Raw genomic sequence first — 57,671 nt, 5'->3', positions numbered from 1 at the left:
AACACCAATACAGACAGTCATTGCATAGGCGCTAGTTATGCACGTCGTAATTGCGATCTTGATTACAATGAAGTAGACCAACAACAAAACAAGCAACGTTTATTAGACAGTGTTCCTGCAACAACCTCATGGGCGAGTGAGATTGATGTTGACGCATTCGATCAACCCTCACGTGCGCGCATTGGCGTCCGTTGTGCCAGTCGCGATCATTTACCGTTTGTTGGCAATGTGTGTCGCTATGATGATTTGATTAAGCAATATCAGGATCTAAAAGATAACCAGCTTTACGCTCAAAATGTCCCTGTTTATCAAAACTTATTTGCGATTGTTGGTTTAGGCTCGCGCGGGTTAAGTTCAGCACCTTTACTAGGTGAATTATTAGCATCACAAATTTGTGGCGATCCATTACCACTGCCACACTCAGTACTAGATGCGCTCCACCCTGGGCGAATGTGGGTGCGAAAATTAGTACGTGGGAAAGAGGTGAGAGCATAGGATTAGAGGGCCGAGATTTTTAGGGACGAGGAAGAGCAAAATTAAAGATAGCGAGTGTCGATAGATTTAGTATCTCGTTCATAACCTCACAGTAGGGAATGACAGGGTTATTTTCCGTCATCCCAGAAGTTGAGGCACGAAGCTATCCGGGATCTACTCACCGCGTGCTTGAGCCATAAAGATGCCAGTGAATTCAATAACTCCACAACGCGCGAATAGTAGATTCACTATCGCCCTCGCGGGCATTCACTTAGCCCATTACCCGTCATCCCGGAAGGTGAGGCACGAAGCTATCCGGGATCTACTCACCGCGTGATTGAGCCATAAAGACACCAGTGAATTCAATAACTCCACAACGCGCGAACAGTAGATTCCCTATCGCCCTCGCGGGCATTCACTGTAGGGAATGACGGGGTTATTTTCCGTCATCCCGGAAGGTGAGGTACGAAGCTATCCGGGATCTACTCACCGCGTGCTTGAGCCATAAAGATGCCAGTGAATTCAATAACTCCACAACGCGCGAATAGTAGATTCCCTATCGCCCTCGCGGGCATTCGCTGTAGGGAATGACGGGGTTATTACCCGTCATCCCGGAAGGTGAGGCACGAAGCTATCCGGGATCTACTCACCGCGTGATTGAGCCTTAAATATACCAATGAATTCAATAACTCCACAACGCGCGAACAGTAGATTCCCTATCGCCCTCGCGGGCATTCACTGTAGGGAATGACGGGGTTATTTCCCGTCATCCCGGAAGCTGAGGCACGAAGCTATCCGGGATCTACTCACCGCGTGCTTGAGCCATAAAGACACCAGTGAATTCAATGACTCCACAACACGCGAACAGTAGATTCCCTATCGCCCTCGCGGGCATTCGCTGTAGGGAATGACGGGGATGGGACGGACATTCGCTGTAGAGAATAAGAGTTATCACAATAAACTATCGTACAAATCTAGCCATTGTGGATTATTCTCCTTAATTAATTGCTCTTTCCACGTTCGACGCCATTTCTTTAATTGCTTCTCCCGTTTAATCGCCGTCGTCATAGAATCAAATCGTTCATAATGCACTAAATTATGTACTTGATATTTATGCGAAAAGCCACCGACCAGATTATTTCTGTGCTGCCAAATTCGAGTGACTAATTGGCTAGTCACTCCAACATACAACACCCGCTTATTAGCTGATGCCAAAATATAAACCACAGGCTTTTTATTCACTTGCAGCCACGATAATTTCAGCCTCAGGCTTAACCTTCCTCAACTCTGCCGCTAATGCCGTCTGTGCTTCAAGATCGCCATGCACCACTTTAATCACTTGTGGGCCTTGCTCTATATCAGCCACAAAACTGACCAGATCCTCTTGTGCAGCATGGGCAGAATAGCCTGACAATTGGTGAATCTGCGCCGCAACATCAATCACCTTATCATCAATTTTAATCACTTTTTCGCCATCGACTAATGCGCGTCCGGTGGTACCTTGTGCTTGATAACCTGCAAAAATAACATCGGTACGTTTATCTGCTAACAAGGCTTTTAAATAATTTACCACTCGCCCACCTGAGCACATACCGCTGGCGGCAACAATGATCGCAGGCTCACCTGAATGCTGAAGACGATTAACCAATTCAATATGATCTGCATGACTATCAATGGTAATGCATTGTTCAAATGCTAATGGATGTCGCCCCATATAACGTCGTTGCTTGGCTTCTTTAGCCCATAGCTCATGAAAATGACGATATTGTTCCGTTACCTTTTGTGCCAATGGTGAATCCAATATTACGGGTAATGTTTTCCACACCCTTTTAATGGTTTGATCTTCATTAGGATCAACATCCACTTCTGCAATAATATTTTCGAGATCAAATAACAATTCTTGAGTACGACCGACACTAAAAGCAGGAATAACAATTGCGCCACCATCTTGCAATGAACGCTCAATGATCTGTTTTAATACCCGTTGTCGATATTCAAGCGGGTGGTGAGGTTTATCGCCATACGTACTTTCAATTACTAATGTATGCGCAGATGTCGGTGGAACAGGATCAGTGAGTAATGGCGTATTTTTAGGTCCAAGATCGCCACTAAAAACCACTATTTCATTGGTCGGCAATTTAATTTCAATATAGGCCGAACCTAAAATATGCCCTGCCGGACGAAAACGAATCTTAACTAACTCACCTGTGGGTAATACAATTTGTGCCCAGCAATCATAAGGTACCGGACGAATACGCTGGTGTATTAATGCCAATGCTTTTTCACATTGCTTATTATTGAGCCCTAACTGAATTTTAAGTCCATCTTCTAACATCAAGGGGACTAAACCTGCTGTTGCCTCGGTCGCGTAAATAGGCCCAGAAAACCCAGCCGCAAGTAACCACGGCAAGCGGCCTATATGATCAATATGGCTATGAGTCAGTAATAATGCAGCTATATTATTAATATCAAATTCAATATCTAACGTATCACGGGCTTCTTTTCCTTGGAATAAACCACAATCAATTAATAAACTATTATCCCCCATAATAAGCTCATGACATGATCCTGTTACTCCCGTTTTCGCGCCATGATGAACAATATTCACTGCTATCCCCTCTGCTTGTAATAAATAAAAGTCCTATAATGCCAGCGTACTGATATTGTTAGAAATGTTAACAGATAGAACTAGGAAGCATTCGCCGTTACAATGTTAATGTAATGTAACAAACATTAAGGAGTACATATTAGATCACAAAAAAACGCCCCAAAATATACAACCAAACACATATCAACTGTAATAGCGCTCTAATCATCAATTAAGAGAGCTTGTCGATTATGTATCCGATCATTATTGCTATTCATGGCAGAGGAAATAAACTGCCGACAACAACGCTAAGTGCGCATTGGCAACAAGCACTTAAACATGGCTTACAACGCTATAACCAATCCCAATTACACCCTCAAATTGATTTTAAAATGGCCTATTATGCTGATCACTTTTACCAACAACCTTTAGTGTTATCAGCAGCGACTACCAACGCGATTGCGCAGATTCACACCATAAAACCGTTACCTACTTATAACCGTCATGACAAAGAGCAGCCAATTCCCCTTCCTACATCACCACATTGGGCAACTAAAATGGCAGAGTGGATGGAAGATAAATTCAATATCTTCTCTTTTATCTCTAAGCCATTTTTAAAATCATTACTGCCAGATATCCATTACTATTTTCATGATTCAAGCTATCAGCGAGCTGTCGAACAACCATTAATAAAGCTGCTTAATCAATACCAACATCGACCAATCATTTTACTTAGCCATTCAATGGGCACCGTGATCGCTTATAACGTTCTCCACCAGCTTAGTCGCCAAACTACCCCGCCACAAATCAGCACTTGGTTTACCTTTGGCTCTCCACTTGGACTCACCAGCGTTAAAGGCTTTTTACCCAAAATCACTCACCAGCCCAGTGTCAAAAAGTTAGCCACGCCTGATTGTGTTACCGAGCAATGGATCAACGTCAGTGATAAAACCGACATCGTGTGTATCGATCATGATTTAAGCGATGATTACCTTGCTAATCGTCATCAAATACAGCCTCAAGATTATTACATTACCAATCACTATCCGGGTAATTCACACAAATCTTATGGTTATTTATGGAGTGATGTTATCGCGAAATACGGTATTCCAAAGGTGACATTATGAAGCCCTTTATTCTGTTAGATCCCGGTCATGGCGGCATTATTAATGGTATTTATCAAACCGCAGGCAAACGCTCACCATTATGGTCCAACGGTAAACAATTATTTGAAGGGGAATTTAATCGTGCTATCACTCAAGGGATCAGCCAAACACTGACTTTACATGGCATTGAGAATAAAATTATTGTACCAGAGCGAGAAGATATCAGCCTTCGTACTCGCGTTAATCGTGCCAACCATTTAGCAACCCAATACCCTCATCATCAATGTTTATTAATTTCAGTCCATGCCAATGCTGGCGGAGGCAAAGGATTTGAGATTTACACCAGCCGCGGCCAAACCAGCAGCGACATTGTTGCCGATCATATCACCCACGCTTTTACGCAAGTGTTTCCCAATAAACCACTTCGAAGTGATTATAGCGATGGCGACAGCGATAAAGAGCGCGGCTTTTATATGCTCAGAAAAACACACATGGCAGCGGTATTAACTGAAAATTTCTTTATGGATAATGAAATCGAATGTTGTTTAATTTTAATGTCACCGAAAGGCCGACAGAAAATTATTGATTATCATGTAAAAGGGATTTTGGCATGGTGCCGTGAGGAGAAGCAGAAGCAAAAAGATAAACAAGAGACAAGAGACAAGAGACAAGAGACAAGAAAAGCAGATAAAACGTGGCTATAAACTAGAGTAAGTTAAACCCAAAAGTATCAAGAAAAAACAGAAGCAACGTCGTCTTTGTTTTTTCTTGATTGTTATTATTTAACTCTTCAAGGAGTAACTTATGCTCGGTGTATTGTCGGAAGACCAAATAAGCGCTTAACAACAGCGGTAATACGCCAAATATAATTAATCACCGTAAAGTAACAAACAAACATCACTAAGAAAGCAATAAACATGGTTGATTCATTAATTCTGGCCGTTTCAGCCCAAATACCAATCGCGGCACAATTAATCGCAAGCAGACAAATAACAAACAGTGTTAATCGTGACGATAATCCCATGCGCTGACAAATATGGTGTAAATGTTCACGATCAGGCTTAAACGGTGATTGACCTTTACGTACTCGACGGATCATTATTGTTGCCATGTCCATCAATGGAATCGCAATTAACCACAATGCAGTAACCGGTTTAAACGCGACGATATTTGCTTCTTGCGTACCACGAACCAATAACCATACCACTGTAAATCCGATAAACACACTGCCTGCATCCCCCATAAAGACTTTAAAGCGTCGTCCAAAAGGCAACCCAAGGTTCAGCATTATATATGGCACCATTGCCGTTACTAATAAGCCACAGAAAAGAGCTAATTCACTATTACCATGAATATAGAACACATACCCCATGGCGGAGAATGTGACAGAGGCTAACCCCCCCAGCAAGCCATCAATACCATCGACCATATTGAAAGCATTAATCGCTCCAATAAATGCGACCACGGTTATAATGCCACCAATAACAGGAGACAATTGTAGAGTTTCACTGCCCATTAAATAGCCGAGGTTATCTAATGAAAGTCCACCGAAAATAATCATTGCTAACGCGATACCCGCTTGTACAACTAATCGTATTTTAAAGCTAATATCGAAATAATCATCAACGACACCAACAACCAATAAAATCAAACTACAACCGAGATACAACAAAAGGGTTAAATTAACAGGTAAAATCAATAACGCGGCAATAGAAAACGCAATAAAAACGGAGATACCACCAACTAAAGGTATAACACCTTGATGATGCTTACGTGCATTCGGCTTATCAACTAAACCAATTCTCTTTGCGACCTTACGCATAATAAATAAAGTAACAAACGACAACACAAAAACAAATATATATGAATATTCCATAATTAAATATTTACCTGTGATTTAAAGTAAAATTTATTATCAATTTAAACAAAGGTATTCATTTAAATGATAACTTTGAAATTAACTTAATAACAGAAACTACAGGCACCATATTACAGAGAAATTAATAGCTAAAGGAATAAAAACGCAAAACTGTCAAAGCAAGAATCTTTAAGATAAATTAAACATAATAAATAATAAAGAAAAAGAAACAACCAAGAAAAATATATTATAAACAATTAGTTAAATTAATATTTTTATAATTAAACAGCTATTCAGCGCCAATAAAACAAAAGCAATAAAACGCACTTAAAAACAGCAGAAATTAATTTGGCAAATAAATATAGGCACAGAAATACAAATAACGTATGGATATTTTAATAAGTATTAAATAACAAACACAAAAAAACCACAATCATTCAATAAGAATATGAATTGTGGTTTCTTAAATATTATATATTAGGCTGTAACTGTTATTGTTGTTTTATAAATTGATATAACAACAAATTAAAATAATGACTACTTTTTCGTTTTTATAAGTTCTGAACTGTAGTCATATTCGCCAAGACGATCTTCACGACGCATTTGCTTTGCTTGCTTATCGTACTCATCAAGTTTGCTTAACCACGCCATAAATTGCTTTAACAGTTGCATATCACTTCACTCTTAAATATATAAATATTCTGAACAACGTCCTGTTCTATTTGCACAGTATATGCACAGCATTAATCATGATCCACACAAAAGAATACATTTAAGGTATATTTGTGACAAAAAGCATAACCGTCAAAAATATGACGACAATACACGGCAGTAGTTATAACTTATTTTTATAGTAAGCATTTTAGTGCTTATTTAATGAGTCAAAAAGGGAACGAGGAGAAAGGTGTCGAGAGGCGAGGTTTTTAGGGATGAAGAAGAACAGAATAGTATCTAAAAACATTTTCCATATCGAAACCTCAGCTCTTCCTCTCCCCTTACTCTATCCCAAACCAAATCAATGCAGTATCATTCATAGGAATAAATAATAGGTATTTGATATGCAACTTAAACCATTACAAAAAGGTCGTTATCAGCAATCTTGGGTTGATGAATATACCAAGATAGAAAAAATAGTCTTAGATTGTATTAGCGAGAAGAGGTTTATCGATGAAGGGCAGTTAGTCATGCAACAAGGACAGCCACTCGGTGCACTGATCTTAGTTAAACAAGGCCGTATAGCATTAAAATATAGTACCCGTAGTGGGCGTACCTTTCAGCTGGGGACAATTTATTGCGATCACCAGATTTTTGGAGAAATGGAGTTTTTTTCTAATTACCGATGTCAGATGGATATCATTGCATCTGAAGCACTCGAAGTGTGGATCATTAACCGCGATAAGCTGCAACAGGCACTGAATCAAAATCCACAACTAGCGTTATTCTTTGCCAGTGCTATAGCTATTGATTATCAAGATACAGTTGAAATTCTAACGCGGCGTTTGCTCTACCCTATTGCTTATAATATTGCCTACGATCTTTATCACCAGCACTTAAATGATCTGCCCATTGATGGCTTTACCAAAGGCTATTTAGAAGCAGAACGCTTTGGTACCTCTGATAGAGTTTATCGTCGTTCAGTACAACAATTGATCACATTAGGCTTAATCAATAAAGAAAAGAAAAAATTAGTGGTTGTGAATATGGATAAGCTCAAAGCCTATTTAGACGCAGAAGAGTAAGCACATAGGTCCTTACTCTTCATTTGATAATCATACTTTTGGTTGCATTAGATTAACGGCATAACATCGCTTGGCGCACTTGGTAACGCTGGCATAGCAATAGCATTACCAAAATAATCGCGTAAATAACCGGAATGGCATACATCACCGTTTGAAGACCGACCACACGCTCAAATACAGAACTGATTGCAGGACTAAACATAGCACCAGCACTACCACTGACTAAAATATATGACACATTCTTACTGCTGGCATTGCGAACAAACGACACCCCATAAGCAATAAAAGCATTATAAAGCGCAGCACACACAAAACCGTAGCCATAGGTTAAGTAAGATAACCATGACATCTTATCTGTGGTCACGATAACCGCCGTGATCACCATCGCCAATGAAATCACCACCAATAAGAAATGTTGAATTTTCATGCGCGATACAATCACCGTCGACACCAATGCGCCCACTAACGCAGCAGACCAGTATTGAGTGATAATGCTACCTGCGTCTTCAAATGGAATCGCAAACTTATCTTTAACAAAGATAGGCGCCCAAGTTAAGAAGGTATAAAGCGCAAGCATGCCAAGGAATAAACCAATACCACCACTAACAATACCGAAATTCCATTCAGACTGTTCTTTCTCGCCATTGATCCCTGAAGCTTCACAAGCTTTAAAGTTAGTGAATACTGCAATAATCGCAGTTGCAATTGCGACCATACCAACAGCTAAGTAACTGTAGCTCCATGATAGACCTTGCGTTAAGGCATAAGTGGTGATCAAAGGGAAGATAACCCCAGCAATGTTAAACGTAGCATCTTGCACCACTAACATTGTGCTTTGAATTTTATCTTTCCACACCGATACCACAATGGTACCCGCGATACATAAACCGACACCGCCACAAAAACCAATCGCAGTCATCGCCATCATCACCACCGTTAAACTGGTGGTCAGATGCAAAATAACCGCCGCAATGGCAATCAATGAATAACAGCCCATTGTCATACGTTTAATACCGATTTTTTCAATCAGGAAAAACGCAGCAATCGTACCTGCTAGTGCGCCACCATTGAGTAATGAAAATATCGACGCAACTTCGTTTACATTGGCTGCAAACTTGGTGGCGATAGGTTCAATTAGCATTCCAAATTGAGTGGCAAAACCTGCCATAATAAAATTGGCAAGGAAACTAAGGGCGGTAAGGGTGATTTTATTCTTCATTGATTCCACTCCATGAGTCAGCGGCGAAGCAACGGCTCTTTAATGTCATTCAAAAAAGAGCCCATTGCGGAATGATTAAGGCTGTAATGCGGTTTCCAATGCCAATTCAATCATATTATTGAAAGACAATTGACGTTCTTCAGCGGTAGTTTCTTCACCGGTTAAACAGTGATCAGACACAGTTAAAATAGCGAGGGTTTCGATATTAAACTGATGACCAAGGCCATATAATCCCGCCACTTCCATATCAATCCCTAATACTCCAAAACGTTCTAACGCTGGAATCAAATCTTGATCAGGATCGTAATACATATCACCGGTGAAAATGTTACCGACCTTTACATCAATGTTTTTCTGTTGCGCTGTCATATAGGCATTGTGTAATAAACCAAAACTGGCTGACGTTGCCATTTGATAACCACTGCTACGTTTAGCATTAGTTGGAGAATCCGTACCTGCTGCTTGCGCTAAAATAATATCGCGCATATGAACATCTTTTTGAGTGGCACCAATGCTGCCAATACGAATAACGCGCTTCACCCCAAAGTCATGAATCAGTTCGTGACCATAAAGCACCATTGAGGGAATACCCATACCGTGTCCCATCACCGATACTCGCTGACCTTTGTAATAACCGGTATAGCCCAACATATTACGAACATCAGTGACTAACACTGCGTCCGTTAAATAGGTTTCAGCAATAAACTTCGCCCGCAATGGATCACCTGGCATGATCACAGTTTCAGAAAAGTCACCCGGTTGAGCATTAATATGTGCAGTCATGATATAAACCTTCAAGTGTTTGTCTGCGCTCATAGTAAACAAACACCCACTCAATATTTCAGGACTAAAGTCCGCTTTTTCGGTTTGATATCTCAATTTTATTATTCTTATTTAAATTGAACTTTTGGGCATATTTACAATAACTTTTCAACTTAGAAATAGTGATAAAAATTAAAATAAAACAATAGGATAAGCGCTAATTATGAGCTCGAATCATAACAACTCACCGAACCAACACGCAAAGCGATAAATGCCATTCAACATCGCATAAATAATTAATCCGTAAAAAATACAGAATAAAAAAATAAAACGCTAAAAACGAAAAAAGCCCGTATTGAACCATTTATACAAAAGGTTCAATACGGGCTTTTATTTAACATTCATCTTCGTGATTCTTGGCTGTGAATACACGAACTAACCACCGTAATTCTCTACAGTGAGTACCACAACCACCCCGTCATTCCCTACAGTGAGGTTACGAGCGAGATAGGGAATCTAATGATGATTACTCAACGTTAGTTTTATTACCTTGTGGCGTTAAATCTAATAAAGCAGCATATCAATAACATCAATTATTCTGCAGGGCAATTTACTGACCCATACCAAATAAAACCGTCTTCACTGTTAGTAACAGCACTTTTATATCTAACATCAGACTTTGATGCTTAATATAATAGATATCATACTTATGCTTCCACACGGCATCTTCAACCGAAGCACCATAGGCATACTTTACTTGCGCTAATCCTGTCACACCCGGCTTAATTGCATGTCGAAAACGATAATATGGAATAGTTTGTTCAAGGCCTTCAATAAAGACTTCACGTTCAGGACGAGGACCAATCAACGACATCTCATCTTTTACAATATTGATTAACTGTGGCAATTCATCAATACGGGTTTTACGAATAAACTTACCAACACGAGTAACACGCGCATCATTTTTAGATGCCCATTGCGCACCATCTTTTTCAGCATCATTACGCATCGAACGAAACTTAATCACTTCAAATTCTTTATTATATTGGCCCGTACGACGTTGTTTAAAAAACACCGGCCCAGGTGACTCTAATTTAATAAAAACAGCAGTAATAAGCCCAACAGGAATGGCAATCAAGGCTAACAATGCAACACAAAACAAATCGAGTCCGCGTTTTATGGCTCGTCGAGGTCCACTCGACAATAACGAAAATGATTTTTGATGTAAAAAATAATGTGGGTGCAGTAGCTCTGTTTCAGTAAACCCTAAGCGGCGATCGAGATAGGAGACAATAGGTTCAACCCAAGCCCCTGATTCTGTAGCGGCGATTAAAAAGGCATTTTCTTCACTATCAAATTCAGCCGAACGGTAATGACAAATTAATTTACGCTTAAAATCAGTAACCGAATAATCATTTAACACATAATTAATATGGTTGCGCTCTAATACCGTTAAAATAGTATCAACCTGATCAAGCGGACAATAGACATAAACCAATGCTGATGTTTTTGCTATTTTTTGATCAGATAAAACAGGAGTGATAGCCTCGTCCGAAGGAGTGACCGTGATCATATTCATTACAGAATCCAGTTAAGGTGATGTCTTTTATACTGACAATATTGACATCAAATAAAAATTAACACTTGAGCAACAATATGCATATAAGTATTTGCGTGCTATATGAATATGCGTATTAAGATAATTTTTATGAAGGTAACCAACCATGTAACGAATATTTTTTTAAATTTGGGTCAAAAAGAGGTTTTAATAGAAGAAGAACAAGTGACGAGGAAGCTGTCTCAAATTTTGTGTAACTGCCGACACTTAAAAAAAGAGATAACAAAATCGTTGAAACTTTAGCTCTTTCCTAGTCCCAGCTCTTCCTCATCCTTACAAATCTGGCTCTTACTGTCCCATACCAAACAACACAGTTTTTACGGTACGTAGAATAATTTTTAAATCCATACGCAAGCTTTGGTGTTTAATATAATGAATATCATACTTGTGCTTCCAGATAGCATCTTCAACTGACGCACCGTAAGCATATTTAACTTGAGCAAGCCCAGTTACACCCGGCTTAATCGCATGACGGAAACGATAATAAGGAATTTGAGTTTCTAAATCCTTAATAAACACTTCTCGTTCTGGGCGAGGACCAACTAATGACATCTCACCTTTTAAAATATTAATCAATTGTGGCAGCTCATCAATACGGGTTTTACGAATAAACTTACCGACACGGGTCACTCGTGCATCATTTTTAGATGCCCATTGAGCACCATTTTTTTCAGCATCATTACGCATAGATCGAAACTTAATCACTTCAAACTCTTGATTATATTGTCCGACCCGTTTTTGACGGAAAAATATAGGCCCTGGCGATTCAAGTTTAATTAATACTGCTGTAATTAATCCTACAGGAATCGCAATTTTGGCCAATAATATGACGCAAAAAATATCAAGTACGCGCTTAACTACTCGATTTTTTTTGTTAGACAATATGGAAAAAGATTTTTGATGTAAAAAGTAATGAGGATGAAGCAATTCAGTTTCAGTAAAGCCTAAACAACGATCTAAATAAGACACTAACGGTTCAATCCACGCACCAGATTCAGTGGCTTTAATTAAAAAGGCATTTTCTTGCTCATTAAATTCAGCAGAACGATAATGGCAAATAACCTTATTTTTAAAATCAACCAGACTATAATCATTTAATGCATAATTTATATTATTCTTGTTTAGCACCACTGTAATTGTGCTTATTTGATCTTTAGGACAATAAACATAAATAGCAGCGGTTGTTGTTACGACAGTCTGAGTTTCTGAAGTCGATGCAATAACTTCAGAATCTTGAGTAGAAGAGGTTATGTCAGACATGAGTTGTCCTTTGCTTTGTTATGATGATTTTTTTAAGCCTAAATAAGCATAATTAAGAAAATAAAATGTACTTTGTTTTAAATTAAGTTTTTCAATTTCTCTATATAATCGCCATTGATATTTAGCTGCATCTGTTTTATTCGAAGATACGCTATTTGTTTGTACAGCTAGATAATCAGCTAGCACTTCATCCATACCTAACGCATAATCTACTTGTTTTAATATTCTAAGCCATAAACCTAAATCTTGGCGTTTTGATATATTAGGCATATAAACTTTGCCAATTTTATCAGTATCATATATTGCCGTTAAACAACCAATACGATTACTTTTAAGCATATCAGTATAAGTTACTTTTAATATGGGTTTATAAACACGTAAATGATTACCATCACTATCTAAACAATTATAAGCAGTATAAGATAAGGCAATATCTTTCTCACTCATAAAATTTAATTGTTTTTCAAGCTTAGTTGGATGCCATTGATCATCAGCATCAAGAAAAGCAATATAACGGCCTTGAGCATGCTCTATTGCAATATTTCGAGCAATCGCAGGTCCCGCATTCCACGTTCTTTCAATTAATTTAACTCGAGAGTCTACGGCAACAATACTTTTAATTAATTCACGAGAATGATCAGTAGAACAATCATCAACAATAAGCATTTCCCAATCCGTCATAGTTTGAGAAATAACTGAATTAATTGTTTTTTCTATTGTTGCAATACAATTATATGAAGGAGTAATAATTGAAACTAAAGGAGGCGTTTTATTTATAGCCATTAGAGTGTCCAATAAATGGCAGCTATTAACCTTAATATTACAGGCTCACTATCCATGAATGAAAGAAAGAAAATAACTAGTCAGTATTGTTTATTAATCAGCACCAAATAAATCACGGGTATATACTTTATCAACAATATCCGCTAATTCATCAGCCATACGATTAGAGACAATCACATCACAGCTTTGTTTAAATTCGGCTAAATCATTTATTACCAATGAATTAAAAAACTCTTTTTCTTCAAGTACTGGTTCATAAACAACAACTTCAATACCTTTGGCTTTTATTCGCTTCATAATGCCTTGAATACTTGAGGCGCGGAAATTATCCGAACCAGATTTCATGATTAAACGATAAATACCCACACGTTGTGGTTTACGGCGTAAAATTGAATCAGCAATAAAATCTTTACGAGTCGTGTTAGCATCAACAATTGCACCAATAATACTATTTGGCACATCATTATAATTAGCACGTAATTGCTTAGTATCTTTCGGTAAACAATAACCACCATAACCAAACGATGGATTATTATAGTGATTACCAATACGAGGATCTAACCCTACCCCTTCGATAATTTGACGGGCATTTAACTTATGAATTTCAGCATAGCTATCTAACTCATTAAAATAAGCGACACGCATTGCTAAATAAGTATTAGAAAATAACTTAACCGCTTCAGCTTCAGTAGCATCGGTAAATAATACTTCAATATTATCTTTTAATGCACCTTCAACTAATAAATTAGCAAAAGTATGTGCACGTTCACTTTGCTCACCAACAATAATACGTGACGGATAAAGATTATCGTATAATGCCCGTCCTTCTCGTAAAAACTCAGGTGAGAACATAATGTTATCACAACCAAACTGTTGCTTAACTTGCTCGGTATAACCAACAGGAACGGTTGATTTAATCACCATGACCGCTTGTGGATTAATTGCTAATACATCTTTAATTACCGCTTCAACAGATGAAGTATTAAAATAATTGGTTTTAATATCATAATCAGTCGGGGTTGCAATAATAACAAAATCAGCATTTTCATAAGCTAATTGCTTATTCAATGTTGCATGAAAATTTAATGGCTTATTTTGTAGAAAATCTTCAATTTCCTTATCGACTATTGGCGATATTTTATCATTTAATAAATTAATTTTTTCTTCAATAATATCAACAGCAACAATTTCATTATGCTGAGCAAGCAGCATAGCATTAGACAGACCGACATAGCCTGTACCTGCGATCGTAATTTTCATTTTTTAGACTCAAGCCAAATATTACCATATTTATAATCAGCTTTAATATCAGAAAAAGGCTCAAAACCACTTCCTGGTGTAAAGGTCATTTCTCCAAATAGAACTTTACCATCAACTAAATATAAATCCACACGGACATAATCAAAACCTTCAGATAAACCAAATGCAATTTCTTTTAATTTATTGAGTTCTTCAACTTTAGGTAAGTTATATTGTCCACCAGTATATAACAAGTCATAATTAAGACGATTCCAGTCTAAATCATATAGGTTTCTTTTATGATCAGAAAACCTATCAAAATCTACTTGTAAAAAACCATCTGAAGAATTAAATATATGAAATTTAAAATCTTCAATATCTCCATCTTTATTATCTATAAACTCTTCAATAATAATTTTTTTAGGTATTTCATCGTATTGAGTCTCCCCAAGAATAGAACCAATATATGATTCCATATAAGCTTTTCTAAATTTATCTTTAATGTATTCATAATCGATATTATTTTTATTCTTTACAATTTCAATATGGTTATTACCACTACCAAAGTTAGTCTTTATAACAAACTTATTAGGCAATACGGAAAAGTCTACATCATCAATAGTCTTATTAACTGAGATTAAAGGAATAAGGTATTTACTACCAATTTTATTTTCAATAAACTCTCTCACCAAAAATTTATCAGAAAGTCTAGTGTAAATAGGAAGTATATTTAACTTCCTTTTTTGTATTTTTTCAGAATATTTTATTTCGTTATCAAAAGAAACAATACTTTTATGCTTGATAAAATAATATATTTTTATTCTTAATTTCAAAGGAAAAAGACAAAATATTTTAATTAATTTACTTTTCATTTATTTTTAACTCTGAATGTCTATAATAAATACCAGATTTTGATAATTTTTTATTCATTACTGTATTTCCAGCAATACATGATGAAGGAGGTATAATAGATCCAGCGAGAATAAGAGAATGCCCCCCAATCCAGGATCCTTTACCTATATGAATACTTTCTCTGTTTGGCTTTCCATATCGATAAGAACCTCTATAAAGAGTATGATTACCAGTAATAATAATAGCAGAGTAACCAACCATAACCTCATCAGATATTATAAGGGAAGTTGATGCATCTACAATAACATTTGAAGCTATAATACAATCAGTACCAACTTCAATATTTTCTAACCCTTTAATTAAAGCGTTACTAGCTACCTGAAAATTATTACCTGAGCTTTTCATTCCAAATGAATAACACCAGCCTCTAAACCTCATTATCATTGGTATATCAGGAAAAAAATACATAACGGTTCTAATTAACCATGAATATAATAATAAAAATTTATGCTTCATTAATTACCTCATCAACAAACTTATCTAAAGTAAATCTGATACTATTTTCATTCCCTTTAGTAGCTCGACTACCAATAAATTCAGGGGAAGAAGAATTCAAACAAAAAAGGATTGAATCATATAATCCTTTACTATCTTTAGAAGCTGATATATTACCGACTAAATTGTTATTTTTATCCGTCATTACTCGACGAACATAACCAACATCTGTAGATATACAAAATAAATTATGATACATTGCCTCTAATATAACTCGAGGACCAGTTTCGGATAGAGACGGATTAATAAAATAATTATGATCTTTGTAAACTTGATCTAAATCAGGTCCATTTTTAATAAAGCCAAGCATTCTTATATTATTTTCAAGTTTGTGAAACAATATCATTTCATTTAATTTTGAATATAATGCACCAGAACCAACAATAGTTAATACAGCATAACTATGAAGCTTAACAATGTTTTTAAATGCTAAAATTAAATTTTCTAACCCCTTACCTTCTTGAAGCCTAGATACACATAAAAAACTAAAATCATTATAATTTTTTTCTTTTCCTTTTTCTTTTATATCTATTTCTTGTTTAGTTAAACTACTTTCAATTAATACATTTACTTTATTTTTTAAAAACAAAGGTAAATCATTTATTACAGAGTCACCATTAGCACTACATTGATTTAATCTTGCAGAAAGACATATAATATAATATTCAGGATAAAATAGGAATAATTTAGCAATTGTCTTTACCTTTGCATTCCTAAAACCACTTTTTATTACTTCTATTGGATTTGACGTAAAATGATAATTCAATTTCGATTTGTTTTTATATAAATTAAACATCCAAGAAAAAGGCTCTGGTGTTCGAATATATATATAATCAGCTTTGTTACATAAATCCTTTATACCATTTTTTATTGCACCTATATTTTTCATAGCTTTAATATAAGAATTAAAAGATGGTAACTTAATTAATTCAACATCACTAAATGGAATAAAAACATGGGAATCATTTACTTTTGAAAACTTAGTATTTGATAATAAAACAACACGACCGATAGATTTATTTGATTTAAATGCATATAAATATTTAGCATGAATAGCTTCTATATAGAAACCATCATCTGCAGGGATCACCCCCCAATTACAATAAAGTCCTAATATCATTTATATGACCTTTCCCGTTAAAAAATAAAAAGGGACTATTCCGACATAATCAAATTGCAAATCAATATTTGATACAAAAAATCTAGCAAAACCTGCAAGCATTATAATAATAAATAATGCAATGAAATTTTTATTATTATCCCTAACTAATAAAATTGAAGCATACATAGCAGAAAGAACAACACTTAATGGAAATATAATCCTAAACGCATGTGTTATGGTAGCTGAAAATAAAATAAAAATAACAGTAAACAATAATATATTAAATTCTTTGGACCTATTTCCATTTATAAAACAGACAACTAAAATAGGAATAAAATATATTACCGTTTTAACTCCGTCCATAAAATATAATAATGAACCAGTTCTCAATGATATGTTCAATTTATTTGCCAATACCGAAGGTAGCATACTAAAAACGATATCACCAAGAAAAAGCTGCCATGTAACTCCAATAAAGATTACGATTAAAAAATATATTTTTTTTAATCGATAGTTAATAATAAAATAAACTATTGGAAATATAACAATACTACTTGTATGAAAAGAAATTGCTATAATAAAGAAAATAGCCTGATTAAACTTACCCTTAGAAAATAAAGCAAATATGATAAAAGCACATGCTATTGACTGACGCCAAAGCAAAGTTAATGATCCTATTTTAAACAAAAAACAAGATAGTATAAGTATTAGGAGTATATTTTTACATTTATATTGTTTGATAATAACAAAATAAACAGCAACATAGTTTAAGAAAATTGTAATGAAATTCATTACAATAGAGAACTCAATTTCATTTAAATCAAAAAATGACAATATATTATTTAAAACAAAATAACCATATTCAAATCTAAAATCAGAAAACAAAGCTCCATCTATAATTAATTTATAATATTGGAAGTAAATTAGAAAATCGCTAGATCCTGCAGTTGTTAATAACTTACCTGAATATAATGTAGCTAAAGATAAAGATAATATAAAACCATATGATATAATAACTATTTTACTTGAAGAATTTCCATTATATATAGAATATACAATACAGCCGAAAACTGACACTAAAGGAGAGTATACATATAATAATACTATTATAAAAAAAAACATTATATAACTTTCAACCTAAGCCATTTAATACATCTAAGAATTAATATTAATATTTTCTTTTCATTAATCTTAATGTTATTATTTTTAGCAAATGTAAAATATGGGAAAAGTAAAGAAACACTAACAAATGGTATTAAATAACAAATATTCTTATTAAGAATATTTGCTTCTTCTGGACTATATTTAATCTTTAGAATTTTTTTAATTTCATCTTTATATTTTCCATTTTCAGATCCTATTTTTTCATTACTAATTTTGACTTGATTAGTTATCTGAATAGTATTATATTTTTTAGATACTTGTTTTTCATGTGTTCTATATTTTAGTAACACCTCATTTAAATTAGCAAAATCACCGTACTTACTCAAATCTACCCAAAATTTATAATCTTCAGAATGAATATAATATTTATTATATTTTAGTCTTGTTTTTCTAAACATTGTAGTTGGGTGACAAAATGGTGTTGAGAAATTTAACTGTAATTTACACATTTCATTTGATATCGGTAAATTACTAATACCAACATTAACACCAAACATTTCGAACTGAGTTCCACAAATAACAACATTATTATTTTTTTCCAAGAATTCTAACTGTTTTTGGATTCTTGTCGGATAACTAATATCATCAGAATCCATTCTCGCAATATAATCTCCACTACAATTTTCCAGCCCAAAATTTAATGTATCAATTAAACCACAATTATTTCTATTAAAAATTTTTACTCTTTTATCTTCGGCCGAAATCCTATTAATAATTAAACTTGTATTATCCGTTGATCCATCATTAACAACAATTATTTCTAAATTTTTATATGTTTGGTTAATTATAGATAGTAAAGCCAATTCGACATGTTTTTCACCATTATAAACAGGAACAATAACAGAAACTAATTTATTCATAACCGTATCCATGAATTAGGAATTAATGTTGAGTCATCCATATTCTCATTAACAAACCATTTTTCAGGGGCAATCACTATTTTAGTCTTATTTCTATTTAGCCAAGCAGCCCACCAACTAAAAGTACTATTAGCTATAATGTTATTTTCACATAATGACATTAAATACATATCAACTTCTGGTTCTAAGGATGACCCTTCAATATATTTAGTATTTAATCCAAAATTTATATTCTCTTTACACCAATCTATATCATCAGAAAAAACATAAAAAATTGTATTATCATCAACTCTTCCTTTTTTTTCTAATACTTTTATTGCCTTTTCATAATAGGTTTGGTCACATATACCATGTGTTTTATTTGCTGCTTCATTTGATAAATAATCACCTCTTCTTATATGAAGAGATATACTATTTTTCCTTGTAATCATATCTATTAAATCTTTATTTTTTTCTTTAGATTCATCCATTAAGTCAAACTCATCTAATAAAACATCTCTTATATCAATGAAATATTTTTCAGATTGAAAATAACCGTATAAATAGGAATATTTATTAACACTAAAAATATTAGAGTCAAATGTTAATTTTCTTTCTTTATAAACCAAAGGATTAATCATTGCCATTTTTTTATTATAAATCGTGTTTTTTATATAATGATTTATATTTATAAATTTTGAGGTGCACTTTAATTTATTTAGTCTCAGGGGATGAACATCATAATTATCCATAACACTAACATCAACAACAAGTTGAGTATTATTTCTTTTTGCAATTGATAATGCAGTTGCATATTGAAATAATTGATTACCCAAACCACCTATAATTTCAATTTTTAGCATAAAATCCTCTAGAATAACCAATCCAAATACATAATAAAAAAATCAAACTACCACTAAATAATACAAAGATATTCTCGATTGAAACACCATAAGTATAATCAAATAAAAGAACAGGTAATGATGCAGGAATTATAATAATCACTTTCTTAAAGAGTAATTTATAATTTATTCTAAAAGAAGTTACATTTTTCATTATAAAAAACATCACAATAAAAACAATTAAAAATGAAATTAACAGAACAAAAGGAAATACAATTCCAACATGGCCAATTGCAATAAAAGACAAAAAAACAATACTAATAATAAAAAAAGTCAAACCTGATATATAAGGAATAGATAATAACTTTGTTTTATTTTCTGACTGAGCAATAAGGGAAACTGCATTTGTAATAACTCTAAAAAAATCAATTATTATTGCAACATATACGACATTTAAAGATGATGAAAAATTAGCTGATATTAGTAGTGGGAAAATATATTTAATATAACAAAAAATAAATAACACTACAGGTAAATAAACCCCCAAAACATTATCAATATACCCTTCTATATTTTTAACTCTATCACTTATCTTTTCTGATTTAATACCATTATAGAATTCAGGTTGAAAATATTGAGTCGTTAATGATTCTAATACTGACATAATTTGCAATGAAACACCAAAACCCACCGCTAAATATGCTAAATAATCAATCCCTATATATTTATCAACATATATTCGATAACCGGAGTTTAACCCCCACATAAAAAATGTAGCTAAACTAATTGGAATACAAAATTTAAATATTATTTTAAAATTTGAATATTTTATTCTATAACTTTTTTTGTTATATCTATATTTCCGTTTAAAGAAATATATAGCATAAAATAAGGACAATCCATTTCCAATAGTAATACCTAACACCCAATTGATATAACTCGGCCCAAATAAATACAAAAATAACAATGATAAAAATAATGATATTAAACTTGTAAAAACTAATGACACAACAAAAAAACGATTATTATTTAATATATTAGATAAGAAAATGATATTTTGGTTTGAATTAACAAACATTATAGAAAGACATACAATTATTATCATTTCAGTCGTACTATTATATAAATTAAAATCATTTAAAAAATATAACACTATTAATGCGATAAAAGAAACTATTACCGTAGCTAATATATATATATATAATTTATTTACTACTGTACCATCATCTTTCCATTTATTTATATTGCAATTATAATATTGCGCTAAAGGGTTCAAACAAAACAATGACCAAAAAGTAAAAATAGTATTGTATAAATAATAACCACCCACATTTTCATCATTTAGATATGTCGTTAAACACCTTATTGATATTAGCATTATTACTATTTGGAGTAATTTACCTAATATTATTTCTACAACTCTATTTTTAGTCATTTCTTTAAGTATTTAAACTCGTTATTCATTTAATATAAAATCTAACAATCAATATAATAAATGACGTTTGAAGTAATCACTGAATAACCACAACCAACTATAATAGTAAAATCATAGTTGATTAAATTAATGCTACCAATTTAACCCATGAAAAACACAAACATCTATCATTAATATTATTTTAATTTTGTAACTAATTTTATTAGGATACGCTAATTCGTTGTATGCTTCATTATTTATAAGCAAAAACTTCTGAATATCATTTCGCTAATATTTTTTGATCGTTCTTCCCGATTCGATTCGACATAAAACCTAAGCTCAGGGGCATTTCCTGATGGGCGTAAGTGAATAACATCATCATTTGATAACGTTATTCTTAATCCATCCGTTAAATTAACAGATTCAACTTTTAAATTTTCAAAACCAATTTTAACTAAAAACGTAATAGGATGTTCTTTCACTTCACTTAATATTACTGAACTTTTTTCTATTGCAAAATTTTGAATACGATCACTATACGTGTATCGTTGCGGTAAGGAATTAACTAACTTAGTGATAGATGATTCTTTTACGGCCGCTAATAACATCAATGCCGGTAGAACTGCATCGCGCGTAGGTAGGGCTTTAATTACCTTATTATTAATTTTTATATCAGAGCCTAATAAAAAACCACCATTGGCTTCAAACCCAGCAATTGAAGAGTAGGACTTTATTAATTTTTCAAATTCAGCAATCACATAAGGCGAGCCAATTTTTGTGCGGCTAACATACTTAAATAAATTACAACTTTCAATTGACGTATTACAGCTAACAGGCACCGCTAACGCCTCAATATTCATAGCATTAGCACAAAGTAAACCTAATATATCACCACGTAACCAATTACCTTGTTCATCTGCCACTAATGGACGATCACCATCACCATCAGTTGAGAAAATAAAGTCTAAATTATATTCTTTTGACCATCGTTTCGCTTTTTTCTTATCCGCTACTGATACCGCCTCGGTATCAATAGGAACAAATTCATTACTACGCTCAAGGGTAATAACGTCAGCACCTAATGCTTCAAATAATGGCGTGTATAAATCACGTCCTGCACTTGAATGTTCATAAATACCAATACGTTTATCTGCTAACATTTCGTTATCAAATAACGAGGTATAACGTTCTATATATTTAATAGCAGCTTTATCATTAACAACTAATTCAGGCAAATCAGTAACAGCTTCAAATCTAGCCGTTGCATTTAAAATTGCTTGCTCATCTGCTTTACTAATTTCCCCATCAGGGCGATAAAATTTAAGTCCATTACGATCAAACGGAATATGGCTACCTGTTACCATGATACAAGGGATATTATCTTGCATTGAAACATAAGCTAAGGCAGGTGTTGGCACTACACCATAATAAATAACCTCAAGTCCTAACTCTTGTAATGCTTTTGTACAAGCTTGTGCCATTTCAGGGCTACTTGGTCGGTTATCAATAGCAATAGCAACTTGTTTAAAAGTAAAGTTTTTAACCATACTCTCAACAAAGGCATGAGTAAATGCAGCACACACATCAGCAGAAAACTGTGTAACTAAACCTCGTGCACCGCTGGTTCCAAATTGAATACCAGATTCTTTTATTATTTCATAACTTAACAACGTCATTAATAACCCACTCCATATTCTTCAATTCTAACAACATCGTTTTCTGATAAATAAGCTCCAGAACGTACTTCAATAATCTCTAATGGAATCTGACCTGGATTTTCAATTGAATGAGGAGCACCGATAGGAATATAAGTTGATTCATTTTCACTCAGTAAAAATGTTTTATCTCCATTAATGACCTTTGCTGTTCCCTTTACTACGACCCAATGTTCTGCGCGATGATAATGCATTTGAGTAGCTGTACGTTCACCAGGTTTTACCATCACGTGTTTAACATGAAAGCGATCACCTTCTGCAATTTCATCATGCGTTCCCCAAGGACGATAAACTTCTCGATGCTGTAAATATTCATCTCGATTAGCGGCTTTAAGTTGCTCAACAATACCTTTTACATCTTGTACTTTATCTTTATGGGCAACGAGTACAGCATCTTTGGTTTCAACAACAATAAGATCTTCAACACCAACCGTTGCAACTAATTTATTTTGAGAATAAATGTAACTATTAACTGTATTTTGCGTTAGTACATCACCACGAATAGCATTGCCGTCAACATCTTTTGGGTTCACTTCCCAAAGAGATGACCAAGAACCAACGTCACTCCAATTCGCATCCATTGGAACAACAACAGCATCTTGGGTTTTTTCCATCACTGCATAATCAATAGAATCATCAGGACATGAAGAAAATAATACTTCGTCTAAGCGAATAAAATCCAAATCAATTCGATTACTGCTAAATGCTGATTGGCAAACACGTAATATTTCAGGTGAGTATTTTTCTAATTCAGCTAAATAACGAGATGCTTTAAATAAAAACATACCGCTATTCCAATAAAATTCATTAGTCTCAATATATTCTTGCGCTGTCATTAAATCTGGCTTTTCAACAAAGGCATTTACTTTATAAGCATATTCCGAAACCTGAATACCACGACGAATATAACCATATCCAATTTCAGGTTTTAAAGGCACGATACCAAAAGTAACTAAACTGCCTTTTTCTGCTTCAACAATTGCATGTTCAATCGATGCTAAGAATGCATCGGTATTTTGAATAACATGATCAGCTGCTAATACTAATAATAATGGGTCATCACCATCAGCTAATGCTTTTAAAGCTGCTAATGCAATTGCAGGTGCCGTATTACGACCAACAGGTTCTAAGATAATGCCGCTATTATCAAGTCCACCTAAGCGTAATTGCTCTGCAACAATAAAGCGGTGTTCTTCATTACAGATAAATAATGGATCTTGATGCTCGATATCATCAAGACGCTCCACTGTTTCTTGAAGCATCGTAGCTTTAGATATAATAGATAGAAATTGCTTAGGATATAAGGTACGAGACAATGGCCACAGGCGACTACCTGAACCGCCAGCCATAATGATAGGTAGAAGCATAATCCATTCTTCTTTTTATTGAGTGATAAAATAGCGCTTAGTGTAATGATGAACATCATCAACACTTAATAAAGTTGCCATATCAAACCATTGATAGTGACCATGTTGTTCTATTGGTAATTGACTAAGCAATATATCTAACTTAATACGATATCCAAGCACCACATAATGAGTACTAAAATCATCACCAGAAAAATTATCGTCATAAAAATGTTCAAAAGGCCCTATTAGGGTCGCATCAGACAGTTGTAACTCAACACCGAGTTCAGCTTTAGTTAATCGGGAGAATGCCTGCGCCATCGTTTCATTTTTCACAATACGGCCACCAGGCACAAACCAAAAACCTTGCGCGGGCTTATTAAGTCGTATACCTAATAATATTTGATTATTTTCGTTCTCAACAATTAAATCAATAGATATAAGCGGAGTATTTCTTATTACAGATTTAAATTTACTATCAGATAAATACATATATTAAAGCTAGCTTTTCAGCTAGCTTCCTAATCGATAACTTATAATGTCGCTTTTATTAATTCAGCAACAGTCTGTAATTCACTTTCAATATTATAATGGTGATTACCAATAAATAAGCCACAATCAGTAATAGTATCACTGTTTACTAATTCACCTTGAACTTCGTAGTCAAAATATTTAACTACATCATTACGAACAAAGTTACCAGCAACGATAGGACGACAGTCAATTCCATTTTCTGTTAATATTTTAACGATTTCATCACGCTTAGTTTTCCCCGCATCTATAATTAATGCAAAACCAAACCAACTACTTTTCCCCGTTTCTTTCTGGATTTGTATACCATCAATTGTCGAAAAAATATTTTGAAAAATAACAGCATTAGCCTGACGCCCTGCAATAATGCTTGGTAATTTAGCGAGTTGTTCAATGCCTAAAGCACCAGACATATCTAATGGGCGAAGATTATAGCCCGGTAAAACAAAACGGAATGATTCTTCAAACGGATTACCCGTTTTGATACATACTTTATTATCTTCAGGTAAATTACGAGTCCAACCATGAGCTCTGATTGATAGCATAATATGGTAAAGTTCTTCATCATTAGTCACAGATAAACCACCTTCCATTGTCGATATATGATGACTAAAGAAAGAACTATATGTACCAATTAACCCAAAAGTACCCGCTTGTTTACCGTCTAAAGTAGCGCCTAATGACTCACAATTATCTTCTAAAAGAACAATGTTCTTATCTGTAATAATTTCATTTAACTTATTGTAGTCAATCGGATTGCCTAGTAAATTGACGGCAAAAATCGCACGCGTTTTTTCACTAATCGCAGCTTCAACTTGTGAAAGGTCTAAATTAAGTGTTTCTTTATCAATATCAACAAATTTAAGTTTTAAACCATATTGATGAAGAGGATAATATGTTGTAGACCAAGATACAGCAGGTACAATGACCTCATCGCCAGGTTTTAAAGCATTTTTTTGACGATAGAACATAGCAGCAACAGCTAATAAATTTGCTGATGAACCTGAATTTGACATAACACAATATTTACTACCAACGAAATTAGCAAAATCTTGCTCAAATGCCTGCACATACTTACCCATACTAAACATACCGCTATCAATAACAGTTTGTAATGCTTGGTATTCTTTTTCATCCCAGGTTGTCGTTGCTAACGGTAACATTATAAAACCTCATTCAAATAAAATTCATATGTCTTCTTAATACCCATTTCTAATGATGTATTTGGAGACCAACCTAATTGTGTTTGCTTTGATATATCAACTAACTTCTGTTTCATACCAGCAGGCTTTGATAAGTCATGCTCAAACTTACCGTTATAACCAACACTTTTAGCAACAGCTTGATAATATTCATTAATAGAATAATCTCGTCCAATACCGATATTAATATTATTTGGCACCTGTTCAAATTTAGATAAAGAATAAACAATAAAATCAGCCAAATCTTCTGCAAACATAAATTCGCGACGTGCTAATCCATCCCCCCAAATATCAACCACATCAAGCTCTTGCTTTACTGCATCATCTAATTTACGAATAACAGCCGGGATCATATGTGATTTATTAGGATCAAATTTATCCCAGTACCCATATAAGTTACATGGGATATATGTTTTATATGACACACCATATTGTTGGGATAGGTATTCTGCTAATTTAGCTGTTGCTACTTTAGCAATCGCATAGCCTTCATTCGTAGGTTCTAACTCACCTTGCAGTACCATTTCTTCCTTTAATGGATTACTTGCAAAACGAGGATACATACAAGAACTACCTAAATTAATTAAATTAGTGACTCCAGCAAGAAATGCACCTTGAATAATATTCATACCCATTTGAATATTTTCAAAACAAAAATCATAAGGTGCTGCTATATTCGCTTGAATCCCACCAACTAACCCAGCCGAATGAATAACAACATCAGGCTGGAAAATTTCGATTTTTTCTTTAACATCATTAATAGACGCTAAATTTAATTCTTGTCGTGATGGAGCATAAACTTCATGTCCCTGCTGAGTGGCAAGAGCGATAATATTTCGCCCTACCATTCCAGTTCCACCGGTTAAGAAAATTTTCATTATTAATTCTCTTTAGAAATAGCAACATCAAAACCATGAGCTTTAAGTAAAGCATGCTGTTTTGCTTTATTTATATCGTTAGCAACCATCTCTGAACACATTTCTTCAACCGTAATCTCAGGTACCCAGCCAAGTTTCGCTTTTGCTTTACTTGGATCACCCAATAGTGTTTCAACTTCTGCAGGGCGGAAGAACTTAGGACTAACACGAACAATAACATCACCTACATTCACACTTGGTGCTTTATCATTATCAACAGCAATTACCGTTGCAATTTCATCAACACCAGTACCTGTAAATTCAAGTTCAATACCAGCTTCTTTAGCTGACATAGCGACAAACTCACGTACTGAAATCTGCTTACCTGTTGCAATAACAAAATCATCTGCCACATCTTGTTGCAGCATCATCCATTGCATACGTACGTAATCTTTGGCATGGCCCCAATCACGTAAAGAGTCAATATTACCCAATTGCAAGCAAGACTCTAAGCCTTGAGAGATATTAGCTATGGTACGAGTAATTTTACGGGTTACAAATGTTTCACCACGACGAGGAGATTCATGATTAAACAAAATACCGTTACATGCATACATACCGTAAGATTCACGGTAGTTAACAGTGATCCAGTAAGCATACATCTTGGCTACAGCATAAGGTGAACGCGGGTGGAATGGTGTTGTTTCACGCTGAGGAATCTCTTGCACTTCACCGTACAATTCAGACGTTGATGCTTGATAAAAACGTGTCTTTTTCTCAAGACCATTAATACGAATAGCTTCAAGCAAACGAATAGTACCCATTGCATCAACATCAGCCGCATATTCAGGTGACTCAAATGAAACAGCTACGTGAGACATTGCGCCCAAGTTATATAATTCATCAGGCTGGATCTCTTTTACTAAACGAATAAGATTTGATGAATCAGTTAAATCACCATAATGAAGATGAATATTATTATTAGTATTACAAACTGCATCAACACGTTCAGTATTAAAAGAAGATGCACGACGAATTAAACCATGAACCTCATAACCTTTTTCTAATAATAACTCAGCAAGGTACGAACCATCTTGGCCTGTGATACCTGTAATAAGTGCTTTTTTCACTATATTTCCTTAACTATATCTTAGCAAACGTTGAATAATTTCATCAGATCAACTCAGTGTTTTTAAGGGCCTGAGACACAAAAACTGAAATTTGAGACATAAAAAAGCACTAGCTGTGGTAGCTAATGCTTTTTTATGAAATAAGTTTAGTTGTTATTTAGGAGGTTGAGGGAATAGGTCCAACCTAGGGTCTAGGGTCTAGGGTCTAGGGTCTAGGGTCTAGGGTCTAGGGTCTAGGGTCTAGGGGAAGATTATTCCTTCTCAATCGTCAATCAGTGAAAATATTAACTCTACAACACGTGATAAGTAGATTCCCTATCTCGTTCGTAATCTCACTGTAGGGAATGACGATGGTTAGCTCGAACATTCACTATTAAGAGTGACGAAGGTTTAGGCGCTTTTTCTCGTACCTAGACCCTCATCCCTCTAAACCTGTTATCTACTTATTATCACTCGCATAACTATAGTTGTAATAACCATAGTTACCGCCATAAGTTGAGCTTGCTTTGCGAACCACGGCGTTAAGAATACAGCCTTTAACTTCAATACCATTTTGTTCAAAACGGTTTTTAGTCACTTCAATTTCTTTAACAGGGTTTAAACCAAAACGCGCTACAATCATGGTAGTGCCTGCATGAGCACCCACAATGGCTGGGTCGGTTACAGCTAGAATTGGTGGCGTATCCACTAACACTAAGTCGTAATTTTCAGAGGCCCAATCCAACAAGGTTTTTAAACGCGGGTGCATTAATAACTCAGATGGGTTAGGTGGCACTGCGCCACGCGCAATAAAATCAAGGTGTTCAACACCAGGTGATTTAACCACTTGCTCAATGGTTTGTTGACCACTTAAGTAATCCGCCAAACCGGGTTTGCTATCAACACACATTTGGCGTTCCATACGGCCTTTACGCATATCGGCATCGATTACTAATACACGCTGTCCGCCTTTGGCCATTACTGCTGCCATGTTAGCAGATACAAATGACTTACCAATACCCGGACTCGGACCTGAAATCATTACGATATTATTACGCGCTTCCATCATCGCAAAGTGCAAACTGGTACGTAAACTGCGCAGTGCTTCAATCGATAAATCCGCAGGGTTAGATACTGCTAGTAATGCTTGATTTACTTGTAGTTGCTGTTTTGATTTAAATTTCTTTTCTAAATCGGTTTGCCAATTTGATAATGGAATCGAGGCATAAACAGGTAAACCTAATGCTTCAATTTCATCAGGACTTTCAACACCACGGTGCAATGCTGCACGTAGAAAAGCAATTGCCACACTTAACATACCGCCAAGCAAGGTTGCTAATACCACAATTAACGCTTTTTTAGGCTTCACTGCTTGGCTATAAACCTGAGCAGTATCTAATATGCGTACATTACCAACAGTGCTGGCTTTAACAATGTTCAGCTCTTGCACTTTATTAAGCAGTTGTACATAAATCTGTTGATTAACTTCAACATCACGGGTTAAACGTAAAACAGCGCGTTGAGTTTTTGGTAAAGTCTCAATACGTTTATTTAACCGTTTTTGCTCTTTAATTAATGTTTTACGTTTATCCATTAATGAAAGGTATGCTGGGTGCTCTTTGGTAAAGCGTTGCGAAATATCGGTTTCTTTAAAGGTTAACTGATTTAATTGTGATTCCAATGCCACCATGGTTTCAAGGGCTGATTTTGCTTCAAGGCTTAAATCAACCGATTCATTCTGTTGGCGATAACTATTAAGTTTATCTTCCGCCGCCATTAATTGAATTTTAATTTCAGGTAGATGTTGCTTTAAAAATACTAAGCTATTTTCAGCTTCTGCTGAATTGCGCTCTACGTTTTGTAGAAAGTAGTTTTTGCTGATGTCGTCAACAATCGCTTTAATATCAGCGCGGTTTTCACCGGTCATTGATAGTTGCAAAATACCCGTTTGTTTACCTTGCTCTGCAACAGCTAAATTAGCTTGTAGGTTTTGAATCGCATCTAAACGACTAATTTTTGCTAATGCAAACTCAGCACCGTTCACTGCTTGTAAATCGGTAATAAACAATTGGTAACCGTTCGCTTGCGCTAACTCACCCACTTTACCGATTAATACTTTGCGGCCATCACTGTCGTTTAGTTGATATTGACCTTGCTTAGCATCCGTTACTACGATTTGATAACCGCCTTGTTCACGACCATTGGCAACCGTAAAACGCGACACATGAATAAAGTGTTGCTCGCCCATTAAGCGCGCCCAACCTTTACCCACTACTGGGAAATATTCAGGGCTAACCACGGTAGTGAGATTTAATTTATCAACCGTTTCTCCTAATACCATCCGTGATTTGATGATTTCTGTTTCAGTGGTTGCACTTGATTCGCCGCCACCAAACATATCAGCCATATCACCACCAAGGGCTGGCATGCCTGAACTTTTCGCCTCAATCTGAATGAGCGCATCAGCTTTATAAATGGGTGTCGCTAACAATGCATAGCTAATGCCGACAATAGCAAAGATAAAGGTAGTAATAATAATGAACCAACGGTGATCAATTAAAATACCAAACAGTTTACCAATATCGACTTCATCCGTTCCTGGAGAAATATTCGATTGAGGGTTTTGAGCAATACTCATTAAGTAAAGATTCCGATGTTAAATTTTTAAGAAGATGAGGAAGAGCCAAAGCATCATCCAAAAGTTAAATATGGTTTACAGCGCGTGGTTAGTAGATTTCCTATCGCTCTCATAACTTCACTTAGCCCATTATTCGTCATCTCGGAAGAGAGGGACGAGCTATCCGTGATCTACTCACCACGTCATTAAGCTTTAAAGAAGCCAGTGAATTCAATAACTCTACAACACGTGGATAGCAGATTCCCTATCGCCCTCGCGGGCATTCACTGTAGGGAATGACGGAGGGTTATGATCGAGCGTTAAAGAAGCCAGTGAATTAAATAACTCTACAACGCGTGGATAGTAGATTCCCTATCGCCCTCGCGGGCATTCACTGTAGGGAATGACGTAGGGTTATAATCGAGCTTTAAAAAATCTATTAAATTCAATAACTCTACAACACGTGGATAGCAGATTCCCTATCGCCCTCGCGGGCATTCACTGTAGGGAATGACGGAGGGTTAGCATTCACTCTAAGGAATAACTGACGTTAGAAAGTTACAACTTCTTCGCCCACGCTGTTGCTGCTTGATCAATTAAATCATAAGCATGATCAAAGGCTTCTTTACTTAATCGATAAGGATCGGGAATATCCTGCTGACCAATCCATTGTCCAAACAACATCGTTTTTCCGCGGGCTTCAGGCGCAATACTGGTTACTGCGTCGATATGGCCTTTTTCCATCACTAGAATTAGATCAAAGTCACGGCATAAATCACTGCTAAGTTGCTGTGCTTGGTGGCCTTCAAGAGAATAACCATGAGTAAGTGCCACTTCAGCTGCCATTTTATCGGCAGATTTACCTGATAAACCGCTTTTTGCGGTGCCAACACCCGCTGAGGCGATATGTTTATTGGGCAGTTTTGCTTGCAGAATACGTTCGCCAGAGGGTGAACGACAGATGTTACCCACACAAACAACAAGAATTTTATTGAACATAGGAATAGGTTCGAGTAAATAGGGTTTAAGGGACGAGGAAGAGCAGGAGCAAGCAAAAGCAAAAATAAGGGTTTAAGGGACGAGGGACTGAGGAATATAAAGATCAGGAACGCGATTTTTAGGGACGAGGGAACAATGTTTGCTTGTTACTCTTCCTATTTTTACCTTCTTTTCCTGTTATTCCTATTCTTACCCGCCCTTACCTTCTTTTCCTTTCTTCCCTTCTCTTCCTCAAATCATTACTTCAAATTCATGTAGTAATTCATACCTTCAGAAAGCTGATTAAAGCTGCTGATGGTTGGTACTAACTGTTGAATCACGCGGTTCCAACGAGCAATAGGCGCCGCTGTCACATACACCACATCATATGGCTGTAATTCAAATTCAGTACCAATCACTAATGCGGTCGCATCTTTAATGTTTAACTGATAAAGGTTAATCGCAGGCACATACGGGGTTTTATTTAAATCCGCAGGGTTAGTACGAATAACAAATACCCCTGTTGCATCTGCTTGTAATTCATTAATGCCGCCAACGCCACTTAACGCTTCCGTTAAGCTCATGCCTGCGCGATCAATCTTAAGTAATTTAGGCTCTTTAACTTCACCTAACACAAACACTTTTTGTGCATCATTACGTGGCACATGAACAATGTCGCCATTACGTAATAATCGGTTTTGAGTCAAATCACCACGTTGCATTAAAGCATATAACGATAAGGTTTGATCTTTACCATTACGGGTTAGCGTCACATGACGCCAATCAGCATCTGTTGCTAAACCACCTGATTTATTAATCGCATCAAGCAAGGTTAATGGCACATTGGTAATCGGTTGTTGAGCTGGGTTTTTTACTTCACCTGTGACATACGCTTTTTGGGCACGAAATGCCGCTACGTTGACATCAACTTGTGGTTTTTCAACATATTCAGCTAAGCGTTGGGCAATGTCACTGCGCACTTGCGAGACAGTTTTTCCTGCAACTTGTACTTTACCAATGTAGGGATAAAAAATGGTGCCATCAGCATGAACCCAGTTACCTGCTTCACTTGCGCTACGGTAAGAGCCTGCTGGAATGGTTAATTCAGGGTGATCCCAAATCGTAATGTTTAAAATATCACCAGCACCAATATGGTATTCATAATCCGCTAATTCTTGTTCAAGTTGAACGTTAACCTGCGCAGCAACTTTAGCGACTTTAAATTGGCTAATATTATTAACGGTTAGCGGAAATACATTCACTTGTTGATCAAGTGTTGGTTGCTGAGGGTTAACTTCAGTAACGTGTTTACCATCAAGACTTAGATGCGATCCCGGCATACTACAGCCCGCTAACATTACAGAAGCGACTGCTGTGACAAGTAATTTTTTTGATAATTCCATTAGATTAAGTTCATTTCAGCATTGATGGAAGATAATTGAAAAGCAAAAAGGCATGCTACCGCCCTAAGGTTACAGCCCCTCATTTGCTTTAAAACGATAAGTTTTTTTTATTGATAACAGATAACAAAGATACCGAACACTCGGCGACAACCAACAGCATACTTACTCAAAACAGTCTAAATAAATACCATACATAGCATTTACACTAGTTATGTAGCAGTGGGATTCTACTTAATTTATATATAAAAAGAAATATAAAAATATGTCCATTTTATATCCTTACCACATCAAAAAAGACATGTAACTAACTGTAAATAAAAGGCAAACATAAAATAACTAACTTTTCAATGTATTCACAAGTAGAATTACAACAAAAACACCATAACCTAGATCAATGTCACACTTTATACACATGAATGCGCATAAAGCAAAAAAATGTCACACTGGTTCATGCTGTTATTCAGTATAATTACTCACTTAATGCAATAGTAAAAAGCAGTAAAGAAACGCCATTTTATTGGCGACCTATATGTTATTTTTATCAATAAGGATTTACATCATGAAAAAGAACGCATTAGTTCTTCTAGCCGCTATCGCTATGTCTTCATCAGCATTTGCTGGCGGTTTTGTTGCAGACGACGCAGCACCAGTAGAAACATCAGTAGCACCAACAGGTGAAGCTGCTGGCGTAACAACAGCTGGCACAACAGCAGCTGGCACAACAGCAGCCGTTGTTGTTGGTGGCGCAGCTGCTGTTGCAGCAATCGCACTTGCAGCATCAGATTCAAACAACACAAACTCAACAACGACTTCTACTTCTACTTCTGTTAGCGCAGCAAAGTAATTGATGACGTTTAACCTGATAAACATTTAGGTTAATAAAAGAATAACCGTGCTCGCCACGGTTATTCTTTTTTATCAGCTATTCGATTATTGCAATCTATAGCTCAATTAGAATGGCATATCGGAAGCAACCCCATGCTTAAAAAATTTATTTCTCATCCCATTTCAAGGTTGTTGCTGTTATCTGCGACAGCATTATCAATTACTGGTTGTAGCCAAAAAATAACCAGTGTTAACGATACGGTACGCCTTGCTGTACAGGGTACCGCTGATGTTCATAAATCAGCTTATGACATTGCTCAGCTTCCTTATGCCAGCACCTATGTTCGTATAAATAACCAATCGCAGTTATTTATGGTGCTCGCACTAGCAGAATCAGCGTCAGGTGAAACCATCACTCATGCTGCTTCTAAGGCTTCTGCCCCACACGTTTCGCCCCCGCAACTAAAATGGCTTGCCAGTGATAACGGTATGCTCGTTACTCAAAGTGGACGGATTATAAAAACTGTTAATTTAAGTGAGGGGAATTTGTTAGCAACCCATAGTAATAGTGCAGATCCATTAGCTTTAGGATTGCATCTAGCAACAACTCCAAAGCAATGGCAGCGCAGTGTTGACTGGCAACCGGGTTACCACAGTGGTTATCAATTAGATTCAGTGTTTGTGTTTGATCATGCAGAAGTATTAACCATTAATGGCAAATCAGTTCCAGTGCTGCGCTTTAATGAAAATGTGTCGGTTAAACAATTAAATCAACACTACAGCAACACTTTTTGGGTTGAACAGCGTACGGGTAAAGTCATCAAGAGCCTGCAATATATTGCGCCGTCTTTACCGAGCGTTGAAATGACAATTCTGAAACCTTTTAGCTAACGGTAGCGTATTTATGTTTTCACTTATGTCTCTCTTTTCTCACTACCGCCGTTATGTGCTAACGAGCCTGTGTTTATTATTTTCTATGTCAAGCTTTGCCCAAAGTGTGATCACCTTACATGCCAACGGTAATTCAGCAGCAGTCACATTACATTACGCAGAACCCGTACGATTAGCCCAAGTTGTTAGTGATAGTCTCAAACAACGCACGGTTGCTACAGTCCCTTATTGGCTTGGTAGTAGCTTAAGCACCACCACCGAACCAAAAACCAAACAGGCCTTGATCACTCAACTAACGCAATTAAGTCAACAACACCGTGACGATGCTGCGGTTAGTGAAAGTTTTGCTAACACTGCGCAATGGTTACAACAGCACATTCTTTACCAACGTCTGCCGGTTAATATTGATATCGATAAAGTGCGCTTAAATAAAGCGGATAATCCGTTATTAAACGGTGATTACCAACTGCAATTAGCCAATCGTCCAACGTCAGTAACCGTGATTGGTGCGATTGAAAAGCCACAAACACTTAACTGGCAGCCTCGTATGGCAGCGAAAGAATATTTAGCGCAAGTAACCCCTCTTGCCATCGCTGCAAATAGTGAAGTAACGGTTATTCAGCCTGATGGTGTGGTGCAACAACACCCCATTGCGTACTGGAATAATAATCACAATGATATTGCACCAGGAGCAATCATTTACCTTGGCTACCAGTCGCTATTTAATAATTACAGTGACTTAAATCATGCTATTTCTTCAATGCTAATCAACAGGACGTTGTAATGAACTCTGTCACATCGGCTTCTCATCGCCTCCCTTTATTAGGTCAACGTCCTTTATTTGCTTTATCAGCATTGGCTATCGCGTTACTGCCCTTGTGTCATGCACAGGCAGATGAATTTAGCTATCCTCAAATGCGCTATTCTAATAGTGATTTTGGTGGTGTGGGTTTAATGCAAATGCCAACAGCGCGTATGCAACCTGAAGGCGAATTTACTTTTGGTACCACCATTAGCAGTGATTACCACCATTACTGGACATCTTTACAATTGTTGCCGTGGTTAGAAACCACTATTCGTTATACCCAAGTGCCGGATCTTTATTACAGTGGCAATCAAGATTTTAGTGGCGATACGTTATATACCGACAAAGGTATTGATGCCAAAGTACGCTTATGGCAAGAATCTTATTGGTTACCTGAAGTGGCAATTGGTATTCGTGATCTTGGTGGCACTGGGTTATTTGATGGTGAGTTTATTGCTGCCAACAAACGCGTAGGACCGTTAGATTTCACCCTTGGTTTAGGCTGGGGCTACATTGGTCAGCGCGGTAATATCACTAACCCATTATGTAAAATTGATGATGCGTTTTGTGATCGAAACAATGGCTTTAAAGATAACGGTGGTAGTTTTGATACTGGTCGTTGGTTTAAAGGTAATGCCGCCCTTTATGGTGGTATTGAATACCAAACCCCATGGCAACCTTTACAATTAAAACTTGAATATGACGGCAACGATTACACCGATGATTTCCGTGCTAATCGTGGTCATGATATGACCCCAAAAACACCGTTTAACTTTGGTGCTGTTTATCAATTAACTGACTGGGCGACAGCGAACATCAGTTATGAGCGCGGCACCACAGTCAGCTTTGGTTTAAGTGTTAATACTAACTTTAACCAATTAAAAGCCAGCTGGTTAGATGAACCGATGCCAGCGGTAACAACAGCGCCAACAGCTAAGACGCTTACTACAGAGCAATGGCAACAGCTTGCTCAAGATGTAGAAGACATTACTGGCTACAAAAATCCAACTATTTACCAAAATGGTGATGACAGCATTACTGTGGTTGCCGAGCAAGTTAAATATCGTGATCGCGATCAAGCTCAATTACGTGCAGGAATATTACTTAATAACCAAGCCCCGGCTGTTGAGCAATTCACTATCATTGAAACGGTCGCTAACCAACCAATCACTGAAACGGTATTGAACCGTAAGCAACTGCTGCAAGTGGCAAATAATGATTATATCGGCAGTCATATTGATGATAGTCGCACGACAGTTGCACCAACGAATGTTCAAGGTCTGCAAATGGCAGATCTTAACCAAAATTGGAACGTCGGTATTGCACCAACACTACAGCAGTCGTTAGGGGGTTCTGAAGGCTTCTACATGTTTAACGTCGGGGTCACGGCCAGTGCTGATTATTGGTTTAACAACCACTTCACTGTTGGCGGCTCAGTTTATTTAAACCTTTACGATACCTACGATAAATTCAAATATGATGTGCCGCCAGATGGTACCCATAATAAGCGCGTTCGTACGCTTGTGCGTCAGTACATTACAGATAACACATTACGTATGAATAACTTACAGCTAACGTGGTTAGATCAAGTCTCTAGTGATTGGTATGCACAAGCGTATGCAGGTTATTTAGAAGTGATGTTTGGTGGTGTTGGTGGCGAAGTGCTTTACCGCCCTGTTGGCAGTAATTGGGCACTAGGACTGGATGTTAATTACGTCAAACAGCGTGATCCTCATTCTGCATTTGGTTTCTTTAAAGATCAAAACCAATACGATGATCACCTTGGCCGTTCATATGAAGTTCAAACGGGGACTGCGACCGGTAATTTGACCGCTTATTACCAACCGCAATGGCAGTGGTTACCCAATACTTTATTAAAAGTCAGTGCTGGACGTTACTTAGCTGAAGATACTGGCGTAACTATTGATTTCTCGAAACAATTTGATAGCGGCATTATTGCCGGTGCTTTTGTTACGAAAACCAGTATGTCGGCAGAAGAATATGGTGAAGGCAGCTTTAACAAAGGTTTTTACATCTCGATTCCATTCGATATTTTAACCGTGAAACCAAGCACTAGCCGCGCTCATATTTCTTGGTTACCGATGAACCGTGATGGTGGTCAGATGTTAGGCCGTCAATATCATTTATATGACTTAACCGATGGCCGTCAACCATGGAGCGGACGCAAAGCGTTTAATAACTAAATGAGCATTGTAAATCGGCAACACATTTATGAGTTGTCGATTTTCGTCTCCATTTAACTCATTTTTATAAATAGTCATTTAACAGTCGTGCTTTGAAAGCAATTTAACACTTAACATATACTGCAAAGGGATATCAATATTCTTTACTAACAGTTTGTTACATTAAAAACGACATTTTAAATGAAACAGTGTTTAATTACTATGTCATTCAAAAAAAATGCATTATTATATATGAAAAATATATCCTAATAGCATTTGTTATTGTAGGGTATAGACAAGCACTTTCATATAATAGTGCGAAAATTACCGGCTTAAGTCGGATCTATTACAATTAGGAAAATACGGCAAATATTATGAAAAAAACTTTTCTAGTACTACCACTTGCTCTTCTTGTATCTGGCGCGGTAAATGCTGCAACAGATAACCCATTTTATGCTGGTGCTCGTTTAGGTAATAGCTTCTACGACATCAAAGACAGCACAAATAACATCGAGCTTGATAACACAAACCTTTCTGGTGGTGTTTTCGCTGGTTACCAAATCACACCTTGGTTCGCAGGTGAGATTGGTTACACTAACCTAGGTAGCGCAAGTGTTACTAATGGCCAAGGTAAATTTACAGCTCAAGGTGCAGACCTTGTAGGTAAGTTCTCTTACGCTATCAACGACAAAATCGATCTATTTGGTAAGCTAGGTGCTTTCTACTACGATTGGAACGCTAAGAATGGCGCAACTGCTGATGACAACGGTTGGGCTGGTACTGCGGGTGTTGGTGCTGAATACTACATCAACAACAACGTATCTACACGTGTTGAATACCAATACTACAAAGATGTAGGCGGTGCTGACATTCAATTCGCTGGCGTTGCACTTGCATACCACTGGGGCGCTCCAGCACCAGTAGTTGCTCCTGAAGTTGTTTACGTTGACCAAGTTTCTGTAGCAACTATTGATGAGCTAAAACTAACGGTTCCTTTCGCATTCGATAGCACTAAAATTACAACTGGCGATGCAAGCAAGTTAGTACCTTTCGAAGAGCGTCTAAACCAATACCCTGATGCAACTATTACTGTTGTTGGTCACACTGATAGCACTGGCCCTGAAGCATACAACCAGAAACTATCTCAAGAGCGTGCAGAAGCTGTTGCTAGCGCACTACGTACTCACCTAAATGTTGGTGCAGATCGCGTAATTAGCGAAGGCCGTGGTGAGCTAGATCCAATCGCTCCAAACAACACTGCTGAAGGTCGTGCTGAAAACCGTCGTGTTGACATCATCGTTCCTGAGCTAAACGTAGAAACAGTTACTCAAGTTGTTGCTGAGTAATTTCTACTGCTGATAAAGGTTAATCCTGCGTATTAATTACGAAGACAGGTATTGACGAATAATCCGCCCTAACTTCACGGTTATGGCGGATTTTTTTGTTTAGAGGAAATTAAGGGAGGGGCAGATTTTTAGGGGCGAGGGAAAACTAAAATCAAAAGCAAAAAAAAGCCCAATTCATAATAATAAATTGGGCTTTTTCAAATAACGAATTAATGTGCTAATTGTTTACGCTTCCAAACAACATCACTAATGCCGTCACTTGGATTGAAATCGGTGGGTGCCTCCATCAATATTTGACGAATAAGCTCATGTTCAAAATCATGACAAGCACTGTCTAGACGATCGAGAAATTGTTGATAATCAGCCAACGATAAAAAACGTTCATTAGCCATCATAATACGACTATGTTTTGTTTTATTAACGTTATCACCAATCAATAACTCTTCGTATAACTTTTCACCAGGGCGTAATCCTGTGTATTTAAACTCAATATCACCATAAGGATTTTGTTCAGATTTTACTTCTAACCCTGATAGCTTAATTAAGTTCTCAGCAAGCGTAACTATTTTTACAGGTTCTCCCATATCTAGTACAAAAACATCTCCACCTTTTCCCATAGCCCCTGCTTGGATCACTAACTGAGCTGCTTCAGGTATCGTCATAAAATAACGAATAATATCAGGGTGAGTAATTGTAATTGGACCACCTTCTTTAATTTGACGTTTAAATAAGGGAATCACAGAACCAGAAGATCCAAGTACATTACCAAAACGTACCATACAGAAACGAGTGCCATTCGGTTTTAGCGCTTCTTGCTCTGCCAATGCCTGTAAACCCAGTTCCGCCATCCGTTTCGTTGTACCCATAACATTCGTTGGTCTTACCGCTTTATCAGTAGAGATCAATACAAATGAAGATACACCTGCGTTAACTGCTGCTTGGGCTGTATAAAAAGTACCAAAGACATTATTGCGTACGCCTTCGACAACATTGTATTCAACCATAGGAACATGTTTATACGCTGCTGCATGGTAAACAGTATCAACACTGAAGGTTGTCATAATTGCTTCTAGACGATTAATTCGCTGTACTGAACCAAGTAATGGAATTAGATCGATCTCTAAACCACGCTTAACAATATATTCTGATAACTCTTTTTCAATGCTATATAACGCAAATTCAGACAATTCAAACAGTAATAATGTTTGTGGTTGATGCCGTACAATTTGTCGACACAGCTCTGAACCAATAGAACCGCCAGCACCAGTAACCATTACTGTTTTATGCTTAATGTTCGCTTCCATCAATTGATCACTAGGTTGCACAGATTCTCGCCCTAAAAGATCTTCAATGGGCACATCGTGTAACTGATCAAGAGAGACATTGTCATGTACAATTGAATCAAGATTAGGTATTGATAACACTTCAACTTGCAGATCAACTAATGCACAAATAATGGCCTTACGCTGACTGCGTGTCGCACTTGGCATTGCTAATAAAACTTGTTTAACATCGAATTTTTTTACTAATCGAGATAATTGTTCACGCTTATATACAGTAAGGCCTTGTAATACATTGCGCTGTAATTTTTGATTATCATCAATATAAGCAACAGGATTGAGCTCATCTCCTTGGCGTAATAAATTAACTAATTGTCGCCCTGCAACACCAGCACCATAAATAATGACATTGGGCTTTCGTTTCATTTCTAACTGAGTGAAAAAAACGCGAATAGACAGCCTTGCACCACCTGTTAATATAAATAAATATGTCAAATAAATAATGGCAACAGTGCGCGGTACCCAAATACTAAAAAAGTAAGTGGCAAGTACAAATACAACGGTTGAGACTAAAGAGCCAATAATTAATGTGAATGTTGCATGTACGCTTAGGTAACGTAAAACAGCCCGATAGAAACCAATTCGAATAAAACACGCAATAGTGATTACTGATATAAATGAAACTAAATACCAATATTCAATACTGCGAGTTTGATCAAAATCACCTAATCGAGTCCAAAAAGCCCCCCAAAAAGCAACTTGTATAAATAAAAGATCAATACAGACACTTATAACTCGCTTATAAGGTCTAGGAATCGAGAAAAAAGTATCAATAATAGCCATACATCCTCAAGAATGAGCAATACTCATCTCATGGTCAATTTAAAAGTCATACTAATATAATTGTTAATAATTATTTAACAGCATCCCCAGCACCACTACCTGTTGCTGTCATGATTATATATTTAAAATAATCTTCAATTGTTAGTGTATCGATCATTTTTTTATCCATTTCAGCTAATAGCTTTGGTGTCGACATATCAATATTTTTAACTTGTGATAATCCAGTGATACCAGGTAAAACATTATAAATACCAAGTTTATTACGTTCAGCTATTAATTCTTGCTGATTAAATAAATTAGGACGAGGACCAACTAAGCTCATATCACCTTTCAATACATTAATTAATTGAGGAAGCTCATCAATTTTAGTTTTACGAAGAAAATGTCCTAGTCGAGTAATTGATGCATTACTTGCTAAATGACTTGCAACAGATTGAGTATCTACTGCCATAGTTCTAAATTTTATTAATTTAAACGGCTTTTGGTTCTTTCCTACACGCGTTTGAATAAATACAGGAGATCCCGTATCAAACATACCAATAACGACAATAATCAATAAAATAGGCCATAATAATAACAATCCCAAAAAGGATGCAGTAATATCAAAAAATCGTAACATTAATTTTTCTCTCTTAATAAAGCATCAGCTGTCATTCTAAAACTATCTTCTAACTTATAAGGAGGAATCCAATCTAATTGTTTTTTTGTCGCAGATATATCAACTTGAAGAGATCCAATTAAACGAGAAACCATATCCTGTTTACCCGTTATTTTTCCTGCTAGTGAATAACAAAAGACTGGAATAGGAATAAGTTTTGCGGGCTTACTCAAGGCATGCCCCATTTGACGAACCATATCAGCAGTTGAGAGATCATGATCATCAGAAACTAAAAACACTTGATTCACTGCATTAGGATGATCTATACAAATTTTTATAAGATCCACCAAATTATAGACAGAAACCAAACTACGACGATTAGTTGTTATTGCTCCAAATGGCAATGGTAATCCTTTGGCCACTAATTTCATTAAAGAGGCAAAGTTTGCTTTAACACCAGCACCATAAACTAATGTTGGGCGAATAATAACAACCTCAAGGCCTGTTTCTTTAGCTAGTGCTAATAACTGCTCTTCAGCTTCCGCTTTTGATTGACCATAAGGATCTTGAGGATTTGGTTTATCAGCAGCAGTAAAAGGACTGCCTATTTTTGTTTGTTCACCGTTAACTTTAATTGAGCTTATAAATATAAAACGCTTAACTCCAGCTTCTGCCGCTTGTCGTGCTAAATTCAATGTCCCTGCAGTATTTACTTCACGATATTCTTCTATCGGATTAATTGAAGCATCTTTCATTATATGAACACGTGCAGCACAGTGAATAAAAACATCAATATCATGGAATCTATTTTTAAAATCAAAAGATAAAAAATCTTTACAATAAAAATAGCTTTTATCATCAACAATATCCGTATTTCTTGTTAACATTTTCACTTTATTAACATTTAACTTTTCAAGCAATGCCGATCCAACAAAACCAGATGAACCACTTAATAATATATTCATAATTACTTATTTAATAAAAATGTAAGAAAGCTCTTTAAATACCATCGAAAATGTTTTGAGAATATATTTCGATTAGCATATGCCCCAATATGTACAGCTTTTATATTTTTTAAAAAAGATACTGATTGATTGTGATTTTTTTTTGCTCTATAACATATATCTACATCTTCATAATACATAAAATATTTATTACTAAAACCTTTTAATTTCTTATACAAAGATGCTTTAAATATAAGAAAAGAACCTGCAGCCCAATCAACTTTATCTTTATCCGATAATTTTATTTTATCATAAGCTACATTTGCAGGTTTACCTAAAAACAAATTAAAGAAACTTTTCCAAGTTGGGAATTTTCGCAATGAATTATCAAAAATTCCTTTTTCTAAATCTTGATATAAGTTAATTGTAAGTAGTTCATTTTTTTCTGAAGATAAGCTTGATAATAAATTTTTAACTTCAACATCTGTAATAATAACATCAGGGTTAATAACAGCAAACCAATCTGAATCTTCCATGCCATTATTAATTGCATAATCAAATGCTACATTGTTATTTTCACCGAACCCTACATATAAAGGTTTGTCTATATATAGAATATTATTTACTCTACAGAAATCTAACAAATTTTTAGAGGAAACATTATCCTTAATAATAAATATAACGTTTTCCATTGCTGCTATTTTTTCATTATAAATATTATTTATAATCATTTCATCGTGATTATGACTCACAATTGATATATATAACTTATTCATTATTAATATTTATCCATTTAAAACTATCTTCATTACAATACTTTTTATTCTAATTTAATTCTAAGTACATGATTTAAATACAAATAATCACATACTTAAAAATAGAGAATGAAGAACGTCAAAGTTAATGTTAATCATTACTTTAAGCTAAGATGTTAGTAATTTTTTTTTAGAAATACGAAGCAGAAAAGATGATATAAGACCTAATCTATCTTTAATTATTCGTATAAAATTATTTCTCGTTCCTGTTACATTATTATCATGTCGTCTATAAAATAATGTTGATTCATTTAAAACCGAAACATTAAAATAATATGAAGCTATTATTCCCAGCCAAGAATCATGCATAGGTATATTATTAGGAAAAGGCAATGCATAATCAAGTAACTCTCGATTAAATGCTATCGAACACCCTATATAATGATTTTTTATGATGGTTTTTATTATTGATAAATTTTTACCATCAATTTTTATTGCATTATTTAAAGACTTTGTATTTTTATCTATTAGCTCATAGTCAGATATGCATAATCCTTTCTTCTCATTCAATTTCTCAACCATTAATTTAACTTTATTTGGTTTCCAAACATCATCTTGATCACACAGAAAAATATAATCGCCTGTTGCATTATATAATGCTTTTTCAAAACTTTGTATTACACCAACATTCTCTTTATTATTAATAATTGTTATATTCAAATCATTTGAATATGACGAAATTATATTTACTGTATTATCTGATGAACAATCATTAATTATAACAACCTCATCAACAGCTAAAATTTGATTGACAATACTATCTAATTGCTCGGAGATAAAATCTTGGCCATTATAAACTGCCATACACACTGTTATTTTCACTTACTTATTATCTCCCATAAGTTTTTTGCTGAGTATTTATAATTCTTATTCAAAACGCTATATAAAAGTCTAGCTATATTTTTAATACTTAATAAAAATAAAGCCTTTTTAGTCCCATATATTTTTATAAATCTTTTTTCTGAATTTAAAATACTTACAGCTCTGACATTATTTATTTTATTATTACTTGCTACAGATAAGTCATGTTCAATATCACAATTCAATAAATAAACATCATTTTGACATTCGGATATTTTATATGACACTACGTAATCTAGATAATCTAATGGGAAACGTGGGTCTAAAATATTTCTAAAGTCAACAGCTTTAATATTAAGGACACAACAAGAATTTATGCCGATAAATTTTTGACTTATTATCCCAGGTTCCGTTATTACTTTGCCCGGTTGGAAATCTACTAATTCACAAGGAGAGACATAATTATCATTTGATCTTATTTTTGGATACAAAGCTAAAAAATTAATTTCATTTTTTATTTTCAACTCTACTTCATGAAAATAACATTCAGGAAGACAAGAATCCTGATCAAAAAAACATACATAATCTATATTAGAGCTATAACAACTCTCTAAAAAATGTCTATAGTTCTCTTCTAGAAATTTATTATTTTCATTTTCATTAATAATAACATTTTCAGGTATAACATCTATATCGATTAAATTTTCTGTATTAGCATATACATATATATTATTAAAAAATAAAACACCTTGCTCTAATATAGAACGATATGTTATAGATTCTGATATTTTACACTTATAAAGGACAATGCATGCGTTTATCATTTACTTGAAGCCTAATAAAATATGAAAGTGATACCATTATGATAAACATTCCAATTGGATTATTTATATAAGGATTAAATGAGCTCTGGACGTATGTAGCTGTCGTTAAAAGTAAAAGCATTAACGAAAAGTCACTCTTGAATTTAAAATATGAAATAAATATATATATATATAATGAAAGCCAGAAAAACAACCCAATAAACCCTGACTTAAATAATATATCAAGTAATGAATATTCAACTTGCTGTCTATTCCCAATATAACTACCAAACCCAGAACCAATGACAAGATTACCTAAATCACTAAAATGATGATATAACGTAATTAAATCATTTAACCTGAAAGAATCACTATTACCTCGATCAGTAAATGAACTCATATAAAAGTAAATAAGCACTGGTAATATAAGCATTGATGTAAAAAGAGCTATTTTACTTTTTACATTTGAATCTAACATCCATTTAAATAATAGAATAACAAAAAAAGTAATTATATATCCCCTAGCATAGGTGAAATATAAACAAACAAACAAACAGCAAAAAATTAAAAAGTTCCTTTTTTTGTTTTTTTTCTCAAACAAAAATAATATAGCACCTAATAATAAATATAAGAATCCTTTATAAACAAATCCACTTTGTCCTCTAAAATAAAACTCACCGGTTTTATTTAATAAGTAAATTGTATCAAAAGAAACTATATGAAACCTCATTATTATTAAGACTAAGAAATAACATCCACCTAATATTAATGATGAAATTTTAATTACTTTTAAAATATTATTTTCAATATAAGGTGTTATATAAATGTAATTAAGAAGGAACAAATAAGCTAATGGCTTAATATCAACAAAAATATTAGTTAATGTATTCCCATTTAAAAACCCTATTAAAATAGAGCAACTCAAATAAGTGAGTAATGCGAAATTATATATAAATATATCTATGGCAACTTTATTTCTTTTCAAATAAAAATAAATACTAATAAAAATAGCCAATACAAATACAAACATTCTAGGGCTAAAGAAACCAAAATTAAATAATCGCCCCCCACCACCAAGAATTAGTTCATACATAATAATTAGAGGAAGAAATATATAACACTTATGAATTAATTGTTCGCAATAACTTACAACTAAACTATTTTTTAAATTATTCATATAAAAATCCGTTAAACATTCAGGTGCTAGCTATCTTTTAAATTAGTTAATATTTTAGTTAACTTAGCACTAAACATTTTTTCTTCCTTTAATTTTTCATCATGATATTTATAGACTAATGAATCAAAATAAAATTCATTTGGATTGCTTTTTAATTCTAATAATTTATTTAAAATATCATTCCAATTTCTAGAGAAATCATCACCGACAATATCGTCATATTTTATATATAATTCACGATCATTTAATAAATATTGCTCGATATCAAATGGAGCAAAAATAATAGGTCGTTTAGTTATAGCAAAATCAAACATTATACTTGAGTAGTCAGTAATCAGAACATCATAATCATTAATTTCTTCATAAACATCTGAAGCTAATGATGTTCTAATCGATTTTGATAAAGATATTTTATTTGATAATTCTGAAGATGGTGAGTTTGCAGGGTGAACTCTAATTGTAAGTTCTATATTTGAATTAGTAAGAACCTCATCAATAAGAGATATATCAAAGCCATATCTTACAAATAAATCAACTTCTTCACCTATAGCGCCTCTAAAAGTTGGCATATATATAGCTTTTAATTTTTTATCATTTGCATAACTTCTATTTGAAAATACATCATTTCGAGGAAATCCTGTTAATAATATATTTTCATTTTTAAGGTTAAATGCAGTTAAAAAAGATTTACTACATATATCACCATTAGAAATCACATAATTGTATATATTGTTTGTTAAGAATGAAAATAGTCGATGATATTTTTTTGCAATATAATTCTTAGTTGTATATTTTTCATCATCATAGCCGATTTTTTTTAATGGTGCTCCATGCCATAATAAAACTCTTTTAGTATTTAACCCTATAAATGGCGAATTAAAGTCTGTCGCAATTGAGTGAGTAACTAAAGCCATACTTGCAAATATTTGATAGTAAATACCTTTGATACTTTTATAGTAATAAGTATCAAACCCATCATCATTATTCAAAAGAGATCTATTTTTTGTAATCCAAATAGGTTTTATTTCTGGATTATTATCTCGTAAATATTGATACAAATATTTAGGGTTATCTGAAATTGAGTTACCAAACCAAGCACCAAAAATCCAAATCTTTTTTTGTTTTGGAATTAAGCTAACAATTAAAAACATTGGTACTTTAAATATATAAAAAAGAAGCTTTTTCATTATTGACACTCCTCAATTACAATTTTTCGTTTTAGTATTATAAATAATATAACTCGACTAATTAAAATTATGCTTTGCGTAGTTAACACACTTAACGCAACATTAAATCCATCGACTTGATCAAAAAACCATAATGTTAATAAAAATACAACTTGAAAAACAGACGCAACGATTATTGTATAATTTGCATATTTAACTTTATCTAATAATGTGAAAGCAGGATATCCAAACATTGATGATATAAATGTAACACCAACGGTAATTATAAATACCTTAAAAACACTCCCGCCTAAATAATAATCATTCCCAAAGAATATTGATAATATATCAGAAGAAAAATAATATATAGGAATAAGAAAAAGGAAAAGAGGAAAACCTATTGCCAAAATAGATATAAATAGTACTTTACTGTTCTTATTAACTGTTAAATATGGGAATAAAGCTTGAGTTACTGATGATGTCACGCTTTGAGCCGCATGAAATAATTTTTCACTCGAACCATATAAAGCAACTTGATGCATTCCACCATACGTACCAACAAAGAAAGTACTAATTGATGAATAAATAGAAACCGCAGCACGAGATAAAAAGAATTGAGAACTATGTTTAAATAATTTAACTATCTCTTGCACGCTTGGTATTACTATTTTATATCCCATCTTGTATATACTTAGATAAGCTAAACAAACATTCAATAAATTACTTATTGCATATAATAAAATAACAAGATAACTACTTTCATCACCGCGTATAAATATAAATACTAATGCGACATATAATAATTTTGAAAATAATGTAGCTATTAGTAATGCGTTTATTTTTTCTATCCCTTGAAAAAACCATATAGGGATAAATGATTGAAAACAGACATTAAGTAAAGTAAATAGAACCCAAGCACTAGAGGGAAATACTTTATAATGTTCATTATACAAAAAGACTAAAATAACCACGGGAATAAGTAATATTGTTTTTATTGAACAAACACCACCAATGATTTTATTAATTTCTATTGTATCATTCTTATTCTTTACAATTTGATATGTAGCTGAAAGATTAAATCCAAAATCTGTAATTATTTGCGACATTGCTGATATGGAAAAAACCAACATAATTAAACCAAAACTATCAACACTAGTTGTTCTAGATAGATAAGGTAAAACAAGTAAAGGAGCAAGCATACTTAGAAATTGGATAAGAAATATAGATAATGAATTTCTAGCAACTTTATGATTGAATAAGTTTTGAGCTTTTTTTATCACATTAAACCCTTATATAAAGGCTATTCTATAGCCTTTATACTCCGTATCTAAAGCAGTACTGAATTTTTAAATGCAGTTCCCTGAGAATCTTTTTCAGATAAAATCACATTGCTATCTAGTAGTGGCCATTTAATTCCAATAGTTGAATCATTCCATAAAATTGAATGTTCAGCTGAAGAATTATAATAATCCGTACATTTATATACAAATTCAGCTTCATCAGTTGTCACATAAAAGCCATGAGCAAAGCCTTCAGGAACCCAAAGTTGACGTTTATTTTCGGCAGAAAGATAGACACCAACCCATTGACCTAATGTGGGAGAGTCCTTACGAATATCAACGGCCACATCAAATACTTCACCAGAAACAACTCGAACTAACTTACCCTGAGCATTCTCTGTTTGGTAATGTAGCCCGCGTAAAATACCCTTTTTAGACTTTGAATGATTATCTTGTACAAATTTAGTAGTTTTACCTGTTACTTGTTCTTCAAAACGCTTTTGATTCCATGTTTCCATAAAAAAGCCACGTTCATCACCAAAAACTGATGGTTCAATAATTTTCACTTCAGCAATTTTAGTGTCAATTATTTTCATTCTATTCTCCAATTTCAAATTTATACATAATCATCTAAGTTATTTAATGCCGCTTGCCAATTACTTGCTGGAATATTAAATATTGTTGATATCTTATTTGTATTTAACATTGAATTAGCGGGGCGCTTAGCTGCTGTTGGATATTCATTGGTTTTTATCCCTTTAACATCAGGTAGTTTTGTTAACACGCCTTGAGCAACAGCTTTATCAAAAATAACTTGAGCAAATTTACACCAACTTACATGAGGCAAACCAGAAAAATGATAAATCCCATAATTTTCAGTATCAAATGATTTATTTGAATCTGTAATTTCTTGTGCAATCTTAATTAAGGCAGCAGCAATATCACCAGCATAAGTAGGGCCACCAAATTGATCATCAACAATGCCTAATGAATCTCGTTGCTTTACAAGACGAAGCATTGTTTTGACAAAATTATTTCCATACTCACTAAATACCCATGCCGTTCGTAAAATAACATGTCGAGGACAAGCGGCGGCAACAGCCTCTTCACCAGCAAGTTTTGTAATACCATAGACACTTTGAGGATTGACTAAATCAGTCTCTACATAAGTAGTATCTTTAGTACCATCGAATACATAGTCAGTAGATATATGAAGCATAAGTGCACCAATATCATTAGCTGCTTGTGCTAAATATTTAGGGCCATCACGATTAATTGCATACGAAAGCTCACTTTCTTGCTCTGCTTTATCGACTGCAGTATGTGCCGCTGCATTTATAATGACATTTGGTTGAAAAGAAGATACATAGTGACTGACAGCATCTTGTTGAGTGATATCAAGTTCTTCGCGATCTACTGCACTAATTTCAACATTTTGATTATTCTGCAATAACTTAACTAAACAGCTTCCAACTTGTCCATTGCAGCCTGTAATTAATACTTTCATTATTACGTCTCTATTAATTTTTAATTAAGCGCGTTAAATACTGGCCATATTCATTTTTCATCATTGGCTTAGCTAAATCTTTTACTTGTTCAGAAGTTAACCAACCATTACGCCAAGCAATCTCTTCAAGACAAGCAACTTTTAAGCCTTGAATATTTTGAATTGTCTCAACAAATGAAGATGCTTCATGAAGACTTTCATGTGTCCCTGTATCTAACCAAGCAAATCCTCGCCCTAATAACTCTACATTGAGTGAGCCATCATGTAGATACATTTCATTCAGCGTTGTAATTTCTAACTCACCACGATGTGACGGTTTAACTTTTTTAGCCATTTCAACGACACGATTATCATAGAAATATAATCCTGTTACCGCGTAATTTGATTTCGGTTGTAACGGTTTCTCTTCAATAGAAATAGCTTTCATATTACTATCAAATTCAACCACACCAAAACGCTCAGGATCTTTAACTTGATAACCAAAGACTGTTGATATTCCTTGAGATGTCAGTTCCTTCGCATGACTAAGTTGCTGTCCAAATGATTGACCATAAAAAATATTATCGCCCAGCACTAAACAGACACTATCATTGCCAATAAACTTCTCACCAATAATAAATGCTTGTGCTAAACCGTCAGGAGAAGGCTGTATCGCGTACTCCAGATTAATACCAAAATCGCTACCATCACCAAGTAAGCGACGGAAACTATCATTATCTTCTTGTGTGGTAATAATGAGAATATCTTTAATACCCGCCAACATTAATGTTGATATTGGGTAAAAAATCATTGGCTTGTCGTAAATTGGTAGTAACTGCTTAGATACACCACGAGTAATAGGATAAAGACGAGTACCTGAACCGCCAGCTAAAATAATTCCTTTCATTTTATTTCTCTTTTTCGTCGTTAGAGGTAGTGCCTAAACGTTCAAAACTATATGAGCCATCCAATACTCGGCTCCACCATTTTTTATTATTTAAATACCAATTAACAGTTTTTCGAATACCTGATTCAAATGTTTCTGCCGGCTTCCAACCTAATTCACGAGCAATTTTTGAAGCATCTATAGCATAACGTACATCATGCCCAGGACGATCAGTAACATATGTAATTAGGTCTTGATATTGAGTTACACCTTGAGGTTTATTAGGCACTAACTCTTCAAGTAATGAACAAATAGTTTTAACTACATCAATATTGGCTTTTTCATTATGGCCACCAATATTATAGGTTTCACCAACTTCACCTTTGGTGACTACGGTATAAAGTGCTGAAGCATGATCTTCAACATATAACCAATCACGAATTTGCATTCCATCACCATAAACAGGTAATGCTTTACCATCTAATGCATTTAGAATAATTAACGGAATTAATTTTTCAGGAAAATGATAAGGACCATAATTATTTGAACAGTTAGTAACAATGGTTGGTAAACCATAAGTACGCAGCCAAGCACGAACTAAATGATCACTTGAGGCTTTAGATGCAGAATATGGACTTGATGGCTCATAAGAGGTTGTTTCAGTAAATAAATCATCAGTGCCTTCTAAATCGCCATAAACTTCATCAGTAGAAATATGATGAAAGCGGAAAGCAGCTTTTCGTGTTTCTTCTAATTGATTCCAGTAAGCACGAGTTGCTTCTAAAATTGTATAAGTACCAACAATATTGGTTTCAATAAATGCCGCAGGGCCATCAATTGATCGGTCAACATGGCTTTCAGCAGCTAAATGCATGACAGCATCTGGTTGATATTTAGCCAAAATGCGATCTAATTCAATGCGATCACAAATATCAACTTGTTCAAAAAAGTAACGTTCATTATTTTCAATATCAGATAGTGATTCTAAATTACCCGCATAAGTCAGTTTATCAACATTAATTACACTATCGTTAGTATTATTAATAATATATCGAACAACTGCAGAACCAATAAAACCAGCACCACCAGTAACTAAAATTTTCACATCATATCCTTTATTTATAGTATGTGTCTCATATATGTTTTATTGTTTCTTAAATACATAGCGAATTAAAACAATCAAACATCCAAAGATTATCCCAATAATAGATGAAAATAATGCAATAACAGTAGCATTATAATTATTTCTTGTTGTTGTAAGACCTTTAATTTTAACAACTCCGACTTCATCAAAAGAACTATTTTTTATATTGATATTTTTAAGAACTTCTAATTTAGCATTAACAATAATTAATTGAGGTTCAAAAACATTTAAATTTCTAAATGTTTTTAAAAAATCAATTTTTCTTTTTAAACTATCAATTAAAAAATAACTTGAACGATTATTCAACTTACTAATATTATTATCGTCGATCATTCCTAATTCATAGCTGGTTTTATCAATATCTAACTGCAACTTTCCATTTGCTATTAACTCTAAAATATATTTCTCTTGCTTATAATAATCAACATTCTCGTCAATCATTACATTGATTTCTTTATTTAAACTTTCATTTGTCTTAATTGAAATATAATTAACATAAGATGCTAACAAATCATATGACTCTTTTTTATTTGTCATTTTAAGCGTGATTTTATATGTACCCTTACCATATGGTAATATTTTTATATTTTCTAAAAAATCTTTATATTTTAGCTTTTCACTCAGCATCTTATCGTTATAAAAAAAACTTTTTTTATTTTCAATAGAATTAAACAAAGTAACATATTTTTTTAAAATGATATTCCCATCTAAAATATTATTTAATTTATTAATGTCATTTATATTATTATCATTGTTTAAAATAACAAAAAGATTTGTCACAGGCTTTTGCTTTAAAGATTCATTTTTATTATTTAATTTTGTTATAAGTAATTGTGATGTCCAATAAGGTTTAGAGTTTGACACATAAAGAAATGAAATAGCACTGAAAATTATTGCACATAGTAATATTATTTTTTTACCTTCGAGTAAAATATTAAATAACCTTAAAAAATCAATTTCATCATGATTATATTGATTCTTCATTAATAACCTCAAACAAATAATAATTTTACTAAAATAATCATATAAAAGCTTATTTAATATTTAAACTTTTTATGATACCAATAACATCATGTAATGAAGATTCAATTTTATCTAATTCTCCCTGACTAATTGATGATAATTTTTTCTTTATATCTGTTGTTGAAATATCTTCAGTACGCTCAAGATATAGAACTTCACAATATTCATCTAAATAATCAAACTTACCAACCCAATCATCCCCCATAGAAAAGCAAGTAACACCATATTTTTTTATATCATCAATTTTTTGATCCCAATTATTTTCAGGAAAAACTTCATCAACATATTTACAAGAACTTACGATTTCAGCCCTTTCTTCATAAGAAAAAAATGATTTTTTACCCTTCATGGCATTAAATGAATCAGAAGATATTCCTACAATTAATTTATCACCTAATAAACTTAAACGTTTTAATAACCTAATATGCCCGACATGAAATAAGTCAAATGTTCCATATGTTAAAATAACTTTCATAATATCACTTCTTTAATTCCCAATTAAAACCGAATGCTTATGAATAATTTATTGCAAATAAATTCAAAAGACTAATAATCATTCAAGAATAAACACGCTACCGCCCTTGGGATATGCCATAAACCCACAAAGCATTCATTCTAATTTTAAAATACTTACTCATAACAACACGCTATAACATGTTATTATGCCATTAATTTATCACTATATTGCTGCACTAACTGCCAATCATTTGGGCTTAATTCACTTTTTGCATCCAATAAGCTTTGTTTTACTTTCTGCTGCATTTGTGCAATATCAGTAATACCTTGCTGTTCACAATCAGCAGCCGCAAGTGAGATATGCCCACGTAAATAGCCACCAGCAAACAGTTCATCATCCGTTGCGCTGTCAATATTGTCATCAATAAGCTGTAATAGTTTGTGTTCGTAATCGTGGATCATGTTCTATCCTTGCTGTTAGGCATAATCAGTTAATGGAATCGGCTTAGGAAAATCAGCAGCTGTTAATGGTGCAATACCATAAAAATCACGGAAGGCATCAGAAAGCATTTTAGCTCGTTCAGGAATACCGTTTGTTAAATAACTGATAACTTTATCGCGTACTTTTAAAGTAAAACCAACTCTATCTGGCTCACAGTTACCACTTAAATTATCGCAACTTACCTGATATTTGAACCCACAGCTGGCAGATAAAATCCACTCTATTGCTTGTGGATTAATCTCAACAACCTCAAATGCAGCTTGTACTTCAGCGCTACGTCCGTCGGGTTGATACCAATAACCATAGTCTTCCAATAACCGTCGTGCTTCACCTGCAATACACCAGTGCCCTAATTCATGCATTGCAGAGGCATAATAACCACGCGCAAAGATAATTTGATGATGAATGCGTTCCTCTGAGGCAGGAAGATAGATAGGCTCATCGCCACCTAATAATAGCTCAGTATTTAAACGTTCTAAAAATACCGAGTTAAACAAACGAATAAGATCGTTATAGTCATGCTTTATATGTATATTCATTTAATTATAATTAATATGTCATCATTATTTAACGAACAAAGTATATAGGTTTTCATAACCAAGCGCGACTTCTCACTATATTTTATGCGGCATAGTCATTATTTCTATAAATGCTATAAATATTATTTTTACATGAACTCAATTCATCTCTAAATTAATTCTTTTCATTAGAAGTTGAGAACCGTCACTATTACAATGCCCTATCTTCATGATTAACAACGGCCATCACAGTTATTATGCTACTTTCTATCTTATACATTATCGGTATTACTGCAGAAGCAATGACGGGCGCACTCGCCGCGGGTAAACGTCACATGGATTGGTTCGGTGTTATGTTAGTTGCAAGTGCTACCGCTATCGGTGGTGGTACTGTAAGAGATATTTTACTCGGTCATTACCCTTTAGGCTGGGTCGCACACCCACAGTATTTAGTCATTACTTGTCTTGCAGGCTTATTAACAACCGTTTTAGGCAAATGGGTAGTACGTTTTCACAAGATTTTCATCATTCTTGATGCCATTGGCTTAATTGTATTTAGTATTATCGGCTGCCAAGTGGCGATCACGATGGGCTTATCACCAATTATCTGTGTTGTAGCGGCGGTAGTAACGGGGGTTTTTGGTGGCTTACTTCGCGATATGATCACTCGTCGCAAACCAATGGTATTACATAAAGAGCTTTATGCGTCAGTCTCTTTTCTTGCGGGTATTATGTATGTCACCATGTTGCATTTTAATGTACCAGCAGATATTACGACATTAACAACATTGGTTGTTGGCTTTGGTTTACGTATGGCGGCAGTGTTCTTTAGCTGGAGTTTACCTGTATTTAAGTTCGAAGAAGCGTAAAGCAGGGAAAGCAGGGAAAGCAGGGAAAGCAGGGAAAGCAGGGAAAGCAGGGAAAGCAGGGAAAGCAGGGAAAGCAGGGAAAGCAGGGAAAGCAGGGAAAGTGTATTTTAGTTATTGAATAAAAACAACAATAACTAAAAATCAGCCACAAATTCTCATTATTCTATTCTTTCCTGATTCCCTAGATCCTCGAACCTCGTTCCTAAAAACCTCGTCCCTTGCTTCCCCTCGAAACCTCTATCTATATCTTCGGCGTTGTTGTGACAACATCTGCATTTTGACCACGATTACGTAGCAAGTGATCCATGAGAGTGATTGCTAACATTGCTTCAGCAATCGGCACCGCACGAATACCTACACATGGGTCATGACGACCTTTAGTGATAACTTCGGCTGACTCACCCTGCTTAGTGATTGTTTCACCTGGAATGCTGATACTTGAGGTCGGTTTTAGAGCAATATGCGCAATAACATCTTGTCCTGATGAGATACCACCAAGAATGCCACCAGCATGGTTAGTTTTAAACCCTTGTAATGTCATGGCATCACGGTGCTCACTGCCCCGTTGCTCAACCACATCAAAACCATCTCCGATTTCAACCCCTTTAACGGCATTGATACTCATCAGTGAATGAGCAATATCCGCATCTAAGCGATCAAATACTGGTTCGCCTAAACCTACTGGCACATTACGAGCAACCACGGTAATTTTAGCGCCAATCGAATCACCGTCTTTTTTAAGGTGACGGATCAGCTCATCAAAGGCATCAACTTTATCTACATCAGGGCAGAAAAAGGCATTTTGTTCTATTTGTTGCCAATCAACCTTCTCTATTTTTACATCACCCATCTGGGATAAGTAAGCACATACTTCTATGCCATGTACTTGTTTAAGGTATTTCTTAGCAACAGCACCCGCAGCAACTCGCATTGCTGTTTCACGTGCAGATGAACGACCACCACCACGGTAATCACGTACGCCATATTTTTGATGGTAAGTGTAATCAGCGTGACCGGGGCGAAATAAATCTTGAATATTAGAGTAATCTTTTGAGCGTTGATCGGTATTTTCAATTAATAAGCCAATTGAGGTACCTGTAGTTTGACCTTCAAAGACGCCGGATAAAATTTTAACTTCATCCGCTTCACGACGTTGAGTGGTGTATTTTGAGGTGCCAGGACGACGACGATCAAGATCGTGTTGCATGTCTGCTTCGGTGAGCGCTAATCCTGGTGGGCAACCATCAATAATACATCCTAATGCTACCCCATGACTTTCGCCAAAGGTGGTAACGCGAAACAATTGTCCTATAGTATTTCCGGCCATGACTTCCCCTGTGAGGTATCTATGCTTACATGCATTTTTAATTATGGTGATTAATACATACTGCAAAGATGTGATTTGAAAAGCAAGGAATAAAGTAGGGGCGAGGAAGTGCAGTGGCGAGTAGCGAGATCATTAGTAACGAGTTTCGAGAATGACTTAGTCCAATATCCGGGATCTACTCAATGCGCGCTTAAGCCTCAAAGACACAGTAAATAGATTAAATCCACAACGCGCGAACAATAGATTCCCTATCTCGTTCGTAACCTCACTGTAGGGAATGACGGGATTTTGGTTTGGCATTCACTCAGCCCTATATCCGTCATCCCGGAAGTTGAGGCACGAAACTATCCGGGATCTACTCACCACAAGCTTGAGCCTTAAAGACATAGTGAATATATTAACTCTACAACGCGCGAACAATAGATTCCCTATCTCGTTCGTAACCTCACTGTAGGGAATGACGGGATTTTGGTTTGGCATTCACTCAGCCCTATATCCGTCATCCCGGAAGTTGAGGCACGAAACTATCCGG

General features: G+C 34.8%; 54 protein-coding genes (1 of these 54 running past the window's edge). 10 read left to right on the top strand and 44 right to left on the bottom strand.

The annotated features are described in order from the left end of the window. Window positions 1-495: the end of a bifunctional tRNA (5-methylaminomethyl-2-thiouridine)(34)-methyltransferase MnmD/FAD-dependent 5-carboxymethylaminomethyl-2-thiouridine(34) oxidoreductase MnmC gene (gene mnmC / locus C9I86_RS16885; protein ID WP_107277017.1), read on the top strand. The gene continues 1,650 nt to the left of window position 1, outside the view; the window shows 495 of its 2,145 coding nt (coding positions 1,651-2,145); its start codon lies beyond the left edge, outside the window; the stop codon is at window positions 493-495. A 930-nt stretch (window positions 496-1,425) separates the two neighbouring features. Here the strand turns inward: mnmC and C9I86_RS16880 are convergent. Both C9I86_RS16880 and C9I86_RS16875 read right to left on the bottom strand, forming a co-directional pair. Continuing rightward, a complete protein-coding gene (locus tag C9I86_RS16880; protein WP_107277016.1) occupies window positions 1,426-1,716 on the bottom strand; it encodes a GIY-YIG nuclease family protein in 291 nt (96 codons plus the stop codon). Beyond that, window positions 1,709-3,082, bottom strand: coding sequence for an MBL fold metallo-hydrolase RNA specificity domain-containing protein (locus C9I86_RS16875; protein WP_107277015.1), 1,374 nt, complete (start codon window positions 3,080-3,082; stop codon window positions 1,709-1,711). The genes C9I86_RS16880 and C9I86_RS16875 overlap by 8 nt, the downstream gene beginning before the upstream one ends. A 230-nt stretch (window positions 3,083-3,312) precedes the next feature. Between C9I86_RS16875 and C9I86_RS16870 the strand changes: the two genes are divergently transcribed. Together C9I86_RS16870 and C9I86_RS16865 are read left to right on the top strand one after the other, a co-directional pair. Then, window positions 3,313-4,188, top strand: coding sequence for an alpha/beta hydrolase (locus tag C9I86_RS16870; protein ID WP_107277014.1), 876 nt, complete (start codon window positions 3,313-3,315; stop codon window positions 4,186-4,188). After that, window positions 4,185-4,871 carry an N-acetylmuramoyl-L-alanine amidase gene (locus C9I86_RS16865; protein ID WP_241956910.1) on the top strand — a complete coding sequence of 229 codons (687 nt, stop codon included), beginning with the start codon at window positions 4,185-4,187 and terminating at the stop codon, window positions 4,869-4,871. Before C9I86_RS16870 ends, C9I86_RS16865 begins: the two co-directional genes overlap by 4 nt. 98 nt (window positions 4,872-4,969) lie before the next feature. Here the strand turns inward: C9I86_RS16865 and wecA are convergent, their stop codons facing one another. Together wecA and C9I86_RS20355 are read right to left on the bottom strand one after the other, a co-directional pair. Then, a complete protein-coding gene (gene wecA / locus C9I86_RS16860; RefSeq protein ID WP_107277012.1) occupies window positions 4,970-6,043 on the bottom strand; it encodes a UDP-N-acetylglucosamine--undecaprenyl-phosphate N-acetylglucosaminephosphotransferase in 1,074 nt (357 codons plus the stop codon). Window positions 6,044-6,562: 519 nt separating this feature from the next. Then, on the bottom strand, window positions 6,563-6,697 hold the full coding sequence (locus C9I86_RS20355) for a hypothetical protein (RefSeq protein WP_255418394.1): 135 nt from the start codon (window positions 6,695-6,697) through the stop codon (window positions 6,563-6,565). Window positions 6,698-7,083: 386 nt separating this feature from the next. On the opposite strand from C9I86_RS20355, the gene C9I86_RS16855 reads away from it, so the two are divergent. Beyond that, entirely contained in the window at window positions 7,084-7,764 is a 681-nt protein-coding gene (locus tag C9I86_RS16855; RefSeq protein WP_080158014.1) for a Crp/Fnr family transcriptional regulator, read from the top strand. A 52-nt stretch (window positions 7,765-7,816) separates the two neighbouring features. Here the strand turns inward: C9I86_RS16855 and tsgA are convergent, their stop codons facing one another. The 22 genes from tsgA to C9I86_RS16745 all read right to left on the bottom strand — a co-directional run bounded on the left by tsgA (window position 7,817) and on the right by C9I86_RS16745 (window position 33,171). Then, window positions 7,817-8,983, bottom strand: coding sequence for an MFS transporter TsgA (tsgA, locus tag C9I86_RS16850; RefSeq protein WP_107277011.1), 1,167 nt, complete (start codon window positions 8,981-8,983; stop codon window positions 7,817-7,819). A 75-nt stretch (window positions 8,984-9,058) separates the two neighbouring features. After that, complete coding sequence (deoD, locus tag C9I86_RS16845; RefSeq protein WP_107277010.1) at window positions 9,059-9,766, bottom strand: purine-nucleoside phosphorylase; 708 nt, start codon at window positions 9,764-9,766, stop codon at window positions 9,059-9,061. A gap of 589 nt (window positions 9,767-10,355) precedes the next feature. Further along, window positions 10,356-11,318 carry a sugar transferase gene (locus C9I86_RS16840; protein WP_241956911.1) on the bottom strand — a complete coding sequence of 321 codons (963 nt, stop codon included), beginning with the start codon at window positions 11,316-11,318 and terminating at the stop codon, window positions 10,356-10,358. 333 nt (window positions 11,319-11,651) lie between these two features. Further along, on the bottom strand, window positions 11,652-12,623 hold the full coding sequence (locus C9I86_RS16835) for a sugar transferase (protein WP_107277008.1): 972 nt from the start codon (window positions 12,621-12,623) through the stop codon (window positions 11,652-11,654). Between the two features lie 18 nt (window positions 12,624-12,641). Further along, window positions 12,642-13,406 (bottom strand): glycosyltransferase family 2 protein, encoded by a 765-nt coding sequence (locus tag C9I86_RS16830; protein ID WP_107277007.1) that lies wholly within the window; start codon window positions 13,404-13,406, stop codon window positions 12,642-12,644. Window positions 13,407-13,499: 93 nt separating this feature from the next. Beyond that, entirely contained in the window at window positions 13,500-14,666 is a 1,167-nt protein-coding gene (locus tag C9I86_RS16825; protein WP_107277006.1) for a nucleotide sugar dehydrogenase, read from the bottom strand. After that, window positions 14,663-15,517 carry an ATP-grasp fold amidoligase family protein gene (locus C9I86_RS16820; RefSeq protein ID WP_107277005.1) on the bottom strand — a complete coding sequence of 285 codons (855 nt, stop codon included), beginning with the start codon at window positions 15,515-15,517 and terminating at the stop codon, window positions 14,663-14,665. The genes C9I86_RS16825 and C9I86_RS16820 overlap by 4 nt, the downstream gene beginning before the upstream one ends. Then, window positions 15,507-16,013 carry a hypothetical protein gene (locus C9I86_RS16815; protein ID WP_107277004.1) on the bottom strand — a complete coding sequence of 169 codons (507 nt, stop codon included), beginning with the start codon at window positions 16,011-16,013 and terminating at the stop codon, window positions 15,507-15,509. The genes C9I86_RS16820 and C9I86_RS16815 overlap by 11 nt, the downstream gene beginning before the upstream one ends. Continuing rightward, a complete protein-coding gene (locus tag C9I86_RS16810; RefSeq protein ID WP_107277003.1) occupies window positions 16,003-17,172 on the bottom strand; it encodes a glycosyltransferase in 1,170 nt (389 codons plus the stop codon). The genes C9I86_RS16815 and C9I86_RS16810 overlap by 11 nt, the downstream gene beginning before the upstream one ends. Next, window positions 17,173-18,276, bottom strand: a complete 1,104-nt coding sequence (locus C9I86_RS16805) for an EpsG family protein (RefSeq protein ID WP_107277002.1) — start codon at window positions 18,274-18,276, stop codon at window positions 17,173-17,175. Then, window positions 18,276-19,178 (bottom strand): glycosyltransferase, encoded by a 903-nt coding sequence (locus C9I86_RS16800; RefSeq protein ID WP_158258962.1) that lies wholly within the window; start codon window positions 19,176-19,178, stop codon window positions 18,276-18,278. The genes C9I86_RS16805 and C9I86_RS16800 overlap by 1 nt, the downstream gene beginning before the upstream one ends. After that, a complete protein-coding gene (locus C9I86_RS16795) occupies window positions 19,175-20,020 on the bottom strand; it encodes an alpha-1,2-fucosyltransferase (protein WP_107277000.1) in 846 nt (281 codons plus the stop codon). The genes C9I86_RS16800 and C9I86_RS16795 overlap by 4 nt, the downstream gene beginning before the upstream one ends. Then, window positions 20,007-21,434, bottom strand: coding sequence for a lipopolysaccharide biosynthesis protein (locus C9I86_RS16790; protein ID WP_107276999.1), 1,428 nt, complete (start codon window positions 21,432-21,434; stop codon window positions 20,007-20,009). Before C9I86_RS16790 ends, C9I86_RS16795 begins: the two co-directional genes overlap by 14 nt. A 236-nt stretch (window positions 21,435-21,670) precedes the next feature. After that, entirely contained in the window at window positions 21,671-23,089 is a 1,419-nt protein-coding gene (locus C9I86_RS16785) for a phosphomannomutase (protein WP_107276998.1), read from the bottom strand. Then, a complete protein-coding gene (locus C9I86_RS16780; protein ID WP_107276997.1) occupies window positions 23,089-24,495 on the bottom strand; it encodes a mannose-1-phosphate guanylyltransferase/mannose-6-phosphate isomerase in 1,407 nt (468 codons plus the stop codon). The genes C9I86_RS16785 and C9I86_RS16780 overlap by 1 nt, the downstream gene beginning before the upstream one ends. Window positions 24,496-24,510: 15 nt before the next feature. Then, the gene (locus C9I86_RS16775) at window positions 24,511-24,966 is read right to left on the bottom strand and encodes a GDP-mannose mannosyl hydrolase (RefSeq protein WP_107276996.1); all 456 of its coding nucleotides are present in this window, start codon (window positions 24,964-24,966) and stop codon (window positions 24,511-24,513) included. A gap of 41 nt (window positions 24,967-25,007) precedes the next feature. After that, on the bottom strand, window positions 25,008-26,168 hold the full coding sequence (locus C9I86_RS16770; protein WP_107276995.1) for a DegT/DnrJ/EryC1/StrS aminotransferase family protein: 1,161 nt from the start codon (window positions 26,166-26,168) through the stop codon (window positions 25,008-25,010). After that, window positions 26,168-27,085 carry a GDP-L-fucose synthase gene (locus C9I86_RS16765; protein ID WP_107276994.1) on the bottom strand — a complete coding sequence of 306 codons (918 nt, stop codon included), beginning with the start codon at window positions 27,083-27,085 and terminating at the stop codon, window positions 26,168-26,170. Before C9I86_RS16765 ends, C9I86_RS16770 begins: the two co-directional genes overlap by 1 nt. 2 nt (window positions 27,086-27,087) lie before the next feature. Next, entirely contained in the window at window positions 27,088-28,194 is a 1,107-nt protein-coding gene (gene gmd / locus C9I86_RS16760; RefSeq protein WP_107276993.1) for a GDP-mannose 4,6-dehydratase, read from the bottom strand. Window positions 28,195-28,633: 439 nt separating this feature from the next. Continuing rightward, window positions 28,634-30,811, bottom strand: a complete 2,178-nt coding sequence (locus C9I86_RS16755; protein WP_107276992.1) for a polysaccharide biosynthesis tyrosine autokinase — start codon at window positions 30,809-30,811, stop codon at window positions 28,634-28,636. 537 nt (window positions 30,812-31,348) lie between these two features. Beyond that, window positions 31,349-31,789: a phosphotyrosine protein phosphatase gene (locus C9I86_RS16750; RefSeq protein WP_107276991.1), complete on the bottom strand. Its 441-nt coding sequence runs from the start codon at window positions 31,787-31,789 to the stop codon at window positions 31,349-31,351. Between the two features lie 239 nt (window positions 31,790-32,028). Continuing rightward, window positions 32,029-33,171, bottom strand: a complete 1,143-nt coding sequence (locus C9I86_RS16745) for a polysaccharide export protein (protein ID WP_107276990.1) — start codon at window positions 33,169-33,171, stop codon at window positions 32,029-32,031. A gap of 559 nt (window positions 33,172-33,730) precedes the next feature. On the opposite strand from C9I86_RS16745, the gene C9I86_RS16740 reads away from it, so the two are divergent. From C9I86_RS16740 to C9I86_RS16720, 5 genes are all read left to right on the top strand, one after another. Further along, the gene (locus C9I86_RS16740; RefSeq protein WP_107276989.1) at window positions 33,731-34,015 is read left to right on the top strand and encodes a hypothetical protein; all 285 of its coding nucleotides are present in this window, start codon (window positions 33,731-33,733) and stop codon (window positions 34,013-34,015) included. 134 nt (window positions 34,016-34,149) lie between these two features. Then, entirely contained in the window at window positions 34,150-34,887 is a 738-nt protein-coding gene (locus C9I86_RS16735) for a YjbF family lipoprotein (protein WP_107276988.1), read from the top strand. A gap of 25 nt (window positions 34,888-34,912) precedes the next feature. Continuing rightward, window positions 34,913-35,671: a capsule biosynthesis GfcC family protein gene (locus C9I86_RS16730; protein WP_158258961.1), complete on the top strand. Its 759-nt coding sequence runs from the start codon at window positions 34,913-34,915 to the stop codon at window positions 35,669-35,671. Further along, on the top strand, window positions 35,671-37,896 hold the full coding sequence (locus tag C9I86_RS16725; protein ID WP_107276986.1) for a YjbH domain-containing protein: 2,226 nt from the start codon (window positions 35,671-35,673) through the stop codon (window positions 37,894-37,896). The genes C9I86_RS16730 and C9I86_RS16725 overlap by 1 nt, the downstream gene beginning before the upstream one ends. A 353-nt stretch (window positions 37,897-38,249) precedes the next feature. Next, window positions 38,250-39,221: an OmpA family protein gene (locus C9I86_RS16720; protein ID WP_080158040.1), complete on the top strand. Its 972-nt coding sequence runs from the start codon at window positions 38,250-38,252 to the stop codon at window positions 39,219-39,221. Window positions 39,222-39,430: 209 nt separating this feature from the next. On the opposite strand, the gene C9I86_RS16715 is transcribed toward C9I86_RS16720, so the two are convergent. The 17 genes from C9I86_RS16715 to C9I86_RS16635 all read right to left on the bottom strand — a co-directional run bounded on the left by C9I86_RS16715 (window position 39,431) and on the right by C9I86_RS16635 (window position 54,952). After that, entirely contained in the window at window positions 39,431-41,344 is a 1,914-nt protein-coding gene (locus tag C9I86_RS16715) for a nucleoside-diphosphate sugar epimerase/dehydratase (RefSeq protein WP_107276985.1), read from the bottom strand. A 70-nt stretch (window positions 41,345-41,414) separates the two neighbouring features. Next, window positions 41,415-41,963, bottom strand: a complete 549-nt coding sequence (locus C9I86_RS16710) for a sugar transferase (RefSeq protein WP_107276984.1) — start codon at window positions 41,961-41,963, stop codon at window positions 41,415-41,417. Then, entirely contained in the window at window positions 41,963-42,907 is a 945-nt protein-coding gene (locus C9I86_RS16705; protein ID WP_107276983.1) for an SDR family oxidoreductase, read from the bottom strand. The genes C9I86_RS16710 and C9I86_RS16705 overlap by 1 nt, the downstream gene beginning before the upstream one ends. Window positions 42,908-42,909: 2 nt before the next feature. Continuing rightward, window positions 42,910-43,662, bottom strand: a complete 753-nt coding sequence (locus C9I86_RS16700; RefSeq protein ID WP_107276982.1) for a glycosyltransferase family 2 protein — start codon at window positions 43,660-43,662, stop codon at window positions 42,910-42,912. A gap of 147 nt (window positions 43,663-43,809) precedes the next feature. After that, the gene (locus C9I86_RS16695; protein ID WP_146142639.1) at window positions 43,810-44,523 is read right to left on the bottom strand and encodes a glycosyltransferase family 2 protein; all 714 of its coding nucleotides are present in this window, start codon (window positions 44,521-44,523) and stop codon (window positions 43,810-43,812) included. After that, a complete protein-coding gene (locus tag C9I86_RS16690; RefSeq protein WP_107276980.1) occupies window positions 44,520-45,326 on the bottom strand; it encodes a hypothetical protein in 807 nt (268 codons plus the stop codon). The genes C9I86_RS16695 and C9I86_RS16690 overlap by 4 nt, the downstream gene beginning before the upstream one ends. Next, window positions 45,298-46,482: an O-antigen polymerase gene (locus tag C9I86_RS16685; protein ID WP_107276979.1), complete on the bottom strand. Its 1,185-nt coding sequence runs from the start codon at window positions 46,480-46,482 to the stop codon at window positions 45,298-45,300. Before C9I86_RS16685 ends, C9I86_RS16690 begins: the two co-directional genes overlap by 29 nt. A gap of 26 nt (window positions 46,483-46,508) precedes the next feature. After that, window positions 46,509-47,669, bottom strand: a complete 1,161-nt coding sequence (locus C9I86_RS16680) for a CDP-glycerol glycerophosphotransferase family protein (protein ID WP_107276978.1) — start codon at window positions 47,667-47,669, stop codon at window positions 46,509-46,511. Continuing rightward, window positions 47,669-48,928 (bottom strand): oligosaccharide flippase family protein, encoded by a 1,260-nt coding sequence (locus C9I86_RS16675; RefSeq protein WP_107276977.1) that lies wholly within the window; start codon window positions 48,926-48,928, stop codon window positions 47,669-47,671. Before C9I86_RS16675 ends, C9I86_RS16680 begins: the two co-directional genes overlap by 1 nt. A 47-nt stretch (window positions 48,929-48,975) precedes the next feature. Then, the gene (gene rfbC / locus C9I86_RS16670; protein WP_107276976.1) at window positions 48,976-49,524 is read right to left on the bottom strand and encodes a dTDP-4-dehydrorhamnose 3,5-epimerase; all 549 of its coding nucleotides are present in this window, start codon (window positions 49,522-49,524) and stop codon (window positions 48,976-48,978) included. Between the two features lie 20 nt (window positions 49,525-49,544). Beyond that, a complete protein-coding gene (rfbD, locus tag C9I86_RS16665) occupies window positions 49,545-50,435 on the bottom strand; it encodes a dTDP-4-dehydrorhamnose reductase (RefSeq protein WP_107276975.1) in 891 nt (296 codons plus the stop codon). A 13-nt stretch (window positions 50,436-50,448) separates the two neighbouring features. Continuing rightward, window positions 50,449-51,321, bottom strand: coding sequence for a glucose-1-phosphate thymidylyltransferase RfbA (rfbA, locus tag C9I86_RS16660; protein WP_107276974.1), 873 nt, complete (start codon window positions 51,319-51,321; stop codon window positions 50,449-50,451). Window position 51,322: 1 nt separating this feature from the next. Then, complete coding sequence (rfbB, locus tag C9I86_RS16655) at window positions 51,323-52,405, bottom strand: dTDP-glucose 4,6-dehydratase (protein ID WP_107276973.1); 1,083 nt, start codon at window positions 52,403-52,405, stop codon at window positions 51,323-51,325. A gap of 39 nt (window positions 52,406-52,444) precedes the next feature. Beyond that, a complete protein-coding gene (locus C9I86_RS16650; RefSeq protein WP_107276972.1) occupies window positions 52,445-53,428 on the bottom strand; it encodes a Wzz/FepE/Etk N-terminal domain-containing protein in 984 nt (327 codons plus the stop codon). A 49-nt stretch (window positions 53,429-53,477) separates the two neighbouring features. After that, entirely contained in the window at window positions 53,478-53,942 is a 465-nt protein-coding gene (locus C9I86_RS16645; protein ID WP_107276971.1) for an adenylyltransferase/cytidyltransferase family protein, read from the bottom strand. A 185-nt stretch (window positions 53,943-54,127) separates the two neighbouring features. Next, the gene (locus tag C9I86_RS16640) at window positions 54,128-54,385 is read right to left on the bottom strand and encodes a YfcL family protein (protein WP_107276970.1); all 258 of its coding nucleotides are present in this window, start codon (window positions 54,383-54,385) and stop codon (window positions 54,128-54,130) included. A 15-nt stretch (window positions 54,386-54,400) separates the two neighbouring features. Then, complete coding sequence (locus tag C9I86_RS16635) at window positions 54,401-54,952, bottom strand: elongation factor P hydroxylase (RefSeq protein ID WP_107277020.1); 552 nt, start codon at window positions 54,950-54,952, stop codon at window positions 54,401-54,403. A gap of 248 nt (window positions 54,953-55,200) precedes the next feature. Between C9I86_RS16635 and C9I86_RS16630 the strand changes: the two genes are divergently transcribed. Next, entirely contained in the window at window positions 55,201-55,812 is a 612-nt protein-coding gene (locus C9I86_RS16630) for a trimeric intracellular cation channel family protein (protein ID WP_080158050.1), read from the top strand. A 241-nt stretch (window positions 55,813-56,053) separates the two neighbouring features. Here C9I86_RS16630 and aroC read toward each other — a convergent pair whose 3' ends face one another. After that, entirely contained in the window at window positions 56,054-57,139 is a 1,086-nt protein-coding gene (gene aroC, locus C9I86_RS16620; RefSeq protein WP_080158051.1) for a chorismate synthase, read from the bottom strand. Between the last annotated feature and the right edge of the window lie 532 nt (window positions 57,140-57,671).

This window comes from Photobacterium sp. NCIMB 13483 (assembly GCF_003025475.1).
Taxonomy (GTDB): domain Bacteria; phylum Pseudomonadota; class Gammaproteobacteria; order Enterobacterales; family Vibrionaceae; genus Photobacterium; species Photobacterium piscicola.
Note: the sequence above shows the minus strand (reverse complement) of the source record. Positions and strands in the feature narration are given on the sequence as shown.

Bases quoted from the DNA above. Each gene is read 5' to 3' on its own strand.
- C9I86_RS16685 (WP_107276979.1), bottom strand. From the start codon at position 46,482: ATGAATAATTTAAAAAATAGTTTAGTTGTAAGTTATTGCGAACAATTA.
- rfbD (WP_107276975.1), bottom strand. From the start codon at position 50,435: ATGAAAGTATTAATTACAGGCTGCAATGGACAAGTTGGAAGCTGTTTA.
- deoD (WP_107277010.1), bottom strand. From the start codon at position 9,766: ATGACTGCACATATTAATGCTCAACCGGGTGACTTTTCTGAAACTGTG.
- C9I86_RS16800 (WP_158258962.1), bottom strand. From the start codon at position 19,178: ATGAATAAATTAGTTTCTGTTATTGTTCCTGTTTATAATGGTGAAAAA.
- C9I86_RS16780 (WP_107276997.1), bottom strand. From the start codon at position 24,495: ATGCTTCTACCTATCATTATGGCTGGCGGTTCAGGTAGTCGCCTGTGG.
- C9I86_RS16785 (WP_107276998.1), bottom strand. From the start codon at position 23,089: ATGACGTTGTTAAGTTATGAAATAATAAAAGAATCTGGTATTCAATTT.
- C9I86_RS16750 (WP_107276991.1), bottom strand. From the start codon at position 31,789: ATGTTCAATAAAATTCTTGTTGTTTGTGTGGGTAACATCTGTCGTTCA.
- C9I86_RS16645 (WP_107276971.1), bottom strand. From the start codon at position 53,942: ATGAAAGTTATTTTAACATATGGAACATTTGACTTATTTCATGTCGGG.
- C9I86_RS16700 (WP_107276982.1), bottom strand. From the start codon at position 43,662: ATGAATAAGTTATATATATCAATTGTGAGTCATAATCACGATGAAATG.
- C9I86_RS16740 (WP_107276989.1), top strand. From the start codon at position 33,731: ATGAAAAAGAACGCATTAGTTCTTCTAGCCGCTATCGCTATGTCTTCA.
- C9I86_RS16690 (WP_107276980.1), bottom strand. From the start codon at position 45,326: ATGATAAACGCATGCATTGTCCTTTATAAGTGTAAAATATCAGAATCT.
- C9I86_RS16825 (WP_107277006.1), bottom strand. From the start codon at position 14,666: ATGAAAATTACGATCGCAGGTACAGGCTATGTCGGTCTGTCTAATGCT.
- C9I86_RS16835 (WP_107277008.1), bottom strand. From the start codon at position 12,623: ATGTCTGACATAACCTCTTCTACTCAAGATTCTGAAGTTATTGCATCG.
- C9I86_RS16755 (WP_107276992.1), bottom strand. From the start codon at position 30,811: ATGAGTATTGCTCAAAACCCTCAATCGAATATTTCTCCAGGAACGGAT.
- C9I86_RS16630 (WP_080158050.1), top strand. From the start codon at position 55,201: ATGCTACTTTCTATCTTATACATTATCGGTATTACTGCAGAAGCAATG.
- C9I86_RS16855 (WP_080158014.1), top strand. From the start codon at position 7,084: ATGCAACTTAAACCATTACAAAAAGGTCGTTATCAGCAATCTTGGGTT.
- wecA (WP_107277012.1), bottom strand. From the start codon at position 6,043: ATGGAATATTCATATATATTTGTTTTTGTGTTGTCGTTTGTTACTTTA.
- C9I86_RS16735 (WP_107276988.1), top strand. From the start codon at position 34,150: ATGCTTAAAAAATTTATTTCTCATCCCATTTCAAGGTTGTTGCTGTTA.
- C9I86_RS16840 (WP_241956911.1), bottom strand. From the start codon at position 11,318: ATGATCACGGTCACTCCTTCGGACGAGGCTATCACTCCTGTTTTATCT.
- C9I86_RS16640 (WP_107276970.1), bottom strand. From the start codon at position 54,385: ATGATCCACGATTACGAACACAAACTATTACAGCTTATTGATGACAAT.
- C9I86_RS16680 (WP_107276978.1), bottom strand. From the start codon at position 47,669: ATGAAAAAGCTTCTTTTTTATATATTTAAAGTACCAATGTTTTTAATT.
- C9I86_RS16775 (WP_107276996.1), bottom strand. From the start codon at position 24,966: ATGTATTTATCTGATAGTAAATTTAAATCTGTAATAAGAAATACTCCG.
- C9I86_RS16795 (WP_107277000.1), bottom strand. From the start codon at position 20,020: ATGCTAAAAATTGAAATTATAGGTGGTTTGGGTAATCAATTATTTCAA.
- C9I86_RS16870 (WP_107277014.1), top strand. From the start codon at position 3,313: ATGTATCCGATCATTATTGCTATTCATGGCAGAGGAAATAAACTGCCG.
- C9I86_RS16805 (WP_107277002.1), bottom strand. From the start codon at position 18,276: ATGTTTTTTTTTATAATAGTATTATTATATGTATACTCTCCTTTAGTG.
- C9I86_RS16770 (WP_107276995.1), bottom strand. From the start codon at position 26,168: ATGTTACCGTTAGCAACGACAACCTGGGATGAAAAAGAATACCAAGCA.
- C9I86_RS16810 (WP_107277003.1), bottom strand. From the start codon at position 17,172: ATGATATTAGGACTTTATTGTAATTGGGGGGTGATCCCTGCAGATGAT.
- aroC (WP_080158051.1), bottom strand. From the start codon at position 57,139: ATGGCCGGAAATACTATAGGACAATTGTTTCGCGTTACCACCTTTGGC.
- rfbC (WP_107276976.1), bottom strand. From the start codon at position 49,524: ATGAAAATAATTGACACTAAAATTGCTGAAGTGAAAATTATTGAACCA.
- C9I86_RS16730 (WP_158258961.1), top strand. From the start codon at position 34,913: ATGTCTCTCTTTTCTCACTACCGCCGTTATGTGCTAACGAGCCTGTGT.
- C9I86_RS16765 (WP_107276994.1), bottom strand. From the start codon at position 27,085: ATGAAAATTTTCTTAACCGGTGGAACTGGAATGGTAGGGCGAAATATT.
- C9I86_RS16820 (WP_107277005.1), bottom strand. From the start codon at position 15,517: ATGAAAAGTAAATTAATTAAAATATTTTGTCTTTTTCCTTTGAAATTA.
- C9I86_RS16815 (WP_107277004.1), bottom strand. From the start codon at position 16,013: ATGAAGCATAAATTTTTATTATTATATTCATGGTTAATTAGAACCGTT.
- C9I86_RS20355 (WP_255418394.1), bottom strand. From the start codon at position 6,697: ATGCAACTGTTAAAGCAATTTATGGCGTGGTTAAGCAAACTTGATGAG.
- C9I86_RS16725 (WP_107276986.1), top strand. From the start codon at position 35,671: ATGAACTCTGTCACATCGGCTTCTCATCGCCTCCCTTTATTAGGTCAA.
- C9I86_RS16745 (WP_107276990.1), bottom strand. From the start codon at position 33,171: ATGGAATTATCAAAAAAATTACTTGTCACAGCAGTCGCTTCTGTAATG.
- C9I86_RS16710 (WP_107276984.1), bottom strand. From the start codon at position 41,963: ATGTTACGATTTTTTGATATTACTGCATCCTTTTTGGGATTGTTATTA.
- C9I86_RS16720 (WP_080158040.1), top strand. From the start codon at position 38,250: ATGAAAAAAACTTTTCTAGTACTACCACTTGCTCTTCTTGTATCTGGC.
- rfbA (WP_107276974.1), bottom strand. From the start codon at position 51,321: ATGAAAGGAATTATTTTAGCTGGCGGTTCAGGTACTCGTCTTTATCCT.
- C9I86_RS16650 (WP_107276972.1), bottom strand. From the start codon at position 53,428: ATGAAGAATCAATATAATCATGATGAAATTGATTTTTTAAGGTTATTT.
- C9I86_RS16790 (WP_107276999.1), bottom strand. From the start codon at position 21,434: ATGACTAAAAATAGAGTTGTAGAAATAATATTAGGTAAATTACTCCAA.
- tsgA (WP_107277011.1), bottom strand. From the start codon at position 8,983: ATGAAGAATAAAATCACCCTTACCGCCCTTAGTTTCCTTGCCAATTTT.
- C9I86_RS16830 (WP_107277007.1), bottom strand. From the start codon at position 13,406: ATGGCTATAAATAAAACGCCTCCTTTAGTTTCAATTATTACTCCTTCA.
- C9I86_RS16705 (WP_107276983.1), bottom strand. From the start codon at position 42,907: ATGAATATATTATTAAGTGGTTCATCTGGTTTTGTTGGATCGGCATTG.
- C9I86_RS16865 (WP_241956910.1), top strand. From the start codon at position 4,185: ATGAAGCCCTTTATTCTGTTAGATCCCGGTCATGGCGGCATTATTAAT.
- C9I86_RS16715 (WP_107276985.1), bottom strand. From the start codon at position 41,344: ATGGCTATTATTGATACTTTTTTCTCGATTCCTAGACCTTATAAGCGA.